Genomic DNA, 55,497 nt, shown 5'->3' on the forward strand with positions numbered 1-55,497 from the left:
GTGGAGGGGGCGGCGGCGGGCGCCGCGGACGTGGTCGCTTGCGCTGGCGCCGGCGCCGCGGGCATGGTGGCGTCGCGCAGCAGCTCCGCGAAGCCGATCTCGGCGGCGCCACGGACCAGGACGTCGCGGCCGAGTGCCGCCGGGACGATGCGGAGCCGGTCGGTCATGGCGGCCATCGTCTGCGCCCGGACGTCGGTTTCGATCCGGTCGCCGACGTGTCCGAGCAGCGCACCGAGGAACCCGCCGAGCACGACGACCTCGGGGTCGACGGTGTGGATGGCGTTCCGCAGTGCGGTCGCGAGAGCGGTGACCTGTCGGTCGACGACCCGCTCCAGCTCGGGCCGGCCCTCGGCGAGCGCCGCGGCGAGCGCGTCGAGGTCGTCCGGCGGTGTCCTGCTGACCGCGGTGAGCGCGGAGCGCGAGGCCTCGGTCTCCAGACAGCCGACCGCACCGCAGTGGCAGCGGATGCCGTTCGCCGCGACGAAGGTGTGCCCCAGCTCGCCCGCGTACCCGTCGGCGCCGCTGAAGGGCCGGCCGGCGCTGACGATCCCGCCGCCGATGCCGCTCGCGCCGCCGTTCAGGTACACGAGGTCGTCGACGCCGCGGGCGCTGCCGTACAGCCGTTCCGCCCAGGCGCCGAGGTTGGCGTCGTTCGCGGCCCGGACCGGCAGCCCCAGGCGTTCCGCGAGCGGTGCGGCGAGGGGTTCGTCACGCCATCCGAGGTGCGGGGCGTCGCGGACGGTGCCGTCCTCGACCCGGACGATGCCGGGCACGGCGACACCGACCCCGACGATCCGGGCCGCCGGTCCGGTGCGGGCGAGGAGTGCTGCGAGGACCCGGGCGACGGCGTCGATCGCGTGCGCCGCGGTGGGCACGGTGGTCTGCGGCTCGACCAGCCGGTCGCGGACGGTGCCGTCGAGGCCGACGAGGGCGACCCCGACGGCGTCGATCTCGACCGTGACCGCGGCGGCGAGGACGTCGCCGGACGCCCGGACGACCCCGCTCGGTCGTCCGACACCGGTACCGGGGGTCCCCGCGGCGGGAGTCTCCTCGTGCACGAGACCGGCGTCGACGAGTTCCCCGACGAGCGCGAGGATGGTCGAGCGGTTCAGGCCGGTGCGCCGGGTGAGTTCGGCGCGGGTGACGGGGCCGTCCTCGTGGACGAGCCGGAGGACGCGCGCGGCGTTGCCCGGCGTCGCCGTGGGCTGCCGTGCCATGGGTCCTCCTCGTTGGTGGGTGCGGTCGTGGGTGGGGTTTCGGGCTGAGCGACGAGTTTCGCACCGGCGGGCCCGTGGACTGTCGCGCCGCGCGAAACCCCGGCGACCGCGCGGCCCCGCAGCGTGGTGGCGGTCAGCGCGACCGCGAGAACGCGGCGTCGAACGCGGCGTCCGGCGGCGCGATGGTACCGAGCTGCCGGACGAACGCCAGCGCCTCGGGCCCGCCGACGAGCCGGTCCATGCCGGCGTCCTCCCACTCGACGCTGGTCGGGCCGGCGTACCCGATGTGGTTCAGGACGCGGAACACCCGCTCCCACGGCACGTCCCCGTGACCGGCGGTGACGAAGTCCCACCCGCGCCGGGGGTCGCCCCAGGGCAGGTGCGAGGACAACCGCCCGTTGCGCCCGTCGAGCTGCTTCACCGACTCCTTGCAGTGCACGTGGTACACCCGGTCGGCGAAGTCGAGCAGGAACGCGGCGGGGTCGAGGTCCTGCCAGACGAAGTGCGACGGGTCGAAGTTGAACCCGAACGCCGGCCGGTCCTGGAACACCTCGAGCGTGCGCTTGGCGGTCCAGTAGTCGTAGGCGATCTCGGACGGGTGCACCTCGAGTGCGAACCGGACCCCGACCTCCTCGAAGACGTCGAGGATCGGTGACCAGCGGTCGTGGAAGTCCTGGTACCCGGCGTCGATCATCCCCGGGGGCACGGGCGGGAACCCGGCGACGGTCTTCCAGATCGACGAGCCGGAGAAGCCGGTGACGGTGTCGACACCGAGCGCCGCGGCGGCACGGGCAGTCCACTGCAGTTCCTCGGCCGCACGCTGCCGCACGCCCTCGGGGTCGCCGTCGCCCCACACGCGCGGCGGGACGATGTCCTCGTGCCGCTGGTCGATGGGGTCGTCGCACACGGCCTGGCCGACCAGGTGGTTCGCGATCGTCCAGACCCGCAGGCCGTGGCGTTCCAGGATCGCCAGCCGGTCCGCCACGTACTCCGGGTCCGTCGCGGCGCGCCGGACGTCCAGGTGGTCACCCCAGCAGGCGATCTCCAGCCCGTCGTAGCCCCACTCGCCGGCGAGCCGGGCCACCTCTTCGAAGGGCAGGTCGGCCCACTGTCCGGTGAACAGGGTGACCGGCCGGGAGGCCCGGGTCGTCTCCGTCGTGTCGCTCGCGTCCGTCGTCGTCATCGTCGTCGTCCTTCTTCGCGGTGGTCGGGTTCCGTCACCAGGATCCGGGTGCGGACCCGGCGGGGACGGTGGCGGGTCGCTCGACGCGCGAGTGCACGTCGACGACCGAGTGGTCTCGGGCGGCGGCCGAGACCGCCTCCATGACCTCGAGCACGTGGAACGCGAGGTCGCCGGAGGCACGGTGCGGCCGGTCCGTCGCGATCGCGTGCGCCATGTCGGCGAGGCCGTAACCGCGGCCGGCGTCGGCGTACCCGGCGGCGACCGGCAGGTCGCGCCACGAGCGGTCGTCGGCGGTGGCGATCGACACGGTGTCCGAGAACCGGTTCGGGTCCGGTACCCCCAGGGTGCCGGCGGTGCCGTACACCTCGAACAGCGGGGCGCGGGTGGCCCACACCTCGAACGAGACGGTCACGGTGGAGACCACGCCGCCCTCGTGCTCGAGGATCGCGACGACGTGCGTGTCGATGTCGACCGGGATCGACGTGCCGGCGTTCGGTCCGGTCGCGATCGTCCGTTCACGGGTGGAGCGGGTGGCGCTGCCGCTGACCCGGACGACCGGCCCGAAGAACGTGACGAGGCTGGTCAGGTAGTACGGCCCCATGTCGAGGAGCGGTCCGCCGCCCGGCTGGTAGTAGAACGCCGGCGCGGGGTGCCAGAGCTCGTGCCCGGGTGCGCTCCAGGCGACGGCAGCGCCGACCGGGGTGCCGATCGCGCCGTCGTCGAGGGCGGCCCGTGCGGTCTGGATGCCCGTGCCGAGGACGGTGTCCGGGGCACTGCCGACGCGCAGGCCGGCGGCGCGGGCGGCTTCGAGCACCGGTGCGGCCTCGGCGGTGGACATCGCGAGCGGCTTCTCGCCGTAGACGTGCTTGCCTGCTGCGAGTGCCCGGGTGGCGATGTCGGCGTGCGCGGCCGGGATCGTCAGGTTGAGCACCGCGTCGACGTCGTCGGCGGCGAGCAGGTCGTCCACGGTGGTCCCGCGCACGCCCTGAGCCGCACCGACCTGCTCGGCACGGGCGACGTCGAGGTCGGCGACCGCGGCGAGCTCGAGGCCGGGCAGGGCCGGGAAGTGCTCGAAGTACTGCTGGCTGATGACCCCGACGCCGACGACTCCGACGCGGAGCACCCCTTCGTTCACCGTGCTGCCCACAGGAGTCCCCGTTCGATGATGGTGCGGACCGGCTGCGACTCGACGATCTCGATCCGGTGTCCGGGGGCCGAGACGAAGATCCGTCCCTTCCCCCACTGCCGGGTCCAGATCGCCGGTGCGGTGACCGGGCGGTTCCAGGGGTCCCACGAGCGGGCCTCCTGCGTGGTGGTGGCGAGGACGTCGTCGTACTCGTCGCTCAGCACCCAGTACTGCTCGGTGACGAGGTCGAAGTCCTCGATGCCCTGCGTGATCGGGTGCTCGTGCCCGAGGTCGGTGATGTGCACCGTGTAGGGGATGTAGTTGTCCGACTGCTCCCCGACCCGTTCGTCGGGGTGCTTGCCCGCGTGGTGCGCGAACTGCCCGCCGATCATGTGCAGGTAGTCGGCGTTGTCGCGGTACGAGTCCGCGATGCCGCCGTGCCAGCCGGCCAGGCCGGTGCCGTTCAGGACGGCCCGCTGCAGACCGGCGAACTCGTCGGCGGCGATGGTCGTCATGGTGTTCACCTGGACGATCAGGTCGACCGTGTCCATGTACTCCCGGTCGGCGTAGACGGCGGGCGAGCCCTCGACCCGGACCGCGAAGCCGTGGTCCTGCAGGAACGGGATGAACAGGTCGGTGGTCTCGACGGGCTGGTGGCCGTCCCACCCGCCGCGCACGACGAGCGCCTGGCGGGTCTGCTCGGCGGCGCTCACGAGGTCGCCGTCCAGGTGCTGCCGGCGGCGGCGCTGCGTTCGACCGCGTCGAGGACCCGCTGCACGTGCAGGCCGTCGGCGAACGACGGCGACGGGTCGGTGCCGGCGACGATCGCGTCGACGAAGTCCTTCACCTGGTGGCTGAAGGTGTGCTCGTACCCGATGAGGTGCCCGGTCGGCCACCACGCGGCCATGTAGGGGTGCTCGGGCTCGGTGACGAGGATGCGGCGGAACCCCTGCTCCCCCGCCGGTGCGTTCGACTCGTACAGCCGGAGCTCGTTCATCGACTCGAGGTCGAACTGGATCGCGCCCTCGGAACCGCTGATCTCGAGCGTCAGACCGTTCTTCCGCCCGGTCGCGTAGCGCGTGGCCTCGAACGTGCCGATCGCACCGTCGGCCGCGCCGCCGTCGAGCCGTGCGGTGAAGAACGCGGCGTCGTCGACGGTGACCTGCCCGCGCTCGCTCGACGCGGTGCCGGAGAGCCCCACCCCCTCGGCCATCAGCGGACGCTCGGTCACGAAGGTCTCGAGGGTGCCGGACACGGTGGCGAGCGACGCGCCCGTGACGTGCTCGACCAGGTCGATCGCGTGCGCGCCGATGTCCCCGAGCGCCCCCGAACCCGCGAGCGACTTGTCGAGGCGCCAGGTCATCGGGCCGTCCGCGTCGGCGAGCCAGTCCTGCAGGTAGAGCGCACGGACCTGGCGCACGGTGCCGATCCGGCCGTCCTGCACCAGCTGCCGCGCGAACGCGATGGCCGGCACCCGGCGGTAGCTGAACCCGACCATCGCCCGGACGCCCTGTGCACGGGCGGCGTCGGCGGCGGCGGTCATCGCCTCGGCCTCGGCGACGGTGTTCGCGAGCGGCTTCTCGCACAGGACGTGCTTGCCGGCCTGGAGCGCGGCGATCGCGATCTCGACGTGCGAGGACCCCGGCGAAACGACGTCGACCACGTCGATGTCCGGATCGGCGACGACGGCACGCCAGTCGGTGGACGCCGCCTGCCAGCCGTACTGCTGCCGAGCGGCCTCGGTGCGTTCGGGATCACGCCCGACGATCACCGCCATCTCCGGCTCGGTGCCGAGGTCGAAGAACCTGGGGGCGGTCCGCCACGCCTGTGAGTGCGCGGCTCCCATGAAGCCGTGCCCCACCATCGCGACCCGCAGTCGTTGCTGCACCGTCGACTCACTTGCCATCCGCTCGCTCCTTTGCGATCACGTGCTTGCCACAGCCAACACTACCGCTTATGTTGGGCGCGGCAACATTTTGTTTCGACGACGAACGGTGACCACCATGGCAACGACGCCCACCCGTGCAGACAAGTTCTCCTTCGGTCTCTGGACCATCGGCTACAACGGCTCCGACCCCTTCGGCGGGCCGACCCGACCCGCCCTCGACGTGGTCGAGGCGGTCGAGAAGCTCGACGAGCTCGGCGCCTACGGCCTGACCTTCCACGACGACGACCTGTTCGCGTTCGGCTCGACCGACGCCGAACGCCAGACCCAGATCGACCGCCTCAAGGGTGCGCTCGAGTCGACCGGGATCGTCGTGCCGATGGTCACGACGAACCTGTTCTCCGCCCCGGTCTTCAAGGACGGCGGCTTCACCTCGAACGACCGGCAGGTCCGCCGCTTCGCGCTCCGCAAGGTGCTCCGCAACATCGACCTCGCCGCCGAGCTCGGCGCGTCGACGTTCGTGATGTGGGGTGGCCGCGAAGGCTCCGAGTACGACAGCGCCAAGGACGTGCAGGCCGCGCTCGAGCGGTACCGCGAGGCCGTCAACCTGCTCGCCCAGTACGTCACCGACAAGGGCTACGGCATCCGGTTCGCCATCGAGCCGAAGCCGAACGAGCCCCGCGGCGACATCCTCCTGCCGACCCTCGGTCACGCGATCGCCTTCACCGAGACGCTCGAGCGCCCGGAGCTGTTCGGCATCAACCCCGAGGTCGGCCACGAGCAGATGGCAGGCCTGAACTTCACGGCCGGCATCGCCCAGGCGCTCTACCAGGGCAAGCTCTTCCACATCGACCTCAACGGTCAGCGCGGCATCAAGTACGACCAGGACCTGGTGTTCGGTCACGGCGACCTGCAGAACGCGTTCTCGCTCGTCGACCTGCTCGAGCACGGCGCCCCGCAGGGCGGCCCGGCGTACGACGGCCCGCGCCACTTCGACTACAAGCCGAGCCGCACCGAGGACATCACCGGCGTCTGGGACTCCGCGTCGGCCAACATGCGCATGTACCTGCTCCTCAAGGAGCGTGCGCAGGCGTTCCGCGCGGACCCCGAGGTGCAGGCGGCGCTCGAGGCCTCCAAGGTCGGCGAGCTGTCGACGCCGACGCTGGACGACGGCGAGTCGTACGACGCGTTCCTCGCCGACCGCTCCGCCTACGAGGACTTCGACGCCGACGCCTACTTCGGCGGCAAGGGCTTCGGCTTCGTCCGCCTGCAGCAGCTCGCGATGGAGCACTTGATGGGTGCTCGTGGCTGAGAACACGGACGAGCGCCAGCTCGTCGCCGGGGTCGACTCGTCGACCCAGTCCTGCAAGGTCACCATCCGTGACGCCGCGACCGGTGCGGTCGTCCGCGAGGGACGCGCGTCCCACCCGGACGGCACCTCCGTCGACCCCCGCCACTGGTGGGACGCCCTCGGCGCAGCCGTCGCGGACGCCGGTGGCCTCGACGACGTCGGTGCCGTCGCCATCGCCGGGCAGCAGCACGGCATGGTCGCGCTCGACGCCGACGGCCGCGTGGTCCGCGACGCCCTGCTCTGGAACGACGTGCGGAGTGCGGACGCGGCCGCGCAGATGGTCGACGAACTCGGCCGGGAGGCCTGGGTCGCCCGGACGGGGCTGGTGCCGGTCGCGTCGTTCACGGGCACCAAGCTGCGGTGGCTCCGCGACGCGGAGCCCGAGAACGCGGCCCGCGTCGCGGCCGTGGCGCTCCCCCACGACTGGCTGTCGTGGCGGCTCCGCGGCTACGGCCCGGCGGACGAGAGCCCGCTCGGCCCCGACCTCGACGCCCTGGCGACGGACGCGTCCGACGCCAGCGGCACGGCGTACTGGGACCCGGTGCGCCGCGAGTACGACCCGGAGTTGTTCGAGCTCGCGCTCGGGCGACCGATGCGTCCGGCGTCGATGGGTGACGACGCCGCCGTGGTCGTTCCCCGCGTGGTCGCTCCCGACGAGGCGATGGGCACCCTGTCCACCGACGTCGAGCTGCCCGGCGGCGCGGTCGCCCGGTCCGGACTCGTCGTCGGCGCCGGACTCGGCGACAACGCCGGGGCAGCGCTCGGCCTGGGTCTCGGCCCGGGTGACGTCGCGGTGTCCCTCGGCACCAGCGGCACGGTCTTCGGGGTCAGCGACGCCGAGGTGCGTGACCCGAGCGGGACCGTGGCGGGCTTCGCCGACGGGACCGGGTCGCGCCTCCCGATCGTCACGACGCTCAACGCGGCCCGCGTGCTCGAGGTGATCGGCGGCCTGCTCGGCGTCGACCACGACGCACTCGGCGAACTGGCGCTGCAGGCGCCGGCCGGGGCCGACGGCCTCGTCCTGGTGCCGTACTTCGTCGGCGAGCGCACGCCCAACCGGCCGGACGCGACCGCATCGCTGCTCGGCATGACGCCGGCGACCACCGACCGGGCGCACCTGGCCCGGGCGGCCGTCGAGGGGATGCTCTGCGCCCTCGCCGACGGACTGGCCGCGGTGCAGGGCACCGGGGTGACCGTCGAGCGGCTGCTGCTCATCGGTGGCGCTGCGCGGAACCCGGCGGTCCGCACCGTCGCCGCACAGGTGTTCGGCCGTGACGTCCTGGTGCCGGAGCCCGGCGAGTACGTCGCCGCGGGTGCTGCGAAGCAGGCCGCGTGGGCGCTCACCGGCGCACTGCCGACGTGGGACACCGCGACGACCACCGTGCCGTCCGACCCGCACCCCGCGGTGCTCGAGCAGTACCGCGCCGCGGCGCGCTGACCGACGCACCGGATCCGACACTCCCCGCCCCCGGAGGACCCCATGCCACTGACCGACCTGCCCCTCGACGCGCTCCGCGCCCACCGCTCGGACGTCCGTCGTCCCGCTGACTTCGACGCCTTCTGGGCGGACACGATCGCCGCCGCCCGGACCGCGGGCGAGGGGGTCGAGTCGACCCTCGTGCCGGCCGAGACCCCGGTGACCGGTCTCGTCGTCGAGGACCTGACGTTCCCCGGGTTCGCCGGCGACCCCGTGCGCGCGTGGGTCAACCGCCCGGTGTCCGACGACCCCGGCGCACTGCCGGTCGTCGTCGAGTTCCTCGGCTACGGCGGTGGCCGTGGTCGCCCCGGGGAGCGCGTGCACTGGGCCCTTGCCGGCTACGTGCACGTCGTGATGGACACGCGCGGCCAGGGCTCCGGGTGGGCCGGCGGCGACACCCCGGACCCGCACGGCTCCGCACCGCACGCCAGCGGCTGGATGACGAGCGGCATCGGCTCACCGGCCGAGCACTACTACCGCCGCGTCTACACCGACGCCGTGCGGCTCGTCGAGGCGGTGCGGACGCTTCCCGGGATCGACCCCGAGCGCATCGCCCTGACCGGGGGCAGCCAGGGCGGCGGCATCACGATCGCCGCGGCGGCCCTGGTCGAGGCACACGTCGGACCGGTCGCCGCGGTGCTGCCCGACGTGGCGTTCCTCGCCGACTGGCGGAACGGCACCGACGTCGCGGTCGGCGGTCCGTACCTGGAGCTCGCGCAGTACCTCTCCGTCCACCGCGACGCGGCCGACAGCGTGTGGGAGACCGCCGCGTACCTGGACGGGGTGAACCACGCCGCCGGCATCACCGCCCCGGCGCTGTTCTCGGTCGCGCTGATGGACGACGTCGTTCCGCCGCGCACGACCTTCGCCGCGTTCAACGCCCTCGGCTCCACCGACCGCGAGATCGTCGTGTACCCGTACAACGGGCACGAGGGTGGCGGCTTCCGGCACTGGGAGCGTCAGGCTGCGTTCCTGGCGGACCGGCTGCAGAGCCCGGTCAGATGAAGTAGTGGTGCCGGTGGTGGGGGCCGGGGCTCCCTCCACCGACGTCGTAGTGCACGGTGAGGGTCTGCTCCCAGTCGCGTCCGCGGTGGTCGCCCCACTCGAACAGGATGCTGTCCGGCACCACGTCCGGCTGGTGGAGCAGGACCCGCTCCGCCAGCCCGATCAGCCGCTGTTGTCGCGTGCGCACGGGCGGGTCAGGTGCTCGTCTGGAGCGTCTTCTTCGGGTACTCGTCGAAGCGCTGGTGGTACGTGCTCGAGAACCGCCCCATGTGGCGGAAGCCCCACCGGTGCGCGACCTCGGCCACCGTCGTCTGCGCGCAGTCGGCGAGCTGGAGCGCGATCCGCACCCGGTCGAGGCGGACCTGCAGCAGGTACGTCATGGGGCTCACCCCGACGTGCTGCACGAAGTTCTCCTGGAGTGTGCGGGAGCTGACCCCGACGGCCCCGCAGACGTCCGCGAGCTGGAGCGGCCGGTCGCAGTGCTCCGCGAGCCAGGCCTGCGCGAGCTGCACGGTGTTCACCGTCCGGCGCACCGGCGGTGCGTCGCCTTCGGCGCCCGTCCCGCCGAAGGCCCGCAGGACGGACTCGGCCAGCAGCACCTGTGCGGACAGGTGGCCGCCCGGGTTGCGGTCGGGGTGCAGCGCGTTGACCGCCACCGCGTCGATGCGGGCGAGCAGGTGGGAGACCTCGGCCTCGGCCGGGCGGGATCGCAGTCGCCCGGCGAAGCGGTGGTCGAACACGACCCCGTTCACGGCGTCGAGGAAGCCGCGGTCGACCCGCAGCACCTGGACGGTCCCCGCCGGCACGATCAGGGTGAACGGTCGGTCCGTCGGCAGGAGCACCGGCACACCGGGACGGGTGGGCGCGTCGTCGTCGACCCGGAGGCACCCCACGGTCGACCACGCCAGCACCGGCGTGCCGTCCGGCGTGAACGAGGCGGCGGCGGCCGTCGACACCGCCGACGACAGCAGCGCGACGTTGTGGTGGCGCACCGTCCGGTGGCGGAACGCGAACCGGTCGGTGGGTGCGAACCGAACGTCGCGACCGTCGTACACGGCACGGACCGTCCGGACGGCGTCGGAGGGGGTCCGGCCGCACCGCTCGGCGGCCCGGGGTGCGTGGCCGACCACGGCCCGCGGGACGGTGTCGCTGCTCACGGGTTCCGCCCCCGCTGTGCGCGGAGGTCCGCGAAGGTGAAGCGCTCGCGATCGACGTCGTCCTCGGACTGCACGATCCACCCGCGTCGGGCAGCCCGTGCCCGCGCCCGGTAGGAGGTGATGTGGACCGGGGCGACCCCCGGTGCACGTTCGTAAACACTCATGAGATCCTCCGATCTGCCCCCGCACCTCCGACCCTGTTCGGAGGGGGACAGTTTGAGTACCTTCTGGACGATAAGCGCCTCCGTCGAGGTCCACAATGGCCCCCGAACGGGTGCGATCCACATCCGCGCACCCCGGATAACGGCGGCGTCGTGGCGTCGGGGGCCGATCCGCCCGACCGACTCGTACCCTCCACGTATGGACCAGGCACCGACCACGGCGAGTGGTCCCGAGCACGGCGGAGCACGGCTGTCCCGCAGCGTGCACGAGGCGCTGCGGTTCGTGCACGCCCACGCCCGTGAAGCGATCTCCGTACCGGACATCGCCGCCGCCGCACACCTGTCGACCCGCGGCCTGCAGAGCGCGTTCCGGCGGGAGCTGCAGACCTCACCCGCGTCGTACCTGCGCGGGGTGCGGCTCGAGGGCGTCCGCCGCGACCTGCTGTCGATGACACCGGCCGACCGACGCACCATCGCAGACGTCGCGAAGCACTGGCACTTCAGCAACGCCGGGCGGATGGCTGCCGAGTACCGTGCCGCGTTCGGCACCGCACCGTCGGCGGCGCTCCGGTCGTTCGACCCGGAGGACCCGGAGCCCCTCGCCACGCCGGACCTCGCTCGGCCCCCGGGCGAGGGATCACGCTTCCGGATCGTGCTCGATTGCGAGGTGGAGGTCGACGACGCCGACGCGACGTTCGCCAGTGCCCTGCGACGCGCCCAGGGCGACGACCGCCCCTGGCACGGCTACGACCCCGACGGCAGCACGGCCGACGTCGTCGCGTTCCTGCTGGCGAGCGCCGTCCGCGGGGTCACCGGGGACAGCTCCGGCATCCGGCTGCGCGCGGTCAACCCGATGCTGCGGGCGCCGGATGAGCACGGCGGGTACCCGTCGGCCGAGCTCCCACCGTGGTCGGCACCGACCGTCCCGCCGTCGGCCGCCGGCACGGAACGGGACTGATCACGCCGTGGATGGACGAAAAGCGCCAGGGGTCGAGGAATCGGGGGAGGATGGACCCCGCGGGCCCGGCACGTGCGGCGGGTCCCACCCGACGGAAGGCAGCGCCATGGGCCAGCTCATCTACGACTCGCAACCCCTCGAGCTCCGCCTCGACGACCGTGCGCTCACGCACCTGCAGATCGTCATCGTGAACCTCATCCGCCGCGGAGAGAGCTTCGTGTTCTCGTGGAAGGACGACCCCGCCGTCGGTGGCGGCCGCAGCAGCATCTGGATCCACCCCTACTGCGGACTGCACTTCAAGTTCGCCGGCGGCAAGTCACCGAGCGTGAACCGCTCGTGGCTCGACGAGCTCTACGCCAGCGCGGCGAGCGGTTCCGGCCTCGTCCTGAGCCCGGAACCGACGGACGCCGAGGGCCCGGTCTCCGCCGACGAAGTCGCCGGGGCCCCGCCGGCACGCCCCACCACGACCATCAGCGCCTCCTGACCGGAGCGCCGACGACACGCCCCGACCGGGTACCAACGACAGGACGCCCCTCCCCGTGACCACCACCCCGCGTCGACGCCGCTCCGCGCTGCTCGCAGCCGTCCTCTCCACGGGACTCGCACTCGCCGGCTGCACGACCCCGACCGCTGCCCGGGCCGACGGGTTCGACGTGACCGGCTTCCAGCCCGAGAACGCCGACACCGCCCTGGTGGACGCGAACGCCGCCGCGATGGACGTGGTCGGCGTCGACGGCCTGCTGCTGAACCGGACGGGCACGAAGGTCACGGTCCCCTCGCGTGCCGCGAAGGCCCAGCGCGACCGGGCGCACGCGAACGGGCTCACCGCACAGCTGCTCGTGAGCAACTACTCCGAGGCCGACGGGGACTTCAGCGAGCCGATCGCGCGGAAGCTGCTCACCTCGCCCGCGAACCGCGCCCGGGTCGTCCGGTCGCTCGCCGCCGACGTCACCACGGGCGGCTGGGACTCGATCATGATCGACCTCGAGGCGTTGACCCCGGCCGAGAAGCCCGGCCTCACCGCCTTCGCCTGGGAGCTCCGAGCCGCCGTCGGCGACGACGTCCGGCTCGACATCGCCCTGTCCGCGTCGACCACAGCCGCCGGGTACGCCCGCCTGGGCTACGACGTGCGCGCCCTCCGCGCCCCGCTCGACCACCTGACGCTCATGGCCTACGACCAGCACGGCCCCTGGGAACCGGACGCGCCCGGCCCGGTCGGGTCGCTCGCGTGGTCGTCGAAGGCCGCCCGTGCACTCGCGACCCTCGCCCCCGCCGACCAGATCGTGCTCGGTGTCGCCGGGTACGGCTACCACTGGAAGGGGACGCGTCCGGCCGGTCAGCTCTCCGACGCCCAGGCCCGGCTCCGGGTCCGGAAAGCGGGCGCGACCGCCCGGTGGGACGCGACGGTCGGCGAGTGGACCGCGACCCTGCCGAGCGGTGAGGTGCTCTGGTGGTCCGACGCACGCTCGCTGCGCGAGCGGATCGCGCTGGCGGACCGGCTCGGCCTGACAGGCGTCGCCGTCTGGTCCCTGGACCTGTCCGACCGGATCGAACCGGTCGGGTGACCGCGACCCACTGACGGACAGGAGGCCCGGTGCACGCTGGCACCGGGCCTCCTGTCCGTCTCCCGGTCAGACGAGCGACCACTCCACCAGGCGGGGGTCGTCGAGTGTGACCTCGTGGACGGCGCCGGTGACCGCGACGGTGGCGCGCTCCGTGGCGGTGCCGGGGACGGGGTGTCGGACCGGCCCGTCGCCCGAGGCGACGATCCCACCGGCTGCCACCGGGCCTCCCGGCCGTGACACCGCCGCGTGCGACGCGACCCAGACCTGCACGTCGCCGGGCTCGACCACCCTGCGCATGCGGCGGTCGGTGAACGCGAAGCGCTGCACCGGGACGCGGAAGCGGACCCGCGCGGACTCCCCCGCGGCGAGCGCGACCCGCGCGTACCCGAGGAGCTGCACCTCGGGCCTGGTGACGCTGCCGTGCACGTCGTGCCCGTAGAGCTGCACGACGTCTTCGCCGTCACGGGACCCGGTGTTCCGGACCGTCACCGACGCGGTGAAGACGCCGTCGGAGCGGACGTCCTGGTCGACGACGAGCTCGTCGTAGGCGAAGTCGGTGTAGCCGAGGCCGAAGCCGAACGGTCGCACCGGCGTCGAGTCGGCGGCGGTGACGTCCGACGGACCGCCGAGCCGGGGGTGCAGGTAGGTGAACGGCTGCGCGCCGGCGGACCGGGGCAGGGACAGCGGCAGGCGGCCCGAGGGCGAGGCCGCGCCGGTGAGCAGGTCGGCGATCGCCAGCCCGCCGCCCTCGCCCGGGAAGAACGCCTGCACGACCGCGGCCGGACGCGGCTGGTCGCCGTCGAGCGCCCAGCCGATCGCGTACGGCCGGCCGGTGAGCAGCACCATCACGGTGGGGGTACCGGTCGCGACGACGGCCTCGACCAACTCGCGCTGCACGCCGGGCAGGTCGAGCGACTCGGTGTCGTTGCCCTCGCCGACCGTGCCGCGGCCGAAGAGTCCGGCCTGGTCACCGACGACGACCACCGCGACGTCCGAGGCGGACGCCACGGCGACCGCGTCGGCGAAGCCGGCCCGGTCGTCGCCCGTGACGGCGCAGCCCGCTGCGAAGCGCACCGCTGCCGGGCCGAGGGCCTGGGCGACGGCTTCGCGGACGGTCGGGATCGCGAAGCCGAGCGGCAGGTCGGGGTGCGAGGCGAGCACGTGGTTGGCGAACGAGTAGCAGCCCTGCAGGGCCTCGGCGCGGTCGGCGTTCGGGCCGATGACCGCGACCGAGGCGCCTGCCGCGAGCGGGAGGACGGGGGTGGCGTCGGTGGCGCCGTCGGCGCTGCCGCTGTCGGTGGCGCCGCTGTCGTTCGACAGCAGCACGAGCGACTTCGCCGCCAGCCGGCGTGCGAGTGCCTGGTGCAGCGGGGTGTCGAGGTCGATCCCGGTGGGGGCGTCCTCGGCGAAGGCGTCCGGTTCGAGCAGGCCGAGCCGTTCCTTCTGCCGGAGCACCCGGAGCACGGCGCGGTCGACGAGTGCCTCGTCCACCTGCCCGCTGCGGACCCGCTCGACGAGCGGCGCGAGGTACGCGTCGCCGGTCGGGAGCTCGACGTCGACGCCGGCCTCGAGCGCCAGCGCCGCGGCCTCGCCACGGTCGGCGGCGATGCCGTGCATGACCTCGAGGAACGCCACCGAGAAGTAGTCCGCGACGACCGTGCCGTCGAAGCCGAGCCGGTCGCGGAGCAGGTCGGTGAGCAGCTCGCCGTTCGCCGCGACGGGCACGCCGTCGATCTCGGCGTACGAGTTCATGACGCTCCGGGCGCCGCCGTCCCGCAGCGCCATCTCGAACGGCGGCAGGTACACGTCGGCGAGTTCGCGCGCTCCGGCGTGCACGGGGGCGTGGTTCCGTCCCGCCTGCGACGCCGAGTACCCGAGGAAGTGCTTCAGGGTCGCGTCGACCCCGGCGGACTGCAACCCGCGCACGTACGCGGTTCCGACCGTGCCGACCAGGTACGGGTCCTCGGCGATGCACTCGTCGACCCGGCCCCAGCGGGGGTCACGGATCACGTCGAGCACCGGTGCGAGCCCCTGGTGGACGCCGAGCTGCCGCATCGACGCACCGATCGCGGCGCCGACCTGCTCAACGAGCTCCGGGTCGAACGACGCGCCCCACGCCAGCGGGGTCGGGAACGTCGCGGCCTTCCACGCGGCGAGGCCGGTCAGGCATTCCTCGTGGACGAGCGCCGGGATCCCGAGCCGGGTCTCGCGCTGCAGGCGGCGCTGTTCGGCCCAGAGCCAGGCGGCACGCTCGTCGGGTTCGACGGGACGGGTGCCGTAGACGCGGGTGAACTGCCCGATGCCGTCGCGGGTGATGTCCGCCAGCGTGCTGCCCAGCTGCACGGCCGCCATCTCGCCCTGCATGGGGGCGACGACGCCGTTCTGGTCGAGCCAGTAGCCGACGAGCTGGGCGACCTTCTCGTCGAGGGTCATCACGGCGAGCAGGGCGTCGGCGCGGGGTCCGGCGGTGGTCGCGGTCGCGGCCGTCGCGTCCGTCGCGTCCGCCGCGCTGTCGGCCTGGAGGCGCGGGTCGCGTCCGGCGGTCTGCGTCGCGTCGGTCGCGGTCACCCCTTCACCGCCCCGGTCAGGCCACCGACGATGCGGCGCTGGAAGATCGTGAAGAACACGAGGGCCGGGATCATCGACATCGAGGTGAACGCGAGCACCTTGGCGGTGTCGACCGAGTACTGCGACGAGAACGACTGGACCCCGAGCGGCAGCGTGTACGCGGCCTCGTTGTTCAGGATGAACAGCGGCAGGATGTAGCTGTTCCAGCTGGCGATGAACGCCAGGATGCCGACCGTGACGACGCCGGGCAGCGACAGCGGCACGACCATCCGGAAGAAGAACCCGAGACGGCTCGCTCCGTCGATCGACGCGGCCTCCTCGAGCTCGTCGGGGATCGCCCGCAGGAACGGCACCAGGATGATGACGGTGGTCGGCAGCGCGAACGCGATCTGCGGCAGGATCACGCCGGCCAGGCTGTTCGTCAGACCGAGGTCCTTGACGAGCAGGTACAGCGGGGTGATCGCGACCGTGATCGGGAACATCAGGCCCGCGGCGAACAGGGCGTAGAGCGCCCCGCGGCCGGCGAACCGGTAGCGGGCGAGCACGAAGCTCACCATCAGCCCGAGCACGACGACCCCGAGGGTGGTCGTGACGGCGCTGATCGTGGAGTTGCCGAGCTGCTGCCAGAAGATGCCGCTCGACAGCACGGACCCGTAGTTGCCGAACTCGAACGGCGCCGGCAACCCGGCGGGGCTCGTGGTGATCTGCGAGTTGGTCCGGAAGCCGCCCAGCACGATGTAGAGCACGGGTGCCAGGTTGGCGGCGACGAACAGGATCGCGACGACGTAGGTCAGCGGGTTCGCGCGTCCGATCGCGGCACTGGACCGGCGCTCCCGCACGGCCCGGCGCCCGGGGGCGACGATGCTCGTGGTGGCCATCAGTTCTTCCTCTCGGTGAGTGCACCCGCGGTGTCGCGGCGGAGCACGAAGCGCTGGTAGATCAGGGCGACCACGAGCGAGATCACGAACATCACGACCGCGACGGCGCTGCCGAAGCCGAAGTTGCCCGAGGTCCGGCCGTTGGCGACCATGTACGTCGCCATCGTCGAGGTGCCCGCGGTCGACGCGATGTACTGCCCCCAGATGATGTAGACGAGGTCGAACAGCTGCAGCGAGCCGATGATCGACAGGAACGCCCAGATGCGGATGGTCGGACCGAGCAGCGGCAGCGTGATGCGCCGCTGGATTTGCCAGTAGCCGGCACCGTCGATGGCGGCGGCCTCGAACAGTTCCTCAGGGATGCTCTGCAGGCCGGCGAGGAACAGGATCACCGCGAAGCCGATGTACTTCCACGAGATGATCACGAGCAGCGTCCAGATGGCGATGTCGGGGTTCGACAGCCAGTCCGCACGGAGGCCGCCCAGGCCGATGCTCTGGAACAGGTCGTTCACGGCGCCGTTCGACTGGAGCATCAGGCTCCACCCGGTGCCGACGATCACCTCGGAGATGACGTACGGCACGAAGACGAGCACGCGGACGAGTCCTCGGCCGTGCATCTTCTGGTTGAGCAGCAGTGCGAGCACGATCGCGATCGGCCCCTGCAGCACCAGGGAGAGCACGACGATGAAGCCGTTGTGCATCAGGACCGCGTGGAACGCCTTGTCCTGGAAGATGATCAGGTAGTTCTGCAGCCCGACGAAGTCGGTGGGCGGGCCGTAGCCCTGCCACTTGAAGAACCCGTAGTACGCGGCGAGCGCCACGGGCAGGATCACGAACGTGACGAAGACGATGACCGCTGGTCCGGCGAGGACCGCGATCTCGACGCGCTTCCGCCAGTCCGCGATGCGGCGCTTGGTCCGCCGACCGGCGGGGAGCGGCGAACCGCTCCCCGCCGGGGACGTCCCCGCGGCCGTGTCCGACCCGGTGGTCGGAGTCGTACCGAGCGAGGTGTCGAGGGTCATGCTCAGCCCTTGGCCGCAGCCTGGTTGGTGGTCTCGACGATGTCCTTCGCGTCGCCCTTGCCGGCGAGCAGGTCGACCACGCTGGTGTTCAGCGCGTTGCCGACGTTCTGGCCGTACAGGGTGTCGAGGTACTGCGAGACGAACGGGGCCTCCTGGTAGGCGGCCAGGGCCGACTTGAGGTAGTCCGAGTCGACGACCGACTGGGCTTCCTTGTTCACCGGGATGGCGTTGAAGGCCTTGTAGTAGCCCTCCTGGTTGTCCTTCTGCACGATGAAGTTCAGGAAGTCGGTGCACGCCTTCTTCGGTGCCTGCGCCGAGCAGGAGTTGCCGTCGACACCACCCATCATCGACTTCGGGTCACCCTTGCCGCCGTCGATCGCGGGGAACGGGAACCAGCCGAGGTCGGGCAGCGGCTTGGCGTCCGGCGTCAGCGACGCGATCACGCCCGGGTCCCACGCACCCATGAGCTCCATCGCGGCCTTGTGGTTGGCGAGGAGACCGGCGGAGCTGCCGGCGCCCTGCTGTGCGGCGGTGGTCAGGAAGCCGTTGTTGAACGGCTTGGTGGCGTTGAAGTCCTCGAGCTGCTCGCCCGCCTTCGTCCAGCAGGCGTTGTCGAACTTCAGCGACTCCGCGGCGTCCTCGAGCGTCTTCTGGCTGCACTCGCGGAGCGCGAAGTTGTAGTACCAGTGGGCGGCCGGCCAGGCGTCCTTCGCGCCGACGGCGACCGGGTCGATGTCCTTGGCCTTGAGCTTCGTGATCGCGTCGTTCAGCTCGTCCATGGTCGTGGGCGTGCCCTCGATACCGGCTTCCTTGAACAGGTCCTTCGAGTACCAGATGCCCTCGGGGAGCACCGCGCCCGGCATGGCGTACGTCTTGCCGTCCTTCTCGTACCCGGCGAACGTGCCCGCACTGATGGACTTCTTCGCGTCGGCGCTGATGGAGTCGGAGATGTCCATGAGCTGCCCGGCAGCGATCATCGCGTCCATCTTGCCGCCGCCGCGCTGCAGGAACACGTCGGGGGCATCGCCGGAGTTGAGGGCGGTCTGGAGCTTGCCGTCCAGGTCCTCGTTCTGGATCGCCTGGGTCTTGATGGTGACGTTCGGGTACTTCTCCTCGAACGCCTTGACCGTCGAGGCCCAGTAGGCCTTGCCCGGTCCGGTGGTCGAGTTGTGCCAGAAGGTCATCGTGACCTTCCCGCCGTCCTCGGAGGCATCGCTGCCCGCCGAGCACCCACTGGCCACCAGTGCTGTCGCCCCGATCAGCGCGATGGCTGCCGCGGCACGGATCTTCCTCGTCATCGTGGAACTCCTGAAGTGTCGTCGTTGACATGCGCGACATCGACTGCCGCTGCGGAGAGCATGCCTGCTGCTCCGGGCCGATGTCAATCGATATCGATAACGTTTTCTTCATCGATTGCATGGTGCCGCAGCGGTACGGTGTGCACATGGACTCGGCACTCGGCGCGCGTCCCGGTGCCGGCCGGGTGACGATCGGCGACGTGGCGCGGGTGGCCGGGGTGTCGATCCCGACGGTGTCCAAGGTGATCAACCAGCGGGACGGGGTCGCACCCGCCACGATGCTCCGCGTGCAGCAGGTGGTCGAGGACCTGGGGTACGAGACCTCGCTGGTCGCCCGGAGCCTGCGGAGTTCGCGGACCGGGGTCGTCGGCATCCTGGTGCCCGAGTTCGAGCCGTTCTCGACCGAGCTGCTCCGCGGCATCTCGCGGGCGGCCACCGGCACCGGCTACGAGCTGCTCGCCTACGCCGGCCTGATGACCGGCGCCGACCGACCCGGGTGGGAGCGCCGGTCGCTGTCCCGCCTCTCCGGCACCCTGATCGACGGCGCGATCGTCGTCACCCCGACCACGGCACTGTCGAGCTCGTCGATCCCCGTCGTGGCGATCGACCCGCACACCGGGCCGGAAGGGCACGCCACCGTCGACGCCGACAACGAGGCCGGCGCGGTGCAGGCCGTCGAACACCTGCTCGCACTCGGACACACTCGCATCGCGCACCTGCAGGGACGCGCCGACCTGGCCTCCGCCCAGCTGCGCGCGGCCGGGTACCGCTCGGCCCTGACGGCCGCGGGCATCACGGTCGACGAGTGCCTGCTGCGTGACGGCGGCTACCAGGAGGACCAGTCCGCGGCCGTCGCCCGTGAGCTCCTGGCCCTCGCCGACCGCCCCACCGCGGTGTTCGCCGCGAACGACTCGTCGGCGATCGGCGTGCTCCGCGCCGCGGCCGAGATCGGGCTCCGCGTGCCCCAGGACCTGTCCGTCGTGGGCTTCGACGACGTGCCGCAGGCGTCCACCACGACCCCGCCGCTCACCACGGTGTCGCAGCCGCTCGCCGAGCTCGGGTCACACGCCGTGCAGATGCTCCTGACGATGCTCCGTGGCGAACCGACCACGGACCACGTCCGGCTCCCCACGACCCTGCGCGTGCGGGCGAGCACGGGCCCCGCACCGAGGCCGGCACCCGGCCGCTGAGCACCCGCCGTCGTCAGCGGCGCAGGGTCTGCTTCGGGTACTCGCCGAACCGGGCAGCGTACGCCGCCGAGAACCGGCCGAGGTGGGCGAACCCCCACCGTCGGGCGACGTCGCCGACGACCCCGGCCTGCGGGTCGAGCTCGAGCAGTTCCCCGCGCACCCGGTCGAGCCGGACCTCGCGCAGGTAGGTCAGCGGCGACACGTCGAACACCCGGCGGAACGACTCCTGGACCGACCGCACGCTCAGGCCGGCGACCTCGGACAGCTCCTGGACGGTGACCGGCTCGGCGGCGTGCGCGTGGATGTACTCCACTGCTGCCCGCAGCCGGGCGTTCCGGGGCAGGCCGAGCACCGCGGGCAGGTCGTCGGCCTGCGGCGGGAAGGTGTCCAGGAACGCGGTGGCCGCCGACCGCTTGGCCTCGTGCCACGCGTCCGAGTCGGGCCCCTCGGCGCGCAGCGCCCGGGACAGCGCCAGGAGCGCCCCCTGCCAGCGCTCCGCCGTGTCGGGCTCCGGCGCGCGGGTGGGGTCGAACCGCAGTGGTGCGGCGTCGACCTCCAGGTGCTCGAACGCGACGCGGTGCACGTACTCCCGCCCGAAGTGCACCAACCGCTGGTCGTGGTCCTCGGCCGTGAACACGAAGTCGTCCTCGGGCGGCAGGAGCACGGGGACGTCGCGGCGCAACTCCATCCGGACGCGCCCGGAGTCCAGGTGCGCGGTCCCGCTGGTGATCCACGTCACCACGTAGTCGGTGCCGACGGGCACCGAGCCGCGCACGGCACCGCGGAGCTGCGAACGCCGGATGCTCACGTCGGAGTCCCCGACGGCCGTGTACCGGTAGGAGAAGTCGTCGTCGATGCGCCGGACGGACCACCGATCGGCGCCGTGGACGGCGGCGAGGTCGCGCTCGGCCGAGTCGGGGTCCCCGCCGGAGACCTCGAAACGGACCGGTTCACCGGCGCGGGAAGCGGACTGCGGAGTCGGGACGGGGTCAGCCACGGTGCCCCGAATCCGTCATCGCCACCTGAACCGTTCCACGCTTCGCGTTATGTGGATACGCTGGGGCGGTGACTGCGGCGTATCGTGATCCGGACGAGACCCGTGCAGAGGGGGCGTTGTCGTGAGCGATGTCGACCTGGACGCGGCTCTGACCCGGCTCGAGGCCGCGGTCTCCGAACTGCGCGGGCGCCTGCGCGACGAGCTCGGCGTCTCCGGCGGCGACCTGACGCTGCTGCAGTTCGTCTCGCGCGCCGAGGAAGCGGGCCGGACGGTGCGCGTGAAGGACCTGTCGAAGCACCTGGGGCTCACCGGCCCGGCGGTCACCGGCATGGTGGACCGACTCGAGCACAGCGGACACCTCAGTCGCATCCCGAACCCGGATGACGGCCGCAGCCGGCACATCGAGCTGACCGATGCTGCCCGCCGCGACTACGCGCGCGCGATGGACGGCACGAACAAGCACCTGCACGACCTGATGGCCTCCTTCTCGGAACGGGAGCGGGCCAGGTTCGTGCGGATCATCGACCGCATCGTCGCGGCCGTCGATCTCGGCGCACCGAGCCCCTGACGGCAGGTTACGGGCGGTCAGGACGACGCCCTGACGAATGTCCAGCATGCGCAGCTAGGTAAGTTCCCTACCTATCTCCGCATGCCGGACACCCGTCACCCCTTCACCGCGCCGGAGGTCAGACCGGACACGATCGAGCGACGGAACACGAGCACCAGGATGACGATCGGCACCGTTGCAGCGACACTCGCGGCGAAGATCTGCGCGAACGGCACCGTGAACTGCGTCCCGAAGAGCGCGATGCCGACCGGGATCGTCCGGAACGAGTTCTCACTGTTGAAGGTCAGCGCCATCAGGAACTCGCTCCACGACGCCGTGAAGGTGAAGACGCCGACCGTGAACAGGCCCGGCTTCGCCATCGGCAGGATCACCGACAGCACGGTCCGCCATGCCCCGGCGCCGTCGATCTCGGACGCCTCCTCGATCGTCGACGGGATCCCCTGCAGGTAGTTCCGCATGATCCAGATGGCGAACGGCAGGTTGAACGCCACGTACGGCACGATCAGGCCCGGGTACGAGTTGAGCAGCCCCAGGTTGCGCTCGAGCAGGTACAGCGGCGTCAGCACCGCGATCGCCGGGAACACCGACAGCATGAGCAGCGAGGTCATGATCACCGTGCGCCCCCGGATGAACCGGCCTGCCAGGGCGTACCCGGCGAGGAACGCCAGCGCGAGCACGATCACCGTGGTCGACACCGACACGATGACGCTGTTCACCATGTACTGGCCGAGCGCGTTGTCGCGGAAGGCCACCACGAAGTTGTCGAAGGTGAACGACTGCGGCCAGACGGTGGGCGGCGACTGCCCGATCTCGGACGCCGGCTTGAGCGACGTCGTGACGAGCCAGTAGAGCGGCAGTGCGGTGAGCACCGCGATGACGACGCCGCTGACGTTGACGGTGTTGACCCACTTCCGCCAGCCCTTGCGCACACGTTGACGGGGCATCAGTCGTCCCCTCCCTTCGCCTGGTTCCGGAACGCCCGGAGGAACAGCAGACACCCGGCCGCGACGATGACCGCGGTGGAGGTCGCGATCGCCGCGCCCGGTCCGATGTTGATGTCCTGGAAGAGCACCTTGTAGCCCATGATCGCGAGCGACTGGGTGGCGGTGCCCGGTCCGCCGTTCGTCAGCACGAACGGCAGGTCGAAGACGCCGAAGGCCTGCAGGATGCGGAACAGCACCGCGATCGTCAGGGTCGGCGTGAGCTGTGGCAGCACCACGCGCCAGAACGTCTGCCAGGTGCTCGCGCCGTCGAGCTCGGCGGCCTCGTAGTGGTCCTCGGAGATCTGCACGAGCCCGGCGAGCAGGATGATCGCGACGAACGGCGTCGTCTTCCAGATGTCCGCGACCATCAGCCCGGTGATCGCGGGCACCGGTTCGCCGAGGATCACCGGGGCGTCCCCGAACAACCCGAAGAACCAGGTCGCGACGCCGTAGGTGCTGTCGTAGATGTACTTCCACAGCTGCGCGTTCACGATGGTGACGAGCGACCACGGGATGAGCATGAGCGCGAGCATCCAGCCGCGGGTGGCCCCGAGGCGCTCGAGCACCAGCGCGACGAGCATGCCGAGCACGAGCTCGACCGACACCGTCACCACCGTGTAGAGCACCGTGAAGCCGAGCGCCCGGTACCAGTCGGCGCTCTGCAGCAGTGCCGCGTAGTTGTCGAGCCCGAACGACTGGATCGTGAAGCCCTCGTAGCCGACCTCGACGTCCGCGAAGCTCAGGACCACCGAGTACACGACCGGGAAGATCGTCACCGCCGCGACCACCAGGAGCGCCGGGGCCGCGAAGCCCCACGCGCCCCGCGAGCGGATGCGGTCGAGACGCGACCGCCCCGTCGGCCGGGGTGGCGGATCGACGCGACCCGTGCCTCCAGGCCGTGCCGGTCGTGTCGCCGTGCCGGCGCTCACAGCGCCGCTCCCTGCAGGGCGAGCGAGATGGCGGAGGCCATCGCGCTGGTACCGCCGTCGACGGTCGCCTGCCCGCCGAGGATGCTGTTGCCGTTCTGGTAGACGCCCTGCGACACCTTCGGGTAGTAGGCGGTCGAGGTCGGACGGGGCACGAGCGTGATGCCCGCCGCCGTGTCGTAGGTCGGGCGCTCCTGGCGCTTGGCGTCCGCACTGACGAGGCTCGCCGACCGGGCCGGCAGGACACCGCCCTCACGGGTCAGGAACTGCTGTGCGGTCTCGCTCGACATCCAGCGTGCGAAGGTCAGTGCCGCCGCGGGTTCCTGCGTGTGCGGGTTGATGTAGTTCCCCCACCCGCCGATCGTCGAGTGGTGCTCGTCCATGCCGTCGAACGTCGGCCGGGCGGCGAGACCCACCTTGCCGGCGACCCGGCTGTCCGGGCCGTTCGCGATCCCCCACGCGTACGACCAGTTGCGGAGGAACGCCGCGCGGCCGCCGGAGAAGGCGTCGTTGGTGTCCTGCTCCTGGTACGTCAGGGTGGCCCGTGGCGACGCTCCCGATGTCACCAGCGACCGCATGAACTCGAATGCGCGCTTGGTCTCGGAGCTCGTCGTCGCAGGTGCCGTGAGGTCGTCGTTGAGCAGTGAACCGCCGGCGTCGGCGACGAACTCGGTGACGTTGCAGGTCAGTCCCTCGTACACGTCGCCCTGGAACGCGAACCCGTACGACACGTCGCCGGTGTCGACGAGCTTCGCGGCGGTCTCGCGCACCTCCTCCCACGACCCCGGCACCTGCAGGGAGTGCTTCGCGAGCAGGTCCTTCCGGTACAGGAAGAACGACTCGTCGATGTACAGCGGGAACATGTAGTAGGTCCCGTCGACGCTCGCCGCCAGCCGCAGGCCCTCGGGGAACTGGTCGAAGAAGTCCTCGCCGACGAGCTGGTTCACGGGGGTCGCGAGCTTGTTCTTCGCGAACTGCCCGGGCCAGGCGACGTCACCGAGGTAGACGTCCGGTGTGCTGCTGCCCGCCGCGATCTGGGTCGTCAGGCTGGTGCGGTTCGTGTCGGTGTCGCTCGGGGCGCTGACGATCCGGACGCGGATGTTCGGGTGCTCCTCCTGGAACTCCGCGATGAGCCGGCGCCGCAGGTCACCGCCGTCCTTCGAGGCGACCTGCCCGGCCCACCAGCTGATCGTCGCCTCGCCCTCGGGCGGTTCGGTCGGCCAGTCCTCGACCCGCGTGCGCTCGGGTCGGGTGGAGCAGCCGGCGAGCAGCAGCACCCCCGCTCCCCCGAGCATGAACGTCCTCCGGTCGATTGCCATCCGTCCTCCTCGACGTGTGGTGCTGCGAACCTGTACGTCCACACAACCAGGCGGAGCCTGGTCTGTCCGGCAGGGGCGCCGGCGGCGGTGCCGTGCCGGGCACCTTTCGGTCTGGACGACACCTCACGCGCTCGGGGATCCGTGGACTGTCGCGCAGCCCGGAACGTGGCTGGCGGCTGCCTGGAGGCGCGTGGCGGCGCCGACCCGTGCCTCCAGACCGGCAGGGGTCAAGCGGGGGCGGGGGCCGTCGATCCGGCGAGGTGCAGGGCGCACGGGATGAGCGTGTGCGTGCGCTCGGTGCTGCCGCCCTCGAGGCGGTCGACCAGCGACTCGACCGCCAGGCGGCCGAGCTCCGGCCCGGGGGCGTTCAGCGTCGTGAGCACCGGTTCGGTCGCCGCGCCGGCGCCGTCGGAGGACACGATCGCGATGACCGAGACGTCCTCGGGCACCCGGCGCCCGCCGGCCCGCAAGCCGCTGACGAGCCCGAAGTTCGAGTCGTCCTTCATGATGATCGCGGCCGTGACGTCGGGGTCGCGCGCCAGCAGGTCCCCCGCCGCACGGCGCCCTCCCTCGGCGGAGGCACCGGCGGCGACCACGGTACCGGTGAGGCCGCGGCTCGCGATGCCGGCGCGGAACGCCGCCTCGGACCGGACCTTCGGGCCGTAGTCGGCCATCGACGTGCCGTCGAGGTCCTCGACCACGAGGCCGATCCGACGGTGCCCGAGCCCGGTGAGGTGGTCGAGGGCGTCCTCGACGGTGCGCTCGAAGTCGATGTCTACGTACGAGATGCCCGAGGGGTCGGCGGTGCGGCCGATCGCGACGAACGGGACCTCGAGTTCAGCCAGTCGGCCGATCCGGGGGTCGTGCATCGTGACCTCCATCACCACGACCCCGTCGGCGAGACCGCCCGAGATGAGGTCCTGCACGTCGTCCGCCGTCGTCACCGCCGGCCAGAGCACCAGGTGGTACCCGAGCTCCGAGGCGCGGCTCGCGGCACTCGTGAAGAACTGCAGCGCGGTCTGGCCGAGCCGGTGCTCGAGCACCGGGAACACGAGCGCGAGGATCCGGGTGCGGCGCGACGCCAGTGCCCGGGCGACCACGTTGTTCCGGTAGCCGAGCTCACGCATCGCCGCCGTGACCCTGGCACGGGTGTCGGCGGACACGCGCTTGTTGCCGTTCACGACGAAGGACACCGTCGCGATCGAGACGCCCGCCCGGTCGGCGACCTGCTGCATCGTCGCCATGCCGCTCCCTCACCCTGTCCCGCTCACTGTAGCGGGGGCGGTGCCCGAAAAAGTTCGTCTAAGCGCTTTACCATCTAACCGCTTCGATGCTAGTTTCGACCCCACTCGGGACGCGACGGAGCGGTTCTGGTCCGGTCGTCCCCGATCCACGAGCGACACGTTCGACTCGTGTCCGGCAACCATCCAGAGAAGAGCGAAGCAATGAAGCCTCGACACCGCAGGATCGCCCCGGTCCTCAGCGCGGTCGCCATGCTGGCGACCGTCCCCCTCGTCCTCGCCGGCTGTTCCGGCGGCTCGTCCGCGAGCTCCGGCGGCAAGGTGGACTCCATCACCGTGCTCGACTACTACAACCAGGGCAACGACAAGAAGGTCATCGGCGAGTACCTCGACAAGTGCGGGGCCGAGAACGACGTCACCATCAAGCGCAGCCTGGTGCCCGGCTCGTCGCTCATCCAGAAGGTCCTGCAGCAGGCGTCGTCGAAGACCCTGCCGGACGTCCTGATGCTCGACAACCCGGATCTGCAGCAGATCGCCGAGACCGGTGCGCTGTCGCCGCTGTCCGACTACGACATCTCGACGGACGGCTACGCCAAGGGCGTGCTGCAGGCCGGGACCTACGAGGACCAGGTCTACGGCCTCGCCCCCACCGTGAACACCATCGCGCTCTTCTACAACAAGAAGGCGCTGTCCGACGCCGGTGTCACCCCGCCGAAGACGTGGGACGAGCTGCAGTCCGCCGCGGCGAAGCTGACCGAGGGCGACCAGTACGGGTTCGCCGTCGACGCCAACGCCACGTACGAGGGCACCTGGCAGTTCCTGCCGTTCATGTGGTCGAACGGCGGCGACGAGAAGGACATCGCGACCCCGGAGACCGAGGAAGCGCTGTCGCTCTGGAAGGGCCTGGTCGACGACGGCTCGATGTCGAAGAGCGTCGTGAACTGGACCCAGGCCGACGTGAACGACCAGTTCATGGCTGGCAAGGCCGCGATGATGATCAACGGCCCGTGGCAGATCCCCGGCCTGAAGGAGTCGAAGGTCGACTACGGGATCGCCCAGATCCCCGTGCAGTCCGCCAGCGACAAGGCCGTGGCCCCGCTCGGTGGCGAGGTCTGGACCGTCCCGAACACCGGTGACAAGGCGAAGCAGGCCGTCGCCGCCAAGATCGTCGACTGCATGAACAGCGACGCGAACCAGCTCGCGATGGCGAAGCTGCGGTACACGATCCCCTCGAAGACCGACGTCGCCCAGCAGTTCGGCAAGGACGTCCCCGAGGAGCAGGTGTTCGTCGACCTCGTCGCCGACGCCCGTGCCCGCACCGGCGAGCTCGGTGCCGACTGGCCCAAGGCCGCGACGAAGATCTACACGGCCGTGCAGTCGGCGCTGACCGGGCAGGACTCCCCGGCCGACGCCCTGCGGAACGCGCAGTCGAGCAACTGAGCATGACGAGCACCGCGACCCCCGTCGCCCCACGGCGGGCCGCCGGGGACGGAGCACCCGCTCCGTCCCGGCGGCCCCGCCCGGGCCGCTCGCTGCGCTTCGAACGGATCGCGCAGCTGCTGTTCCTGCTGCCGGCCGTCCTCTTCCTGCTGCTGTTCTTCGGCTACCCCGTGGTCAAGAACATCGTCATGAGCTTCCAGGCGTACACGACGTCGACGTTCTACACGGGCGAGGCACCGTGGGTCGGCCTGGCGAACTACGCCTCGGTCGTGTCGTCCCAGCTGTTCGGCACGGCGATGCTCAACACGGCGCTGTTCACGATCGGGTCGATCGTCGGCCAGTTCGTCCTCGGCCTGCTGCTCGCCCTGTTCTTCCGCCGGAACTTCCCGCTGTCCGGCCTCCTGCGCTCCCTGCTCCTGCTCCCCTGGCTGCTGCCGCTCATCGTCTCGAGCGCGGTCTGGAAGTGGATGCTCGACCAGGACTCGGGCGTCGTCAACCAGTTCCTCGGCACCTTCGGCATCCCGTCGGTCCCGTGGCTGACGAGTCCCGCCGTGGCGCTCATCACCGTCATCGCGGTGAACATCTGGATCGGGATCCCCTTCAACACCACGATCCTGTACGGCGGTCTGCAGGACATCCCCACCGAGCTGTACGAGGCAGCTGCACTCGACGGCGCGACCGGGTGGAAGGCCTTCTGGGCGATCACCTGGCCGATGCTCCGCCCCGTCGTGAGCGTCACGCTCGTGCTCGGCGTCGTCTACACGATCAAGGTGCTCGACATCATCCTGGGGTTGACGAACGGCGGGCCGGCGAACGCCACCCAGACCATCGCGACCCAGTCCTACGACCTGTCGTTCAAGCAGTTCGACTTCGGGCAGGGCGCCGCGCTGAGCAACATCCTCATCGTGATCTCCGCGCTGTTCGCGATCGTCTACCTCCGCCTCAACAGGAAGGCCGTCGATGACTGACGCAGCGTCCACCAACGACGTCCTCCGGACCCGCGCGGTGGTCACCCGCGGCACCCGGCGACCCGTCCGTCCCACGAGCGCGAAGCAGTGGGTGCTGTCCGGCGTCGGGATCCTGATCCTCGCCGTGATGCTGTTCCCCGTCTACTGGATGATCAACATCTCCCTGCAGCCGGCCGGTTCCGCCATCGAGGCCGCCTGGTTCCCGATCAACGCGCAGCTCGGCGGTTACGCGCAGGCGATCGCCGACCAGGGCGGCGCCCTGGTCACGAGCCTGGTGATCGCCCTGGGCAGCGTCGTCGTCAGTCTGCTCATCGCGACGCCGGCGTCGTACGCGCTCGCCCAGTTCAAGGTCAAGGGCATCAACGCGGTGCTGTTCGGCATCCTCATCTCGCAGATGATCCCGGGCATCGTCGTCGCGAACGCCCTGTACGCGGCGTACAACGACCTCGGTCTGCTCAACACCGTGCCGGGGCTGATCCTGGCCGACAGCACCGCCGGCGTGCCCTTCGCGATCCTGATCATGCGCGCGTTCATGCAGAACATCCCGCCGTCGATCATCGAGGCCGCGAAGGTCGACGGTGCCGGCAACTTCCGGGCCTTCCGCTCGGTCGTCGTGCCGATCAGCGCCAACGCCCTGATCACCGCCGGACTGTTCACGTTCCTGTTCACCTGGAGCGACTTCCTGTTCGCCCTGACCCTCACCACCACCGAGGACGTCCGGCCGATCACGCTCGGCATCTACAACTACATCGGCACCTTCACCGCCGACTGGTCGACCGTCATGGCCGCCGCGGTGATGGCCTCGATCCCCGCCATCGTGCTGCTGCTCGTGGCGCAGAAGTTCATCGCCGCCGGGGCCACCGGCGGCGCAGTCAAGTGACCGGGTCCCACCACCCCCGAAAGGCACACACCATGACCACCACCCCGCTCCGCATCACCGTCTGGGGCGAGAACGTCCACGAACAGGTCGAGCAGCACGTCGCCGAGCGCTACCCCGACGGCATGCACGGCGCGATCGCGGACGGCATCCGCGAGCACCTGCCCGAGGCCGTCGTCCGGACCGCCACCATGCAGGAGCCCGAGCACGGCCTCACCGACGAGGTCCTCGCGAACACCGACGTCCTCACCTGGTGGGGGCACGCCGCACACCAGGACGTCGACGACGCCGTGGTCGACCGGGTGCACCGGCACGTGCTCTCCGGCATGGGGCTGCTCGTCCTGCACTCCGGCCACTGGTCGAAGATCTTCGGCAAGCTGATGGGCACCACCTGCACCCTCCGCTGGCGCAGCGAGCACGACCAGGAGCTCGTCTGGACCGTCAACCCGCAGCACCCGATCACCCGGGGGGTGCCGAACCCGATCGTCATCCCCGAGCAGGAGATGTACGGCGAGTACTTCGACGTCCCGACGCCCGACGAGCTCGTGTTCATCTCGGGTTTCACCGGCGGCGAGGTGTTCCGAAGCGGCATGACGTACCGCCGCGGACTCGGGAAGATCTTCTACTTCTCCCCCGGTGACCAGGACTTCCCCGTCTACCACCACCCGGACGTCCGTCGCGTGATCGCGAACGGCGCCGAGTGGGCCCGGCCCGAGCGCGAGCGGGAGATCCCGACGCTCCGCCGCTACGACCTGGGCGAGTACTTCGACGGGCAGCACTACCGCGGCCCGTTCGACGACGCCGAGCCGGAAGCGGTCGACGCGTGAGCCCGCTGCGCGTCCTGCAGGTCGGCGCCGGCGGGATGGGGCGGGCCTGGCTCGCCACCGTCGCAGCCGACCCCGAGGTCGAGCTGGTCGGCATCGTCGACCTCGACCTCGACGCCGCCCGCGCCGGGGCCGAGCACACCGGTGACCCGTCGATCCCGGTCGGCACGGACCTGACCGTGCTGGCCGCCGAGACCGGTGCCGAGGCCGTCCTCGACATCACCGTGCCGGTCGCGCACCACCCGGTCACGCTGCAGGCGCTCCGTGCAGGGCTCCCCGTGCTCGGCGAGAAGCCGGCCGCGCAGACCGTCGCCGAGGCGCTGTCGCTCGCCGCCGCCGCCGAGGCCACCGGCAAGCTGTTCATGGTGTCGCAGTCCCGCCGCTACAACGACCAGCTCGTCGCGTTCCGGCAGCACGTCCGCGACCTCGGTGCCGTGGGCGGGCTGAGCACCCGGTTCGCGAAGGCTCCGCACTTCGGTGGTTTCCGCGAGGAGATGGACGACGTCCTGCTGCTCGACATGGCCATCCACGCCTTCGACTCCGCCCGGTACGTGCTCGAACGCGACCCGGTGTCGGTGTACTGCGAGTCGTGGAACCCGTCGTGGTCCTGGTACCGGGGCGACGCGGCCGCGGCAGCCGTCTTCACGTTCGAGGACGACGTCCGCTACGTCTACGACGGCTCGTGGTGCGCGCCGGGTGCCGAGACCTCGTGGAACGGCGACTGGCGTGCCTCCGGCGCGGCCGGCACGGCACTCTGGGACGGCGACCACGACCCGTCGAGCGACCTCGACGGCACCCCCGGTTCCCCTGCCGCTGCGCCGTCGGTCGGGCACGAGATCGCCGGGTCGTTGGCGTCCTTCGTCCGGGCGGTCCGCTCCGGCGAGGTGCCGGACGGCGAGGTGCACGGCAACGTGATGAGTCTGACCATGGTCGACGCGGCCATCACCTCGGCCCGCAGCGGTCGCCGGGTCGTCGTCGACGAGGTGCTCGAACAGGCGCACCGGGACGCCCTGGCCGCCGAGCAGGACGACGCGATCCGCGACCGCTTGGCGGGGTGGGAGTCGGTCCGCGGCGCCCTGCGCGAGCGGCTGCCCGCTTCGTGAGCAGGAACGGTCGGGTCGCGCGCGGCGACCCGACCGTTCCTGCTCACCACGTGCGGTACGACGCACCCGAGCAGGCCTGGAGGCCCGTGGCGACGCCGCCACGGGCCTCCAGGCCTGCGTTCTGCGGCGATCCGGGCCCCGCGCGCGCTCGGCGGGGACGCCGCCGGTTACGGTGTCCGGGTGCACGGACAACGGTCGTCGGACAGTGACACGGCGGCGGAGCCGGTCGTGCTCGTCGCGGCCGACCCGCGCCGGCGGACCGGCCGGACTCCTTGGCGGCTCGTCCTGGTCGGCGTCGTGCTCGCCGCGGTCGTCGGCGGCGCCGCGGTCGCGACCGCCGGCACGCTGGTGGCGCAGCGCATCGCCGAGTCGTTCGCCGTCCGTGACGCGACCAGCGACACCGCGGCGCTCGCACGCGTCGTGGTCGAACCCGCACTGCTCGACGCGGTCGCCGACCCGTCCCGGTCCGCCGTCGACCGGGCTGCCGCACGGACGCGCCTGGACGACGCGGTGGCCGGTGAGCTGCGCACCGGATCAGCGGTCCGGATGAAGCTCTGGGCGGCCGACGGCACGGTGCTCTGGTCGGACGAACGTCGACTGGTCGGCGAGCGCTTCCCGCTGTCCGACGAGGACCTGGAGGCGCTGGAGTCGGACCGGTCCGACGCCGAGGTGTCCGACCTGACCGAGCCGGAGAACCGTTACGAGCGCGGGCGCGGGCCGCTGCTCGAGGCCTACCAGGCGGTGCACACGCCGTCCGGCGAGGCGCTGCTGTTCGAGGCGTACCAGCCGTACGACCAGGTGCTCGCGCGCGCCGCGGACCTGCGGCGGTCGTTCGCCGTCCTGGCCTTCGGCACGGTGGCGGTGGTGCTCGCGCTCCTGGTGCCGCTGCTGCTCGGGTTGCTGCTGCGGATCCGTTCCGGGCAGCGCCTGCGGGAGCGGCTGCTCGGTCGCGCGCTCGACGCCGAGGCCGCGGAACGCCGTCGGATGGCCGCCGAACTGCACGACGGACCGGTGCAGGACGTCGCCGGACTCGCACTGTCCCTCGGTGCCGATCCCGCCACGCGCGACGCCGCCACCGTGCTCCGGGGTGCAGTGTCGTCGCTGCGGACCTCGATGGCGACGATCCGGCCGGCGGCGCCGACGCCCGAGGGACTCGGCGCCGCCCTCGACGACGCCTGTGCCCGCGCGCGCGCAGCGGGGCTCGCGACCACCGTGCGGGTGCCGGACGCGGTCGACGCGTCCCCCGGCGCGCTGCTCGCGGTCGTGCGCTTCGTCCGTGAGGCCGTCTGGAACGTCGTCAAGCACGCCGGTGCTGGCCGGGTCGACGTCACGGTGACGCAGGCCGGCGGCTCGGTCCGGGTGGTCGTGCACGACGACGGGGCGGGCTTCGACCCCGCCGTGGTCGTCGAGGGCGGCCGCACCGGACACCTCGGCACGACGCTGCTGCGCGAGGTCGCCGAGGACACGGGCGGGTCCCTGCTGCTCCGGACCGCTCCGGGTGCCGGCACCACCTGGGACCTCGAGGTCCCCGTCGACGCGGAGGCCCTGCGGTGAGGATCCTGCTGGTCGACGACCACGCGCTGGTCCGGAGCGGGCTGCGCGCGGTGCTCGCGACCACGGACGACTGCGAGGTCGTCGGCGAGGCAGCCACCGGCGAAGCGGCGGTGTCGCTCGTGCCGACGCTCCGTCCCGACGTCGTCGTGATGGACCTCTCGATGCCCGGTGCCGGCGGCGCGGAGGCGACCCGGCAGGTGCGGGCGCTCCTGCCGTCGGTCCGGGTCCTCGTCATCACGACGTTCTCGGACGACCACCGGGTGCGGGCCGCGTTGGCGGCCGGCGCCACGGGCTACCTGCTCAAGGACGCCGCGCCCGACGACGTGGTCGCGGCGGTCCGTGCCGCAGCGCGCGACGAGACGCCGATCGACCCCCGGGTGGCCCGGGCGCTCCTGCCCGGTGCAGCCGCCGGAGCCGTCGCGGACCGGGGCCCGGAGCTCCCGCCCCGGGAACGGGACGTGCTCGTCCGCATCGCCCGGGGCATGTCGAACCGGCAGATCGGCACGGAGCTCGGCATCGCGGAGCGCACCGTGAAGGTGCACGTCGGGTCGCTGTTCCGGCGGATCGGCGTCGCGGACCGCACGAGCGCCGCGCTGTGGGCGCGCGACCACGGGTGGTGACCGTGCCCTGCCGAACGCTGCTGACCGGGTACTAGTACCAAGGTCCGATGGTGCGGAGTCGGGCTGGCGACGACGATCGTCGTACCGGCCAGACAGGCCCACCAGGAGGCACCCATGCACACCCAGCGCTCACGCAGGATCGGCAGCGGTATCGTCGCCGCGATCGCCCTCGGCACCGTCGCCGCCGCTGCCCTCGTCGGGGTCTCCCCCGCGAACGCGTCCGGCAAGACCTCGACCGGTGGCGACTACGCCGTCACCGTGAACGGGGTCACGACGAACCCCGCCCAGGGCAAGGAACTCAGGGTGCGCGACACCCCGGTCTCCGACACGATCGCGGTACGGGGCAAGCACAACGGCTTCGACATCCGGATCGCCGACCTCGGCGTGTACGACTACACGCTGACCGGCGCTCCGGACACCCAGCGGATGGTGACGAAGCCGACCGTGGTGTTCGCGTCGAAGGTCCCGTCGCTCACCGCCGCGCAGCTCGCCAGCACGAAGCTCTCGTCACTCGAGGTCAAGGACGACACCCTCGTGGTGATCTTCTCGACGGGGGCCGGGAAGCTCAAGGTCCAGGCGAAGGACGGCGCCCAGGGCGGCGTCTTCCAGATGGAGACGGAGTTCGCGGGGCCGGTGACGTTCACCCACACCCTCGGCGCGGGCCTGTTCTACTTCACGAACCCGTACACGGGCAAGATCAACTTCGGCGACGGCACGGCCGCGGTGTCCGCGGGCAGCGGTGCCCACCAGATGCTCCTCGGCAAGGACAGCCCGCAGGTCGCCACGAAGACCTCGCAGACCACGACCACCACCACGTGGACGGTCCAGCCCGGCGGGCGGCTGGGCGGGGTGCTCGGCGAGGACGCCGTCGAACTGTCGCAGGGTGCGACGAACTGCACCAGCGACTGCCAGGCGCAGAACCAGATCCGCGGGTCGCTCCCGGTCCCGCCGGACCCCGTGGACCCGACGCCGCTGGGCGTCACGCGGATCCCGTGAGCGCATGACGGACAGGAGGCCCGTGGCGACGCCGCCACGGGCCTCCTGTCCGTTCGTGCTCGCGATCAGCGCGGGATGACGGAGAACAGGAACTTCTTGCGGACCATGTACCAGGCCAGCAGGATCAGCGCCGTGTGCACCACGAACCCGATCCAGAAGTTGCCCCACGGCACTCCGGGGATCGACGCGATCGCCAGGGCGAAGAACACCTGCCAGACGAACACGTACAGGCTCGCCTGCCCGAGCGGGATCCAGAGCCAGCCGATGGCGGCGGCGATGGGCTTCCAGAACACCGTGAGGATCGCGTAGGACACGATCGCGAAGAACGCGATGTCCACCAGGCGGCCCCACTGCAGGTCCACCCGCTGGTACGCCGTGTTGTACAGCGACTCGTACATCGTCGCCGGGAACGGCACCGGGGTGAACCCGAAGTGGTCGCCGGCCCACACGTAGACCAGGAACGCCGCGTACCCGACGACGGCGACGCCGACCAGGACCTTGCCGAGACGCCCGGTGAGCGCACCGACGATCTGCCGCCGGTAGTACCCGAGCACGAGCCCGTGGGTGAACACCACCTGCCAGGTGAACAGGGGGAACACCGCCTCGAACTGGGAGTTCAGCGGACGGAATTCCGGGTTGAGGGCCTGGAACACGTACAGCGCCCAGCTGGCGGCGAGGAGCGCCCACCAGAACCCGCGCCGGATCACCCAGATCAACACCGGGATGAACAGGCTCAGCACCACGAACAGGCCCATGATGTTGAACGGCCAGGGCCCCATCTCGAGCAGCAGGAACTGCCGGATCGCGTACCAGGGCGGCGGGTAGGCGAGCAGCTGCATCGCGTTCGGGTACAGGTCGTAGACCCGGCCCTCCGCATCGACACCGCCGGTCCCCGTGCCGCGGTCGGTGAACGTGGTGATGGCGTCGGTGTTCAGGAACGGGACGAAGCTCAGCGCGAAGACCACCAGGATCACCACGAGCGTGACGACGTACTGCTTGCGCGCGCGCTTCCACGCCCCGACGGCCGCCGCCCACTCGCCGAACTTCTTCACGGCGAACGGGTACGTCATGCCGAGGACCATGCCGGACAGGAACACGAACATCTCGGCGCCGGTGATCGCCCCGACGGCGTGCAGCGTGAGGTACGAGTACGGCCCGCCGATCTCGATGTGGGTGATCACCACGGCGAGGATGATGAACCCGCGGAACAGGTCGAGCCGCAGGTCACGGCCGGGCTTGCCGTCGTCGGGGTAGCGCCAGCTCGGCAGGAGCCGGCCGAACACCCCGCTCAGCAGGAACACGACCGCCAGGCCAGCGGCCAGCCAGACGATCCACGCCATCTGCTCGCCGCCGGTCTCGTACTCCTGGGAGATCGCGGCGTTGCCCTGCTGCACGGTCACGCGGTCGGTGACCGGACCGAAGGCGAAGTCACCGGATCGCTCGAGGTCGGCGCGGAAGGACTCCGCGACGCCCGGGTCCGCGGTGAGTCGCCAGTCGGCCACGCGGTTGCCGGCCTCGGGCTCGCGTCGCTCGGCCTCGAGCACGGTCATGCCCCGGATCAGCGGACGCTCCTGCACGGCGGCGAGCACCTGCCGCCACCAGCTCCGCTTGACCTGGAGCTCGGCGTCGCCCTGCAGCTCGCGGTTGTACAGGGCGCCGGTGTCGAGGAGCATCGGGCGGTCGTCGGCCGCCGCGAACCGGTCGTAGAACGTGCCCGACTGGGGTTGGTCGTACCCCCAGTCCTCGTCGAACCGGGCCTCGACCTCACCGCTGCGGGTGAGCGGCACGGCGCGACCGGCGGCCTCGGTCGGGTCGCCCTTGCCGTACGAGAACATCGAGAGCCCGACCCAGTCGACGGCCTCGGCTCCCGGCCAGTACGGCCCGTACGGGTCGTCGGCGCCGGTGAGCTGTCCGTCACCGCTCGTGTCCGCCTTCGCGACGTCGACCGGGGACAGGTTCCGCAGCCGCCCGGCGGACTCGCCGAACGGGTAGCCGGCACCGTACGACGGCGACCACACCATGAGCGCGTCCGACGTGCCCGCGTGCACGGTCGTGCCGAGCGCCCGGAACGCCCGGACGAACTCCGTCGGCTGCTGGCCCCAGCGGACCCACGTGCCGTTCATCTGCGGTGCGAACCGCACGAGCACCTGGGTGTCGTACTGGTCGTGCAGGTCCTCGAACACGGTGTTGACGGCACGGGTGTCCGCGGTGTCGAGCGACCGCAGTTCGCGGTCGGGTTCGAGGCTCACGACGAGCACCGCACCCTGGGTCGCCGCCGCACGCGCCGAGCGGAGGAGCTCCTGCTTCGCCGTGCGGTCGAGCGGGTAGTCGACGGAGACCCCGTACATCGACGGCGTCGCGCCGAGCCGCCCCTCGTACCCTTCGGGCGAATCGCTGGCCCAGTCGAGGTCGGGGCCGAACCACGTCGACCCCTCGGCCGGCTGCACGGCGGCCGTCGGGTGCACGGACGCAGCGGACGCCGGCAGCGCACCACCGAGCAGGAGCGTGGCGATCGTGACGATGAGGGCGACCGCGCGGGTCACCGGCTTCTTCACCGGTCGCACGCAAGCGTCCAGACGTTGTGGCCGGGCTCGTGCCGGTGCTCGAGCCGGTCGAGCGCCGCGATGGCGAGCGCCAGACCGCGCCCGCTCTCCTGCTCGACGTCGGCCATGGTGACGGCACTCAGGTCGATGTCGGCGGGCATCCCGTTGTCGGTCAGCACCGCCGTCAGGGCCTGCTCGGTGGCCTCGAGGTGCACGGCGTACCGGCGCCCGGTGCCCCGGTCGGCGCGGACGGTGTGCTCGACGATGTTCGCGGCGACCTCGGCCAGGGCGGTCTCGAGTGCGAAGCGGAGCCGGACGTCGTCGATGCCCAGGCCGTCCCACCACGCGGCGAAGCGGTCCTGCACCTCGTCGAGGGAGTCGGGCGTCGCGGCGACCTCGAACGTGGTCTCGGTGCTCACAGGGGTCCTCCGGCGGTGCTCGACTCGTGTTCGGACTGGGCTGGGGTGGCCGGGCCGCGGTACCGGACGGCCCGGATCACGATGCTGAAGATGAACAGGTCGAAGACGACCCACGCGGTGTTCACGAGCGGTGCGATCCCCTCGGCCTGGCCTGTCAGGTAGCGGATGCCGATCATGACCAGGGCCGCGACCAGGGCGCCCATCGCGTACAGCTGCGGCTTGACCAGGTCCCACCGCGGCTTCTGCTCGGTCTCGTCGCGCACCTTCGGGGTGACGCGGAACCCGAGCGGCTTGCCCCGGAAGACGTTCTCGAACGCGCTGGTCACCGACTCGATCCAGACCGGGAAGAGTGCGAGCGAGTACTGCTGCCCGCGCCAGGTCGGTCTGCCGGCGGCCACCACCCAGAACAGCAGCTGGTTCAACACCAGGAACGGGATGAGCCGGGCGAAGAAGTCGACGCTGTAGGCCTGCACGGGGATCACCCCGAACGACAGGCAGAGCACCGGGGCGGCGATGTAGACGATCGCGGCGAACCCGGACAGGTAGCTCCACATCGTCGAGAAGTACATGAGCCGCTGCCCCCACGACAGCCCCTTCTGCACCAGGGGGTTCTCGCGGAAGAACACCTGCATGGTGCCCTGCGCCCAGCGGAGTCGCTGCACGAGCATCGTCGGCAGGTCCTCGGGAGCCAGGCCCTTCGCCAGGATCTCGTCGTGGTACGCCGACTTCCAGCCGAGGCCGTGCAGGCGCATCGCCGTGGCCATGTCCTCGGTCACCGAGATCGTCGCCAGCGGCATGATCGGCTGCGCCTCGTCGTCGCGGTTGACGTCGAGGGCACGGGCGAGCACGGCGATCGACTCGATGGCGGCGACCGGTGAGGCCTCGCGCCGGCCGAGCACGTCGAGCGCGGCGTCGTCGAGACCCGCGAAGGTGTTGGCGTCGGTGGACATCGCCGCGAGCTCCTGCAGGTCGTTCCGCACGGACTCGAGGTCGGCGGCGGCGAACCGGAACGCGATGGCGTCGATCCCCCGCTGGAACGCGTACGTCACGTCACCGAGGGGTTCACCGGCGCGCACCTGGTCGCGAGCCTGGTCCACCACGATCTCGGCGTCGTCGAGGGCGGCGAGCACGCGCGGGTCGGTCTCGGTCTCGCGGGAGCGGGCGAGGAGCTTGCGCGAGGTGGCGAGGGTGCGCTGGACGGACGCCTCGACCTCGGCCACGTAGCGCGAGATGCCGAGCTGCATGAGCGCCTCGCGCCGCAGGATGGCGTTCGACCCGCAGAAGAACGCCGCGTTCCAGCCGTCCTTCGACTGCTGGATCGGACCGTAGAACAGCGGTGCCTGGCTGCCGAGGGGGTCGTCGTCCGGCACGTTCTCGAACCACTGCGGCGTCTGCACGAGCGCCATCCGCGGGTCCTTGAAGTAGCCGAGGGTGCGGTCGAGGATCGCGGGGTCCGGCACCTGGTCGGCGTCGAGGATGAGCAGGAACTCGCCCTGCGTCGCGAGCAGGGCGTTGTTGAGGTTGCCGGCCTTGGCGTGCCGGGGCCGGTCCACCCAGTCGGCGCCGCGCGTGATGACGCCGATGCCGAGCGCCTCGGCCGCCGCACGCATCTCGGGACGGTTGCCGTCGTCGAGGATCCAGGTGGTGTGCGGGTGCGTGATCGCCTTCGCCGCCCGGGCGGTGCGCTCGACCAGGTCGATCGGCTCGTTGTAGGTCGTGATGAAGACGTCGACGGTGACGTCGGTGGACGGCTTCGCCGGTGGTTCGCCGCGCTCCCGGAGCCGCCAGGCCCCGAGGGCGAAGAGCAGCGAGTCGATGACGCTGTAGGTCTCGGCGAGGATCAGCGGCACCGCGATCCACCACGAGTGCCAGTTCACCGAGGCCGCCCATCGCCAGACGATGTAGTTCACACCGGCGAGGGACGCCAGGAGCGCCACCGTCCGCACGGTCACCAGGCGTCGGCGGGCGGTCCCGGTGGCCAGGCGGCGGCGGTCCTGTCGGCTGACGTCGAGCGCGGTCACCGGGTCTCCCCGTCCGCGGCGTCGCCGGACGTGCTGCGTCGCAAGCGTTCCTCCTGATCCACCCTGCCGGTCCCGCTCCGGTCGTCGGTGTCGACCTCGGCGTAGGGACCTGTCTACCCCAGCCACGGGCCTCCTGTCAGTCCCCTGCCCCGATCTGGGGACGGACGGACACCACACGGCACGCAGCGCTCGCCTTCCGGTCACCGGCAGGGCATGCTGCTGACGGGGCACCGCGGTCGCCGGGCCCGACCGACGGAAGCGGGACACCATGTCACACCACCTCGTGATCGGCGCAGGCCCGGTGGGCCGTCACGTCGCTGCCCTGCTCACGGAGCGCGGCGACCGGGTCACGGTCGCCACCCGCTCGGGTCGCGACGCCGGGCTGGAGGCAGTGGGTCACGTCGCCCTCGACGCATCGGACCCCGACGCACTCACCCGGGCCGCCGACGGCGCCGCCGTCCTCTACAACTGCGCGAACCCCGGCGCCTACCCGGAGTGGGAGCGGGCGTGGCCACCACTCGCCGCGTCGCTGCTCACCGCAGCCGAACGGACCGGTGCCGTGTACGCGATCACCGGCAACCTGTACCCGTACGGTCCGGTCACCGGGCCGATGCACCCGGGTCTGCCCGATGCCGCGACCGACCACAAGGGCGCCCTCCGTGCCCGGATCTGGGCGGACGCCCTGGCGGCTCACCGTGCTGGTCGGATCCGCACGGTCGAGGTCCGCGGTTCGGACTACGTCGGCCCGGGCATCGGCGGGAACGGCCACGTCACCCGGGTGCTCCCGGCGGCCCTGCGTGGGAAGCCCGTGACGATGATCGGCCGGACCCACCTGCCGCACACGTTCACCGACGTGCTCGACGTCGCTCGCACCCTCGTCACGACGGCGGCCGACGACTCCGCGCACGGCCGGACCTGGATGGTGCCGAGCAACCCACCACGGACGCAGCAGCAGGCGCTGACCGAGGTGCTGGCGGCGGCCGGGAAGCCCCCGGTGCCGGTCCGACGCCTGCCGGCCGGCGCGGTCCGTGCCCTCGGGCTGGTGTCACCGATGCTGCGCGAACTCGCCCAACTGGGCTACCAGTGGACGGCCCCGTACGTGGTCGACGACACCGAGACCAGGACCCGCTTCGGCCTCGAGCCCACCCCGTGGGACGAGGTGTGCCGGCGGACGATCGCCGGGATGACCGCATGAGGGCGGGGCGAGACGCGCCGTTGCGTCCCGCCCCGCCCCGCTCGTGCCGCGGCTCAGGACACCTGGAGCCGCGAGTACTGCGCCGACGAGAGCTGCTCGGCGGCACCGCCGTCGGCGCCCACCCGCCAGAGCCCGGGCGTCGGACCGCCGCCGATCACGACGAACACGTCGCCGTCCTCGTCGGCGGCTCCCACGAAGGCACCACGACCGTTCGCGGTCGGACCGCTCATCGTGTGCTCGCTGAGCGTCCCCGCGGCGTCGCGGGCGACCAGGTGTGTCAGGGTCTGGTCGACGTGGCAGCCCTTCGGACTCCCCTCGCTGGCCGACGGGCACCACTCCGCCGACTGCAGCTGCGTGAGGTGGGTCGAGTTCACCGCGGCGTACTGGAACGCGGTGCGGGGTTCGAACAGCGTGATCGTCGTCGATGCCGCGGCGATCGCGTACCAGCCGGAGTACCCGGACCCGCCGAACGCCTGGAAGCTGACGTAGAGCGTGCCCTGGCCGTCGGCGAGCAGGCCGTTCAGGTACCCGAGGCCGCTGCCGTTCGGCGCGACGACCGTCCGCTTGGTGACGGTGCCCGACGGGCTGGCGGTGTTCACCACGCCACCGCGGCTCGTGCTCGAGAACGTCGACACCGTGCCGTCACGGCCGACCGCCCACAGCGTGCGCGTCGCCGAGCTCTCGGGCGGCGCGAAGGCGACCACGCTGGCAGCAGCACCGCCGCGCACGGACAGCTTCTGCACCGCACGGGTCACGGAGTCCACCCAGTACAGGTTGCCCTCGGCGTCGGAGCGCAGGTCCGGGGTCAGGTGCAGACCGGACGCGATGGTCTCGGTCTCGCCGCCGTCGGCCGGGTGCAGCAGGATCGCGGTGCCGTCCACCGACGGTGTGAAGACGTCGCCGTCGGCGTTCGCGGTGAAGCCGGCGCCGTCGGTCGCGACCGTGGTGGGCTCGTCCGTGCCCGAGGTCGGGAACCGCACGACGTCGCCGTTGCCGTCGAGGGCGAACAGCGACTGCGTCGTCTCCGGCTCGGGCGCCGGCGGTGACGTCCAGCGCAGCGTGACCGTGCGACCGGTCCCCCGGTGGCCGAGGGCACGCACCGAGAAGCGGTACGTGGTCGCGGGCGAGAGCTCGTCGAAGCGGTCGGAGCGGGCGCGCGGGTGGAGTCGGTGGACCTGGTGGTCGTGCCGGTTCGCGACGGCGTCGACGGCGACCTTCCAACCGGTCACCTTGGCGCCGCGGTCCGGGCCGCGCCACGTCAGCGTGGCACTGTCCGCGTCGCCGGTGACGCGGACGGCGGTCGGTGCTCCCGGCACCGACGGAGAGGTGTGCGCCGTCGCCGGCACCGCACCTCCGAAGACGAGCGCCGCGGCGGCCACCGCGGTGATGAGTGCTCGGTACACGATGGTTCCCCTGCCTTCCCCGCGGCTCCCTGCGTCACGGCTCCGGGTATCACAGCACCCTGCGGACTCCAGGGGAACGCCTGCGGGCGGGATCTGCGGTTCCCCGCACCGCAAGATGCCGCAGGCCCGGACCGGCAGACGCCGTCGTGTTCCCGAGACACCGCCGAATCCGACGGCGTCTCGCCGACTCGGCGGCGTGGAACCGACACGACGGCGTCTCGGGGCCCGGGACCCGCACCGACGACGGACGGGAGGCCCGGTGCCAGCCGGCACCGGGCCTCCCGTCAGAAGGGGGTCGCGTCTCGGACGCGGCGCGTCTCAGTAGCGCGGCTTGCGCTCCGGACGGTCGTCACGGTCACCGCGCGGCGCGCGGTCCTCGTACCGGCGCCCGCCACCACGGCGGTCCGGGCGGATCTCGATGAGCTTGCCGCTGATCCGGGTGTCGGTCAGGCGGTCGAGCACACCGGCGTCCATGTCCGCCGGCAGTTCCACGATCGAGAAGTCCGGACGGATCTGGATCGCACCGAAGTCGTCACGGCGCAGACCGCCCTCGTTCGCGAGGGCACCGACGATCTGGCGCGGCTCGACGCGGTGGCGGCGGCCGACCTCGATGCGGTACGGGGTCATCGGCTGCGAACGACGCGGTCCGCGGTCACCACGGTCGCGGTCGCCTCCACGGTCGCCGCGGTCGCTGCGCCCACCACGGTCGTCGCGGGCACCACGCTCGTCGCGCTCGCTGCGACGGGCGTCGCGCTCCATCTGGGTGCGGAGGGCGTCGTCGGCTGCGGTGAGGAGCAGCGGCGAGTCACCCTGCGCCACGACGGCCAGGGCTGCGGCGACGTCGTCCGAGGGGACGTCGTGGTGCTCGACGTAGTGCGCGATGACGTCGCGGAAGGCCGCGATCCGGCCCTGGTCCTCGAGCGCCGCGGTGATGGCGTCGTCGAAGCGGGTCAGGCGCGTCTCGTTGACGTCGTCGATGGTCGGCAGCTGCATCTGCGTGAGCGGCTGCTTGGTGTGGCGCTCGATCGCGGACAGCAGGCGACGCTCACGCGGGGTGACGAAGCTGATCGAGTCACCCGAGCGGCCGGCGCGACCGGTCCGGCCGATGCGGTGCACGTAGGACTCGATGTCGACCGGGATGTCGAAGTTCACGACGTGCGTGATGCGGTCGACGTCGAGACCACGGGCGGCGACGTCGGTGGCGACCAGGATGTCGAGCTTGCCCGACTTCAGCTGGTTGACGGTGCGCTCGCGCTGGGCCTGGGCGACGTCACCGCTGATCGCGGCGGCGGCGTACCCGCGGGCACGGAGCTTCTCGGCCAGGGTCTCGGTCTCGCTCTTGGTGCGGACGAAGATGATCATGCCCTCGAAGTCCTCGACCTCGAGGATGCGGGTGAGTGCGTCGACCTTCTGCGGGTACGAGACCATCAGGTAACGCTGCGTGATGTTCGCGGCGGTCTTCGTCTTGGTCTTGACGGTGATCTCGGCCGGGTCGGTCAGGTACTGCTGCGAGATGCGGCGGATCTGCGCGGGCATGGTCGCCGAGAAGAGCGCGACCTGCTTGTCGTCCGGGGTGTCGGCGAGGATCGTCTCGACGTCCTCGGCGAAGCCCATCTTGAGCATCTCATCGGCCTCGTCGAGCACCAGGTACTTGAGCTCGGACAGGTCGAGCGTGCCCTTCGCCAGGTGGTCCATGATGCGACCCGGGGTGCCGACGATGACGTCGACGCCGCGGCGCAGGGCGGAGAGCTGCACGCCGTACGCCTGGCCGCCGTAGACCGGCAGGACGTGGACGTTCTTCATGTGCGACGCGAACTGCTCGAACGCCTCGCAGACCTGCAGGGCGAGCTCACGCGTCGGGGAGAGCACGAGCGCCTGGGGCTTCTTGCTGCCGGACTCCATGCGGGACAGGATCGGCAGCGCGAAGGCCGCGGTCTTGCCGGTGCCGGTCTGCGCCAGGCCGACGACGTCGCGCCCGGCGAGGAGCGTGGGGATGGTGGCTTCCTGGATGGCGGAAGGGGTCTCGTAGCCGATGTCCTTGACGGCCTTGAGCACAGCGTCGCTCAGGCCGAGATCGGCGAACGTCACCACGGGCCCGTCGTCGAGGGTCTCAGTGGTGGGGGTGGTGTCCGTGCTCATACCACCAACGGTATCTCGAATGCGCGCTCCGCAGGGACGGGAGGCCCGTGGCGACGCCGCCACGGGCCTCCCGCCCGTCCCCCTGGTCACGTCACGAGCGCGTGGTGCCGATCCCCAGGACCGCGTCGGCCCGGTCGTTCAGTCGCGTCAGCATCTCGGCGAGCGAGCGCAGCTCGTCCGAGGCGAACTCCCCCGTCAGGTCGTCGAACACCTCGGCGCCGGCGGCGTCCAGCTCGTCGAGCAGTCGGCGGCCGGCGGGGGCGAGGGCGACGAGCGTGGCGCGGCCGTCGGCGGGGTCGGGCGCCCCGACCAGGTGCTCGGCCTCGATCAGCGAGGCGACCCGGCGGCTGATCACCGGGCGCGACAGCCCGGTCGCGTCGGCGATCGCGGTCGCCCGGACCGGGCCGTGCCCGGCGACGGCTCGCAGGATCACGCGGGCCGTCGGGTCGAGCCCGCCCCGGGACTCGATGAGCGAGGAGCGCAGGGTCTGCCGGACCCACAGCCGGTCGAGCTGGGATCGCAGGAGTCGCTCGGCGGCACGCCGGTCGTCGGTCACGCGCTCAGCGTAGCGGGCACATTTAGTTGCTTGCCGGAAGCAACAGATGTATCGTTGCGCGGTCTGCAAAGTTTCACAGCCAGAAAAAGGAGTTCGATGACCGCCACCGCACCCGTCCCGGTGCAGCACGGTCGGCACACCGCCGAGGCCCCCGCGGCCTCCGGGGGCGCCGGCCAGCAGCCGCTGATGACCCACCGTCAGATCCTCCTGGTGATCTACGGCCTGATGGCGGGCATGTTCCTGTCCTCGCTCGGCCAGACGGTGTTCGGCACGGCGATCCGCACGATCGGCGACGACCTGCACGGGCTCGACCAGCAGGCCTGGGTGACGACCGCGTACCTCATCACCTCGACGATCGCGACGCCGATCTACGGCAAGCTCTCCGACATCTTCGGCCGCCGCCCGCTGTACATCTTCGGCATCGTCGTCTTCATCCTCGGCGCCGTCCTGTCGTCGATGTCGACCTCGATGCTCATGCTCGCCGCCTTCCGCGCGGTGCAGGGCATCGGTGCCGGCGCGCTGATGTCACTGCCGCTCGCGATCATGGGCGACATCCTCGCCCCGCGCGAGCGCGCCAAGTACCAGGGGTACTTCCTCGCCGTGTTCGGCATCTCGTCCGTCATCGGCCCGCTCATCGGCGGTCTGCTCGCCGGTTCCTCCGAGATCCTGTGGATCACCGGCTGGCGCTGGGTGCTCCTGATCAACGTGCCGATCGGTGTCGCGGCGCTCCTCATGGTCATCGTGTTCCTGCACCTGCCGAAGGTGCACGGCGCCGGCGACGCGAAGCCGAAGGTCGACTGGTGGGGCGCGACCGCCGTCATCGTCACCCTCGTGCCGCTCCTGCTCGTCGCCGAACAGGGCCGCATCTGGGGCTGGGGCTCCCCCGCCGCCCTCGCCTGCTACGTCGTCGGTGTCGTCGGCCTGATCGGTCTGCTGCTCATCGAGTCGAAGATGGGCGACGCGGCGATCATCCCGCTCAAGCTGTTCCGCTCGGGCACGTTCTCGATGGCGACCGTCATCGGGTTCCTGGTCGGCTTCGCGATGTTCGGCGCGATGCTCACCATCCCGCTCTACCTGCAGATCGTCGTCGGACTGACCCCGACCGAGTCCGGCTTCGCGACGCTGCCGCTCGTCGGTGGTCTGATGATCGCCTCGATCACCTCGGGTCAGATCGTCGCCCGCGTCGGCCGGTACCGGATCTTCCCGGTCATCGGCACCGCGCTCGTCTCCGCCGGCTACGTCGTCCTGACCTTCATGACGATCGACAAGCCGCTCTGGTTCCTGATGATCGGCATGTTCCTCATCGGGCTCGGCCTCGGCTCGGTCATGCAGTCGCTGACCCTGGCGTCGCAGGGCTCCGTCGAGGCTCGTGACATGGGCGTCGCCACGTCGTCCGCCACGTTCTTCCGCCAGATCGGTGGCACGCTCGGCACCGCCGTGCTGCTGTCCATCCTGTTCTCGGTGATGCCGGCGAACATCCTGACCGCGACCGCGAACCAGAAGGACCTCGGTCCGGCGCTCGACGCCGCGCTCAACCCGACCGTCGCCAGCGCGAAGGCGAACCAGGGCGCCATGGACAAGATCTGGACGCCCGTCGTCACCCCGCTGACGAAGACCGTGCAGTCGCAGCTCGACGCCGCCTCGGCGAAGGCGAAGCAGGCCGCCGACGCCGCGGTCACCGAGCAGGTCACCGCGGCCGTGCAGCAGCAGGTCACCGCCGGTGCCGTGCCCGCCGCAGCAGCGCAGACCGTCATCGACCAGCAGGTCACCGCGGCCACGCCGGCCGCCGAACGGTCGGCACTCGAGCAGGTCGCCGACCAGGCGCACGCCAGCGTGCAGGACGGCACCGTGTCCGTCGACTGGGCGGACGCCGGACAGCGCTCCTACTGGGTCGACGAGCTCACCCCGGAGCTGGCGAAGAAGATCGACGACGGCAACACCACGAGCGACAGCGCCACCAGCACGAACGACACCTCGTTCCTGACCGGTGCGGACAGCCGCCTGACCCGGCCGTTCATGGCGGGCTTCAACGCCTCGTCCGTGACGATCTACTGGGTCGGTCTCGGCGTCATCCTGCTCGCGTTCGTGCTGACCTGGTTCTTCCGGGTACCGCCGCTGCGCCAGCGGTCCGCGCTGCAGGAGCAGGCCGACATGTCCGCCGAGGCGCAGCTCGAGGCCGAGGCGGGAGCCGCCGCAGCCGAGGCCGGCTCGTTCACAGGCCCGATGACCGGGTCCGTGCCGACCGGTTCGGGTTCGACCGGATCGGGTTCGACCGGATCGGGTTCGACCGGATCGGGTTCGACCGGATCGGGTTCGACCGGTTCGGGTTCGACCGGATCCACGCCGACGCACCGTCGGTGACCGACCGGGGCGTCCGTCCGTGCCCCCTTTCCGGGCGGGCGCCCCGCCCACACACACCAACCCACCAGGAGTCCACGTGATCACCACCCCGGCAGCGGCTGCGGCAACGGAGCCGTGCACGCTGCGTGAACGGAAGAAGCAGCAGACCCGGCAGGCACTGCACGACGCAGCGCTCACCCTGGTGTCCGCGCACGGGCTCGACGGCGTCACGGTCGAGCAGATCTGCGCCGACGCCGACGTCTCCCCCCGCACCTTCTTCAACTACTTCTCGTCGAAGGCGCACGCCGCGCTCGGGCTCGACTCCGTCGAGGTCCCGGAGCACTCCGCGGCCTGGTTCGCCGAGACCGACGGTGCCCTGGTCGACGACCTGTGCACCCTGGTCGCGGCCACCGTCCCGCTCTCGCAGGACCGCCTCCGAATGAAGGAGCTGCTCGTGCTCCGGCCGGAGATGTCCTCGATGGTGATGCAGTGGATGGCCGAGTCGCGCCAGTCCCTGCTCAGCGTCGTCGGCACCCGCACGGACGCGCAGACCGCCCGCACCGCGGTGACCCTGGTGATGTCGGCGCTCAGCGAGGCGGCGCACCGCGAGACCGTGCGGAGCAACGACGAGCTCGCGGACCGGCTCCGTGCCGTCGTGCGCGAGATGGCGGCGCTCGTCTCCTGAGCCGCCGCCGGCCGGCTCACCTTGTCGAATCGGGCGTACCTGGCAGGAAGTTCCTGCCCGGTACGCCCGATTCCGCTTTCCAGTGCACCTGTTCTGGGAAGGAACGTCGCGCCGTGCGCGTGCCCGGAGCCGGACGGGAGGCCCGTGGCGGTGTCGCCACGGGCCTCCCGTCCGTCAGGTGTCCGGGTGGCGAACACGCCGTCGTGTCCGCCCGACGCCGCGAAGTCGTCGAGGCGCCCCCGTTCCCGGAGGCGTCTCGACGTGACGACGGCGTCTCGTGCCGCAGCAACGGGTCAGACGACGGACCAGCCGCCGTCGCTCGGCAGCACCGCACCGTTGACGTTCGCCGAGTCATCGCTCAGCAACCAGGTGATGGCGGCGGCGAGCTGCTCGGGCTGGGCGACCGGCGGGATGGTGGTCTGCATGATCGGACCGACCCGGCGGGCCGCGTACTCGCTGCGCATCGGTGCCTCGATGTTCGTGGCGACCGCACCCGGTGCCACGGCGTTCGCCCGGATGCCCTGCGGCCCGTGGAAGAACGCGACGCTCTTGGTGTACCCGGCGATGGCGTGCTTCGACGAGGTGTAGGCAGCACCGGCGGCCGAGGCCTTCAACGCGGCCTCGGACGCGACGTTCACGACCGAGCCCTTGCCGGCGGCGATCATCAGCGGCAGCACCGCGCGCGTCAGGCGCATCGGGCCGGTGACGTTGACGCTGAAGACACGCTCCCAGGTGGCGTCGTCGACCTCGTCCGGCGGCAGGAACGCGTCCATGATGCCGGCGACGTTGGCGAGCCCGTCCACCCGGTCGCCGGCGGCGGCGATGAGTGCGTCGATGGTCTCGCTCGCGGCGACGTCGCCGACGACGGTCTCCACGGCGAAGCCCTCGAGCTCCGAGCGGAGTGCGTCGAGTCGCTCGCCCACGACGTCGGTCGCGATGACGCGCCCGCCCTCGTTCGCGATGCGCGTCGCCGTGGCGCGTCCGATGCCGGAACCCGCTCCGGTGACGATGATGGTCCTGCCGGTGAACCGTCCGGCGGTGGTGTCGGTCATGTCGTCTCCTCGATGAGAGGCGCTCACTGCGCCACACCGGTTATAGCACTCAGTGCCGAAAGGTCTCCATGAGCTCGACGAACGACCGTCCGACGGGGCGCCCGCGCACCATCGACCCCGACGCCGTGTCCCTCGTCGCGCTCCGGCTGTTCGACGAGCAGGGCTTCGACGCGGTGTCGATGGAGGACGTCGCCGCGGCGGCCGGGGTGAGCCGTCGGTCGCTCTTCCGGCTGTTCCCGAACAAGGCGGCGCTGGTGTGGGGCGGTCTCGACGAGTTCGCCGCACGGTTCCGCGAAGCCCTGCGGTCACGGCCGGCAAACGAGCCCTCGGCGGTGGCGCTCCGGGCGGCCTACCGGATCGGAGCGACGTTCCCGGACGACGCGGTCGAGGTCACCCGACACCGACTCCGGGTCATCCGCGCGAACCCGTCGCTCGAGCACGTCGGCGCCGCCACGGTCACGGCCCTGACCGACGAGATCCTGCGGTACGTGGCCGAGCGGGACGGGGTCACCGCCGACGACCTCGCCGTCGCCGTGCGCGCCCACACGCTGGCCGCCGCCGCGAGCGCCGCACTCACCTGGTGGGCGCTGCACGGCGACGGACGGCCGGAGGACGTCGTGGAGCGCGCACTGGCGCTGCTCGGCTGACGAGCCCGAGGTTCCCCCACTCCGCACACGGGAGTACCTTGCCGGGCATGCACACGACCGGACCCGCGCCGTACTTCCAGTTCGCCGGCGCCGCCAGGCAGGCCCTCGAGCACTGGCAGCGGGTGTTCGGTGGCGAGGTGCAGATCGCGACCTATGCGGACTTCTCCCGCACGGACGGTCCGGCCGACGCCGTCGCGCACGGCCAGCTCACCGGCGAGCTGCAGCTGTTCGCCGCGGACGCGAGCGAGCGCGACACCCCGTTCTCGGCGACGGGGCTGCTCTTCTCACTGCTCGGCGCTGCGGAACCGGGCGTCCTGCGTCGGTGGTTCGACCAGCTCGCCGAGGGCGGCACGGTCGTCGACCCGCTGCAGCAGCGCCCGTGGGGCGACTGGGACGGCACCGTCCGTGACGCGTACGGGGTCACCTGGCTGATCGGGTTCGAGGACTCGGCGCGCTGAGTCCCGCCCGCTGCAGCGCCTACTGCTGGTCGGACGGCAGCAGCGGCGCCCAGAAGGCGTCGGGACCGTCGGCCTGCACCGAGTCGCGCTCGAACCGGAACCCGTAGTCGCGCACGAAGTCGAGGGCCGCGGCCTGCTCGTCCTCGGCGTCGTCGTGGTCCGCGTCGAACAGGTACACCCCGTGCCCCATCGCGACACCGGCGTCGCTGATGACGGAGAGGTCCCAGCGCCCCTGTTCGGAACGCTCGATCCGGACGACGGCGGCCTGGGATGCGGTGAAGTCAGCCATGCCGCGAGCCTACGGACGCCCCGTGGCTGGCGTTCAGGATGCTCCGCGGCCACTACGCTGTGCACGGTCACAGGTCAGACGAGTGGAGAACGAATTGTCAGTCGGATTGCTCGCCGTGGTGGACGACATCCTCTCCGCAGCCCTCAAGGCCAGCGCGAAGACCGCCGGGGTCGTGATCGACGACGCCGCCGTCACGCCCCAGTACGTGCAGGGCCTCGAGCCCGCTCGTGAACTCCCGGTCGTCGGGCGCATCGCCCTCGGCAGCCTGTTCAACAAGTTCATCATCATCATCCCGCTGGCCTTGCTGCTCACGGCCTTCGCACCCGGGGTGCTGCCGTGGCTGCTGCTGCTCGGCGGCACCTACCTGTGCTTCGAGGGTGCCGAGAAGGTCACCGAGTGGTTCGGTGTCCACCACGAGGGCGGGTCCGACGAGGCCGTCACCGAACCGAAGCTCGTCTTCGGCGCCATCCGCACCGACCTCATCCTGAGCACCGAGATCATGCTCATCGCACTGGCGGGCCTCGACCCCGACCTGGGGCTCTGGCCGACGCTCGGCGCCCTGATCGTGATCGGTCTGGTCATGACCGCGGTCGTCTACGGCGCCGTGGCACTGCTCGTGAAGGTCGACGACATCGGCCTGCAGATGATGAAGAACTCCGTCCGCCGCACCCGCCGGATCGGTGCCCGCATCGTGCGTGCTATGCCGATGGTCTTCCGCGTCATCAGCGTCATCGGCACGGTCGCGATGCTGTGGGTCGGTGGCCACCTGGTGATCGCGAACCTCGCCGAGACCTTCTGGCACGGTCCGTACGACCTGCTGCACGTGATCGAGCACGCGCTCGAGGCCGCAGGCCCCGTCGTCGTCTGGATCGCCGACACGGCCGTGTCGGCCGTGGTCGGCCTCGCGCTGGGCATGGTCGTCGTCGGCATCGTGCTGGGCATCGGCCGCCTGCGCGGCAAGCGGCACTGACGCGGCTGCACGGCGGACGGGAGGCCCGTGGCGGTCCGACGCCGCGCCTCCCGTCCGGCGCACCGCGCGCCCACCGCTGACGGTGCGAGCCGCACTCAGCGCTGCACGTTCTCCAGGTCCTCGAGCAGGCTCGGGTGCGTCGGGACCCAGCCGAGCGCTCCGCGCGTGTGGGCACTCGACGCCGGCTGGTCCATCGCGAAGATCGGCGCGAACGCGCCGAACGTCTCGTCGGCCACCCGCTCGACGGGCAGGCCGAGCCGACGCCCGATGACCTCGGCCAGGTCACGCACCCGGTCGCCCTCGTCGGCGACCGCGTGCCAGACGGTCCCCGCCGGAGCACCTTCGAGCGCGAGCCGGAACAGCACCGCGGCGTCCGCGGCGTGCACGGCGGGCCACCGCTGCTCGCCGTCGCCGGGGTAGCCCGCGACCCCCGCCTGTCGGGCCGCCTCCGTCAGGATCCCGGCGAACCCGCCCGTGCCGTCCGCGTGCACGGTGCGCGGCAGCCGGATCGCCGAGACCCGGACACCCCGTGCCGCCAGGTCGAGGGCGGCGAGGACGGATCGGGCTCGCCCCGCGACCGGCCCCTCGAGCGGGAGCGGGTCGGTCTCGACCGATGCCCGACCAGGCTCCCACGGTGTGCCGGAGACGACGACGAACGGGCGGTCGCTGCCGACGAGCGCCTCGCCGAGTGCGGCCATGGCGGCACCTTCCTCGGCGATGCCCCGCTCGAGCGCCTCCGCCGAACTGAAGTCGTTCGAGAACGCGAGGCTGATGACCCCGTCGGCGGCGCGTGCGCCCTCGCGCAGCACGTCGAGGTCGGTGAGTGCACCGCGGGTGGGGGTCGCCCCCGCGGCGACGAGGGCAGCGGTCGACCGGTCCGACCGGGCCAGGGCCGTGACGGTGTGCCCGGCTGCGATGAGTTCGGTGACGACCGCGGTGCCGATGGTGCCGGTGCCGCCGGTGACGAAGACGTGCATGGTGCTCCTCAGAAGTGATGGGACTTTTGTACCGTCACCGTACACCCGCGATGGGACAATTGTCCCGTCGCGTATGATCGTCCCATGGTGCGATGGCAACCCGGAGCCCGGGAACGACTGGTCCTGGCCGCGGTCGACCTGTTCTCCGAGCAGGGCTACGACGAGACGACCGTCGCGCAGATCACCGACCGCGCCGGTGTCACGAAGAGCACGTTCTTCCGGCACTTCCCGGACAAGCGCGAACTGCTCGTCGCCGGGCAGGAGACCCTGAGCCGCCTCCTCGCCGAGGGGATCACCGGCGCACCGGCCGGCGCCACCCCGCTCGATGCCGTCGCCGCGGGACTGGAACGGGCCTCGGACGAGATGGGACCGCTCAACCGCGAGCTCGGACCACGACTGCGAGCGGCCGTCGCCGCCAGCGCCGAGCTGCAGGAGCGCGACGCCCTGAAGAGCGTCGGGATGGCCGCGGCCATGACCGACGCCCTGGTCGGCCGCGGTGTCGCCGACGCGCCCGCGCGGCTGGCCGCCGAGATGGGTGTCCTGGCATTCAAGCAGGGCTTCGAGCGGTGGTCCGGTGTGGGGCGTGCGGACGACGACCGGCTGGCCGACCACGCCGCGGCCGCGCTCGCGGAGCTCCGAGCCGCGGCCGCCCAGCTCGGCTGAGCGGACGCCGGTCGCGCATCGACGTATCCTCGGCGCCATGGCAACGGTGCGACAGGTCCAGGTGACGTTCGACTGCGCCGAGCCGGAGCGTGTCGCCCGGTTCTGGTGCGAGGTCCTCGGGTACGTGGTGCCACCGCCCCCACCGGGGTTCGCCGACTGGGACGCGTTCGACCGGTCGCTGCCGCCGGAGCACCGGGGATCGGCCTTCGCGTGCGTCGACCCGACCGGTGCCGGGCCCCGCCTGTTCTTCCAGCGCGTCCCCGAGGGCAAGACGGCGAAGAATCGCGTGCACCTGGACGTCCGGGTCGGCACCGGGATGCTCGGTGCCGAACGGCTCGCGGCCCTCGACGCCGAGAGCGCCCGACTGGTCGGGCTCGGCGCCACCCAGGTCCGTCGGATGACGGCGGACCAGGTGAACGAGTCGTGCATCGTCATGCAGGACGTCGAGGGCAACGAGTTCTGCCTGGACTGACCGGCGTATCGTCGACGGACCCGAAGCCGCACCGCCGCGCCACGGAAGGACCCCCACCCCGAATGACCGTCACCACCGCATCCGACGCCACCGCCCTCGAACACCTGCTGGGGTCGGACCAGGTGCTCCGCGACCCGGAGTCGCTCGAGCGCTACCGTCACGACGACGCCGAGTGGGCCGACTCCACCGCGCCGCTCGCCGTGGTCCTGGCGCGCAGCACCGACGACGTCGTCACCGCCGTCCGCTGGGCAGCAGCCGCGGGTGTCCGGGTCGTCCCCCGTGGTGCCGGCACCGGCCTGTCCGGCGGCGCGAACGCGATGGCCGACTCGATCGTCGTGTCGCTCGAGCGGATGAACCGGGTGCTCGAGGTGAACACCGACGAGCGCTACGCCGTCACCGAGCCCGGCGTCATCAACGACGCACTCCGCGCGGCGGTCGCCGAGCACGGCCTCTGGTACCCGCCGGACCCGGCGAGCTCGGCCATCTCGACGATCGGCGGCAACGTCGCGACGAACGCCGGCGGCATCTGCTGCGTCAAGTACGGGGTCACCCGCGACTACGTGCTCGGCATGACCGTCGTGCTGGCCGACGGATCGGTGGTCGAGCTCGGTCGCCGGACGGCGAAGGGCGTCGCCGGGTACGACCTCACCGGGCCGATGGTCGGTTCCGAGGGCACGCTCGGCATCGTCGTGTCGGTCACCGTGAAGCTGCTCCCCCTGGCCGGCCGTGACGAGCGGGCGGTGATCGGGTACTTCCCCTCGCTGACCGCAGCGGGCGACGCCGTGGCCGCGATCTCGCGCGCGGGCATCATCCCCGCGGCACTCGAGATCGTCGACCGCACCTGCCTGCGAGCCGTCGACGCCTGGATGCACCTCGGGCTGCCGGCGGACGTCGACACCCTGCTGCTCGCACGGGTCGACGAGCGCGGTGCGGCCGGCGACGGGATCGCCGACCACGTCGCCGACGTCTTCGCGCGGGCCGGCGGCACGGACGTCGAGCGGGCCACCGATCCCCAGGACATCGACCGACTGTTCCAGGCCCGCCGACTCGCCTACCCGGCACTCGAACGGCTCGGTCCGGTGTTGACCGAGGACATCTGCGTGCCGAGGAGCGCGGTGCCCGAGATGCTCCGGCGGATCCAGGTGACCGCGGACGCACAGGACGTCACGATCGCCAACATCGCGCACGCCGGCGACGGCAACCTGCACCCGCTGATCATCGCGCCCGAGGGCGACGACGCCGCGAAGGCCCGTGCGAAGACCGCGTTCGACCAGATCGTGGCGGACTGCCTGGCGCTCGGTGGGACCGTGACCGGTGAGCACGGCGTCGGGCTGCTGAAGCTGCCGGGCCTGCGGGTCGAGCTCGGCGACCGCGTGCTCGCGATGCACCGCTCCGTCAAGGACGCGCTCGACCCGGAGGGGACCCTGAACCCGGGCAAGGCGTTCTGACCGGGCAGACGACGGACGGGAGGCCCGGTGCCAGCTGGCACCGGGCCTCCCGTCCGTCAGGTGGTCGCGTTCAGCGACCGGTGTGCGTCACGCAGGAGCGCATCCGCACGCCCGCCGCTCAGTGGCGACGGAAGTACCCGTTCGCGCCACCGACGTACATCAGGATGGTCGCGATGAGCACCGCGATGCCACCGATCCAACCGAAGGCGTTGCCACCCGAGGCCGCGCCGACGCCGACACCGATGAGCTGCAGGATCGCGAGGACCGTCAGCACGATGCGGGCCCAGTTGCGGCCGTCGCGCATCTTGAAGACGATGATGAGCTCGATCACGGCGAGGATGAACGCGAAGATCGCGCCGCCGACGAGCGGGGCGGTGCCGACGTCCTGTGCGGCGGACGAGCTGCCACCCGAGACCAGACCGATGATGCCCTGCAGGATGTTCGCCAGGACCACGACGAGCCAGATGACGAACGAGACGGTGACGGAGGTGGGACGACTGGACGTCGATGCCATGGGGAATGCCTTTCTCTATGGACCACGTTCAGCGGCCTCTCAGAGAACGTACTTGCAGGCGCGCCCGCTGTCCGGATGAGCCCGAAGGTCACAGAGCGGTAACGACGGCGAATCCGTCCAAACCCTTCGCCGCAGGGTGCCGAATCACCTGCAACGACCGGGAAACACCCGGAGCGCTCACCAGCCGCACATCGCTGGTTCTCCACCCCACCGAGGGTGTGTTCGGCGCGCACACAGCAGCCGCGCCGA

52 protein-coding genes are annotated in these 55,497 nt (G+C 71.5%); 25 read left to right on the plus strand and 27 right to left on the minus strand.

What is annotated here, in order from left to right; genetic code table 11:
• From DEJ27_RS15885 to DEJ27_RS15905, 5 genes are all read right to left on the minus strand, one after another.
• Window positions 1–1,217 (minus strand): ROK family transcriptional regulator (locus DEJ27_RS15885; RefSeq protein WP_111091410.1); only part of this gene is annotated, 1,217 nt, incomplete at its 3' end.
• A gap of 133 nt (window positions 1,218–1,350) precedes the next feature.
• Entirely contained in the window at window positions 1,351–2,400 is a 1,050-nt protein-coding gene (locus tag DEJ27_RS15890; RefSeq protein ID WP_110862655.1) for a sugar phosphate isomerase/epimerase, read from the minus strand.
• A gap of 34 nt (window positions 2,401–2,434) precedes the next feature.
• On the minus strand, window positions 2,435–3,547 hold the full coding sequence (locus tag DEJ27_RS15895; RefSeq protein ID WP_111091411.1) for a Gfo/Idh/MocA family protein: 1,113 nt from the start codon (window positions 3,545–3,547) through the stop codon (window positions 2,435–2,437).
• Window positions 3,532–4,239, minus strand: a complete 708-nt coding sequence (locus tag DEJ27_RS15900) for a ThuA domain-containing protein (protein ID WP_111091412.1) — start codon at window positions 4,237–4,239, stop codon at window positions 3,532–3,534. Before DEJ27_RS15900 ends, DEJ27_RS15895 begins: the two co-directional genes overlap by 16 nt.
• Window positions 4,236–5,432 carry a Gfo/Idh/MocA family protein gene (locus DEJ27_RS15905; RefSeq protein ID WP_231495606.1) on the minus strand — a complete coding sequence of 399 codons (1,197 nt, stop codon included), beginning with the start codon at window positions 5,430–5,432 and terminating at the stop codon, window positions 4,236–4,238. Before DEJ27_RS15905 ends, DEJ27_RS15900 begins: the two co-directional genes overlap by 4 nt.
• Before the next feature lie 97 nt (window positions 5,433–5,529).
• On the opposite strand from DEJ27_RS15905, the gene xylA reads away from it, so the two are divergent.
• From xylA to DEJ27_RS15920, 3 genes are read left to right on the plus strand one after another with little or no spacing between them, the layout of a single operon-like run.
• On the plus strand, window positions 5,530–6,723 hold the full coding sequence (gene xylA, locus DEJ27_RS15910) for a xylose isomerase (RefSeq protein ID WP_111091413.1): 1,194 nt from the start codon (window positions 5,530–5,532) through the stop codon (window positions 6,721–6,723).
• Window positions 6,716–8,200: a xylulokinase gene (gene xylB, locus DEJ27_RS15915; RefSeq protein WP_111091433.1), complete on the plus strand. Its 1,485-nt coding sequence runs from the start codon at window positions 6,716–6,718 to the stop codon at window positions 8,198–8,200. Before xylA ends, xylB begins: the two co-directional genes overlap by 8 nt.
• Before the next feature lie 42 nt (window positions 8,201–8,242).
• Window positions 8,243–9,244, plus strand: coding sequence for an acetylxylan esterase (locus DEJ27_RS15920; RefSeq protein WP_111091414.1), 1,002 nt, complete (start codon window positions 8,243–8,245; stop codon window positions 9,242–9,244).
• Here the strand turns inward: DEJ27_RS15920 and DEJ27_RS15925 are convergent.
• The 3 genes from DEJ27_RS15925 to DEJ27_RS17855 are packed head-to-tail and all read right to left on the minus strand — an operon-like array spanning window position 9,237 to window position 10,565.
• On the minus strand, window positions 9,237–9,431 hold the full coding sequence (locus tag DEJ27_RS15925) for a hypothetical protein (protein WP_110862651.1): 195 nt from the start codon (window positions 9,429–9,431) through the stop codon (window positions 9,237–9,239). The two genes, DEJ27_RS15920 and DEJ27_RS15925, sit on opposite strands and share 8 nt — an antisense overlap.
• 7 nt (window positions 9,432–9,438) lie before the next feature.
• The gene (locus DEJ27_RS17950; RefSeq protein ID WP_220032972.1) at window positions 9,439–10,401 is read right to left on the minus strand and encodes a helix-turn-helix transcriptional regulator; all 963 of its coding nucleotides are present in this window, start codon (window positions 10,399–10,401) and stop codon (window positions 9,439–9,441) included.
• Entirely contained in the window at window positions 10,398–10,565 is a 168-nt protein-coding gene (locus tag DEJ27_RS17855) for a hypothetical protein (RefSeq protein WP_181420178.1), read from the minus strand. Before DEJ27_RS17855 ends, DEJ27_RS17950 begins: the two co-directional genes overlap by 4 nt.
• Before the next feature lie 196 nt (window positions 10,566–10,761).
• Between DEJ27_RS17855 and DEJ27_RS15940 the strand changes: the two genes are divergently transcribed.
• The 3 genes from DEJ27_RS15940 (at window position 10,762) to DEJ27_RS15950 (ending at window position 13,085) form a co-directional block, all read left to right on the plus strand.
• The gene (locus DEJ27_RS15940; RefSeq protein WP_181420177.1) at window positions 10,762–11,520 is read left to right on the plus strand and encodes an AraC family transcriptional regulator; all 759 of its coding nucleotides are present in this window, start codon (window positions 10,762–10,764) and stop codon (window positions 11,518–11,520) included.
• 106 nt (window positions 11,521–11,626) lie between these two features.
• Window positions 11,627–12,004 (plus strand): ATP-dependent DNA ligase, encoded by a 378-nt coding sequence (locus DEJ27_RS15945; RefSeq protein WP_110862649.1) that lies wholly within the window; start codon window positions 11,627–11,629, stop codon window positions 12,002–12,004.
• 55 nt (window positions 12,005–12,059) lie between these two features.
• Window positions 12,060–13,085, plus strand: coding sequence for a glycosyl hydrolase family 18 protein (locus DEJ27_RS15950; protein WP_110862648.1), 1,026 nt, complete (start codon window positions 12,060–12,062; stop codon window positions 13,083–13,085).
• A 66-nt stretch (window positions 13,086–13,151) separates the two neighbouring features.
• On the opposite strand, the gene DEJ27_RS15955 is transcribed toward DEJ27_RS15950, so the two are convergent.
• The 4 genes from DEJ27_RS15955 to DEJ27_RS15970 are packed head-to-tail and all read right to left on the minus strand — an operon-like array spanning window position 13,152 to window position 18,851.
• A complete protein-coding gene (locus tag DEJ27_RS15955; protein ID WP_181430178.1) occupies window positions 13,152–15,653 on the minus strand; it encodes a glycoside hydrolase family 3 N-terminal domain-containing protein in 2,502 nt (833 codons plus the stop codon).
• The gene (locus DEJ27_RS15960) at window positions 15,650–16,531 is read right to left on the minus strand and encodes a carbohydrate ABC transporter permease (RefSeq protein ID WP_017886791.1); all 882 of its coding nucleotides are present in this window, start codon (window positions 16,529–16,531) and stop codon (window positions 15,650–15,652) included. The genes DEJ27_RS15955 and DEJ27_RS15960 overlap by 4 nt, the downstream gene beginning before the upstream one ends.
• A complete protein-coding gene (locus tag DEJ27_RS15965) occupies window positions 16,531–17,553 on the minus strand; it encodes a carbohydrate ABC transporter permease (protein WP_027464452.1) in 1,023 nt (340 codons plus the stop codon). The genes DEJ27_RS15960 and DEJ27_RS15965 overlap by 1 nt, the downstream gene beginning before the upstream one ends.
• A gap of 2 nt (window positions 17,554–17,555) precedes the next feature.
• Entirely contained in the window at window positions 17,556–18,851 is a 1,296-nt protein-coding gene (locus DEJ27_RS15970) for an ABC transporter substrate-binding protein (protein ID WP_110862647.1), read from the minus strand.
• A gap of 146 nt (window positions 18,852–18,997) precedes the next feature.
• Between DEJ27_RS15970 and DEJ27_RS15975 the strand changes: the two genes are divergently transcribed.
• Entirely contained in the window at window positions 18,998–20,041 is a 1,044-nt protein-coding gene (locus tag DEJ27_RS15975; protein ID WP_181430179.1) for a LacI family DNA-binding transcriptional regulator, read from the plus strand.
• A gap of 13 nt (window positions 20,042–20,054) precedes the next feature.
• Here DEJ27_RS15975 and DEJ27_RS15980 read toward each other — a convergent pair whose 3' ends face one another.
• Window positions 20,055–21,038 carry a helix-turn-helix domain-containing protein gene (locus DEJ27_RS15980; RefSeq protein WP_111091415.1) on the minus strand — a complete coding sequence of 328 codons (984 nt, stop codon included), beginning with the start codon at window positions 21,036–21,038 and terminating at the stop codon, window positions 20,055–20,057.
• Window positions 21,039–21,159: 121 nt separating this feature from the next.
• On the opposite strand from DEJ27_RS15980, the gene DEJ27_RS15985 reads away from it, so the two are divergent.
• Complete coding sequence (locus DEJ27_RS15985) at window positions 21,160–21,606, plus strand: MarR family winged helix-turn-helix transcriptional regulator (RefSeq protein ID WP_110862645.1); 447 nt, start codon at window positions 21,160–21,162, stop codon at window positions 21,604–21,606.
• Between the two features lie 95 nt (window positions 21,607–21,701).
• Here DEJ27_RS15985 and DEJ27_RS15990 read toward each other — a convergent pair whose 3' ends face one another.
• The 4 genes from DEJ27_RS15990 to DEJ27_RS16005 form a co-directional block, all read right to left on the minus strand.
• Window positions 21,702–22,550: a carbohydrate ABC transporter permease gene (locus DEJ27_RS15990; RefSeq protein ID WP_258370004.1), complete on the minus strand. Its 849-nt coding sequence runs from the start codon at window positions 22,548–22,550 to the stop codon at window positions 21,702–21,704.
• On the minus strand, window positions 22,550–23,518 hold the full coding sequence (locus tag DEJ27_RS15995; protein ID WP_176708257.1) for a carbohydrate ABC transporter permease: 969 nt from the start codon (window positions 23,516–23,518) through the stop codon (window positions 22,550–22,552). Before DEJ27_RS15995 ends, DEJ27_RS15990 begins: the two co-directional genes overlap by 1 nt.
• Window positions 23,515–24,834: an ABC transporter substrate-binding protein gene (locus tag DEJ27_RS16000; protein ID WP_111091416.1), complete on the minus strand. Its 1,320-nt coding sequence runs from the start codon at window positions 24,832–24,834 to the stop codon at window positions 23,515–23,517. The genes DEJ27_RS15995 and DEJ27_RS16000 overlap by 4 nt, the downstream gene beginning before the upstream one ends.
• A gap of 227 nt (window positions 24,835–25,061) precedes the next feature.
• Window positions 25,062–26,078, minus strand: coding sequence for a LacI family DNA-binding transcriptional regulator (locus DEJ27_RS16005; RefSeq protein WP_258370384.1), 1,017 nt, complete (start codon window positions 26,076–26,078; stop codon window positions 25,062–25,064).
• A gap of 201 nt (window positions 26,079–26,279) precedes the next feature.
• Here DEJ27_RS16005 and DEJ27_RS16010 point away from each other — a divergent pair, with 201 nt between their 5' ends.
• From DEJ27_RS16010 to DEJ27_RS16045, 8 genes are all read left to right on the plus strand, one after another.
• Entirely contained in the window at window positions 26,280–27,515 is a 1,236-nt protein-coding gene (locus tag DEJ27_RS16010; RefSeq protein ID WP_111091417.1) for an ABC transporter substrate-binding protein, read from the plus strand.
• 2 nt (window positions 27,516–27,517) lie between these two features.
• Entirely contained in the window at window positions 27,518–28,483 is a 966-nt protein-coding gene (locus DEJ27_RS16015; protein WP_111033625.1) for a carbohydrate ABC transporter permease, read from the plus strand.
• Window positions 28,476–29,363: a carbohydrate ABC transporter permease gene (locus tag DEJ27_RS16020; RefSeq protein WP_027464442.1), complete on the plus strand. Its 888-nt coding sequence runs from the start codon at window positions 28,476–28,478 to the stop codon at window positions 29,361–29,363. Before DEJ27_RS16015 ends, DEJ27_RS16020 begins: the two co-directional genes overlap by 8 nt.
• A 32-nt stretch (window positions 29,364–29,395) precedes the next feature.
• Entirely contained in the window at window positions 29,396–30,187 is a 792-nt protein-coding gene (locus DEJ27_RS16025) for a ThuA domain-containing protein (RefSeq protein WP_110862640.1), read from the plus strand.
• Between the two features lie 5 nt (window positions 30,188–30,192).
• Complete coding sequence (locus DEJ27_RS16030) at window positions 30,193–31,287, plus strand: Gfo/Idh/MocA family protein (RefSeq protein ID WP_111091437.1); 1,095 nt, start codon at window positions 30,193–30,195, stop codon at window positions 31,285–31,287.
• Between the two features lie 180 nt (window positions 31,288–31,467).
• Window positions 31,468–32,841, plus strand: coding sequence for an ATP-binding protein (locus DEJ27_RS16035; protein ID WP_111091418.1), 1,374 nt, complete (start codon window positions 31,468–31,470; stop codon window positions 32,839–32,841).
• Window positions 32,838–33,461 carry a response regulator transcription factor gene (locus tag DEJ27_RS16040; RefSeq protein WP_111091419.1) on the plus strand — a complete coding sequence of 208 codons (624 nt, stop codon included), beginning with the start codon at window positions 32,838–32,840 and terminating at the stop codon, window positions 33,459–33,461. Before DEJ27_RS16035 ends, DEJ27_RS16040 begins: the two co-directional genes overlap by 4 nt.
• A 114-nt stretch (window positions 33,462–33,575) precedes the next feature.
• On the plus strand, window positions 33,576–34,457 hold the full coding sequence (locus DEJ27_RS16045) for a hypothetical protein (RefSeq protein ID WP_111091420.1): 882 nt from the start codon (window positions 33,576–33,578) through the stop codon (window positions 34,455–34,457).
• Between the two features lie 65 nt (window positions 34,458–34,522).
• On the opposite strand, the gene opgC is transcribed toward DEJ27_RS16045, so the two are convergent.
• From opgC to DEJ27_RS16060, 3 genes are read right to left on the minus strand one after another with little or no spacing between them, the layout of a single operon-like run.
• A complete protein-coding gene (opgC, locus tag DEJ27_RS16050) occupies window positions 34,523–37,012 on the minus strand; it encodes an OpgC domain-containing protein (protein WP_146238620.1) in 2,490 nt (829 codons plus the stop codon).
• Complete coding sequence (locus DEJ27_RS16055) at window positions 37,009–37,419, minus strand: ATP-binding protein (RefSeq protein WP_111091421.1); 411 nt, start codon at window positions 37,417–37,419, stop codon at window positions 37,009–37,011. Before DEJ27_RS16055 ends, opgC begins: the two co-directional genes overlap by 4 nt.
• Window positions 37,416–39,371, minus strand: coding sequence for a glycosyltransferase (locus tag DEJ27_RS16060; protein WP_258370387.1), 1,956 nt, complete (start codon window positions 39,369–39,371; stop codon window positions 37,416–37,418). Before DEJ27_RS16060 ends, DEJ27_RS16055 begins: the two co-directional genes overlap by 4 nt.
• Window positions 39,372–39,708: 337 nt before the next feature.
• On the opposite strand from DEJ27_RS16060, the gene DEJ27_RS16065 reads away from it, so the two are divergent.
• Window positions 39,709–40,635, plus strand: a complete 927-nt coding sequence (locus tag DEJ27_RS16065) for an NAD-dependent epimerase/dehydratase family protein (RefSeq protein WP_111091422.1) — start codon at window positions 39,709–39,711, stop codon at window positions 40,633–40,635.
• 53 nt (window positions 40,636–40,688) lie between these two features.
• Here the strand turns inward: DEJ27_RS16065 and DEJ27_RS16070 are convergent, their stop codons facing one another.
• The 3 genes from DEJ27_RS16070 to DEJ27_RS17860 form a co-directional block, all read right to left on the minus strand.
• Window positions 40,689–42,038, minus strand: coding sequence for a fibronectin type III domain-containing protein (locus DEJ27_RS16070; protein WP_146244711.1), 1,350 nt, complete (start codon window positions 42,036–42,038; stop codon window positions 40,689–40,691).
• 318 nt (window positions 42,039–42,356) lie between these two features.
• Window positions 42,357–44,177, minus strand: a complete 1,821-nt coding sequence (locus tag DEJ27_RS16075) for a DEAD/DEAH box helicase (protein ID WP_110862632.1) — start codon at window positions 44,175–44,177, stop codon at window positions 42,357–42,359.
• A 91-nt stretch (window positions 44,178–44,268) separates the two neighbouring features.
• Complete coding sequence (locus DEJ27_RS17860; protein ID WP_181420175.1) at window positions 44,269–44,733, minus strand: MarR family winged helix-turn-helix transcriptional regulator; 465 nt, start codon at window positions 44,731–44,733, stop codon at window positions 44,269–44,271.
• Window positions 44,734–44,829: 96 nt separating this feature from the next.
• Between DEJ27_RS17860 and DEJ27_RS16085 the strand changes: the two genes are divergently transcribed.
• A complete protein-coding gene (locus DEJ27_RS16085; protein WP_258370386.1) occupies window positions 44,830–47,094 on the plus strand; it encodes an MDR family MFS transporter in 2,265 nt (754 codons plus the stop codon).
• 76 nt (window positions 47,095–47,170) lie between these two features.
• Window positions 47,171–47,758, plus strand: coding sequence for a TetR/AcrR family transcriptional regulator (locus DEJ27_RS16090; RefSeq protein ID WP_111091425.1), 588 nt, complete (start codon window positions 47,171–47,173; stop codon window positions 47,756–47,758).
• A gap of 293 nt (window positions 47,759–48,051) precedes the next feature.
• Here the strand turns inward: DEJ27_RS16090 and DEJ27_RS16095 are convergent, their stop codons facing one another.
• Window positions 48,052–48,810, minus strand: a complete 759-nt coding sequence (locus DEJ27_RS16095) for an SDR family NAD(P)-dependent oxidoreductase (RefSeq protein ID WP_111091426.1) — start codon at window positions 48,808–48,810, stop codon at window positions 48,052–48,054.
• 68 nt (window positions 48,811–48,878) lie between these two features.
• On the opposite strand from DEJ27_RS16095, the gene DEJ27_RS16100 reads away from it, so the two are divergent.
• Window positions 48,879–49,457: a TetR family transcriptional regulator gene (locus DEJ27_RS16100; RefSeq protein WP_111091427.1), complete on the plus strand. Its 579-nt coding sequence runs from the start codon at window positions 48,879–48,881 to the stop codon at window positions 49,455–49,457.
• A 47-nt stretch (window positions 49,458–49,504) separates the two neighbouring features.
• The gene (locus DEJ27_RS16105; RefSeq protein WP_111091428.1) at window positions 49,505–49,915 is read left to right on the plus strand and encodes a VOC family protein; all 411 of its coding nucleotides are present in this window, start codon (window positions 49,505–49,507) and stop codon (window positions 49,913–49,915) included.
• A 19-nt stretch (window positions 49,916–49,934) separates the two neighbouring features.
• Here the strand turns inward: DEJ27_RS16105 and DEJ27_RS16110 are convergent, their stop codons facing one another.
• Window positions 49,935–50,204, minus strand: a complete 270-nt coding sequence (locus DEJ27_RS16110) for a hypothetical protein (protein ID WP_111091429.1) — start codon at window positions 50,202–50,204, stop codon at window positions 49,935–49,937.
• A 94-nt stretch (window positions 50,205–50,298) separates the two neighbouring features.
• Here DEJ27_RS16110 and DEJ27_RS16115 point away from each other — a divergent pair, with 94 nt between their 5' ends.
• Complete coding sequence (locus tag DEJ27_RS16115; protein ID WP_110862657.1) at window positions 50,299–51,174, plus strand: DUF808 domain-containing protein; 876 nt, start codon at window positions 50,299–50,301, stop codon at window positions 51,172–51,174.
• Window positions 51,175–51,269: 95 nt separating this feature from the next.
• On the opposite strand, the gene DEJ27_RS16120 is transcribed toward DEJ27_RS16115, so the two are convergent.
• Window positions 51,270–52,151 carry an SDR family oxidoreductase gene (locus DEJ27_RS16120; RefSeq protein ID WP_110862627.1) on the minus strand — a complete coding sequence of 294 codons (882 nt, stop codon included), beginning with the start codon at window positions 52,149–52,151 and terminating at the stop codon, window positions 51,270–51,272.
• 84 nt (window positions 52,152–52,235) lie between these two features.
• Between DEJ27_RS16120 and DEJ27_RS16125 the strand changes: the two genes are divergently transcribed.
• From DEJ27_RS16125 to DEJ27_RS16135, 3 genes are all read left to right on the plus strand, one after another.
• Window positions 52,236–52,814, plus strand: coding sequence for a TetR/AcrR family transcriptional regulator (locus tag DEJ27_RS16125; RefSeq protein WP_111091430.1), 579 nt, complete (start codon window positions 52,236–52,238; stop codon window positions 52,812–52,814).
• 37 nt (window positions 52,815–52,851) lie between these two features.
• Window positions 52,852–53,286: a VOC family protein gene (locus DEJ27_RS16130; RefSeq protein WP_111091431.1), complete on the plus strand. Its 435-nt coding sequence runs from the start codon at window positions 52,852–52,854 to the stop codon at window positions 53,284–53,286.
• 62 nt (window positions 53,287–53,348) lie between these two features.
• The gene (locus DEJ27_RS16135; protein ID WP_111091432.1) at window positions 53,349–54,734 is read left to right on the plus strand and encodes an FAD-binding oxidoreductase; all 1,386 of its coding nucleotides are present in this window, start codon (window positions 53,349–53,351) and stop codon (window positions 54,732–54,734) included.
• A gap of 118 nt (window positions 54,735–54,852) precedes the next feature.
• Here DEJ27_RS16135 and DEJ27_RS16140 read toward each other — a convergent pair whose 3' ends face one another.
• Window positions 54,853–55,248, minus strand: a complete 396-nt coding sequence (locus tag DEJ27_RS16140; RefSeq protein ID WP_110862623.1) for a hypothetical protein — start codon at window positions 55,246–55,248, stop codon at window positions 54,853–54,855.
• Window positions 55,249–55,497: the final 249 nt, after the last annotated feature.

Source organism: Curtobacterium sp. MCPF17_018 (genome assembly GCF_003234135.1).
GTDB classification, from domain to species: domain Bacteria; phylum Actinomycetota; class Actinomycetes; order Actinomycetales; family Microbacteriaceae; genus Curtobacterium; species Curtobacterium flaccumfaciens.

What these genes read in the sequence shown, in the direction of transcription:
- DEJ27_RS15890 (WP_110862655.1), bottom strand. Translation starts at nt 2,400, where the DNA reads ATGACGACGACGGACGCGAGCGACACGACGGAGACGACCCGGGCCTCC.
- DEJ27_RS15905 (WP_231495606.1), bottom strand. Translation starts at nt 5,432, where the DNA reads ATGGCAAGTGAGTCGACGGTGCAGCAACGACTGCGGGTCGCGATGGTG.
- xylA (WP_111091413.1), top strand. Translation starts at nt 5,530, where the DNA reads ATGGCAACGACGCCCACCCGTGCAGACAAGTTCTCCTTCGGTCTCTGG.
- DEJ27_RS15920 (WP_111091414.1), top strand. Translation starts at nt 8,243, where the DNA reads ATGCCACTGACCGACCTGCCCCTCGACGCGCTCCGCGCCCACCGCTCG.
- DEJ27_RS17855 (WP_181420178.1), bottom strand. Translation starts at nt 10,565, where the DNA reads ATGAGTGTTTACGAACGTGCACCGGGGGTCGCCCCGGTCCACATCACC.
- DEJ27_RS15940 (WP_181420177.1), top strand. Translation starts at nt 10,762, where the DNA reads ATGGACCAGGCACCGACCACGGCGAGTGGTCCCGAGCACGGCGGAGCA.
- DEJ27_RS15945 (WP_110862649.1), top strand. Translation starts at nt 11,627, where the DNA reads ATGGGCCAGCTCATCTACGACTCGCAACCCCTCGAGCTCCGCCTCGAC.
- DEJ27_RS15960 (WP_017886791.1), bottom strand. Translation starts at nt 16,531, where the DNA reads ATGGCCACCACGAGCATCGTCGCCCCCGGGCGCCGGGCCGTGCGGGAG.
- DEJ27_RS15965 (WP_027464452.1), bottom strand. Translation starts at nt 17,553, where the DNA reads ATGACCCTCGACACCTCGCTCGGTACGACTCCGACCACCGGGTCGGAC.
- DEJ27_RS15970 (WP_110862647.1), bottom strand. Translation starts at nt 18,851, where the DNA reads ATGACGAGGAAGATCCGTGCCGCGGCAGCCATCGCGCTGATCGGGGCG.
- DEJ27_RS15975 (WP_181430179.1), top strand. Translation starts at nt 18,998, where the DNA reads ATGGACTCGGCACTCGGCGCGCGTCCCGGTGCCGGCCGGGTGACGATC.
- DEJ27_RS15990 (WP_258370004.1), bottom strand. Translation starts at nt 22,550, where the DNA reads ATGCCCCGTCAACGTGTGCGCAAGGGCTGGCGGAAGTGGGTCAACACC.
- DEJ27_RS16000 (WP_111091416.1), bottom strand. Translation starts at nt 24,834, where the DNA reads ATGGCAATCGACCGGAGGACGTTCATGCTCGGGGGAGCGGGGGTGCTG.
- DEJ27_RS16005 (WP_258370384.1), bottom strand. Translation starts at nt 26,078, where the DNA reads ATGGCGACGATGCAGCAGGTCGCCGACCGGGCGGGCGTCTCGATCGCG.
- DEJ27_RS16010 (WP_111091417.1), top strand. Translation starts at nt 26,280, where the DNA reads ATGAAGCCTCGACACCGCAGGATCGCCCCGGTCCTCAGCGCGGTCGCC.
- DEJ27_RS16015 (WP_111033625.1), top strand. Translation starts at nt 27,518, where the DNA reads ATGACGAGCACCGCGACCCCCGTCGCCCCACGGCGGGCCGCCGGGGAC.
- DEJ27_RS16020 (WP_027464442.1), top strand. Translation starts at nt 28,476, where the DNA reads ATGACTGACGCAGCGTCCACCAACGACGTCCTCCGGACCCGCGCGGTG.
- DEJ27_RS16025 (WP_110862640.1), top strand. Translation starts at nt 29,396, where the DNA reads ATGACCACCACCCCGCTCCGCATCACCGTCTGGGGCGAGAACGTCCAC.
- DEJ27_RS16045 (WP_111091420.1), top strand. Translation starts at nt 33,576, where the DNA reads ATGCACACCCAGCGCTCACGCAGGATCGGCAGCGGTATCGTCGCCGCG.
- DEJ27_RS16065 (WP_111091422.1), top strand. Translation starts at nt 39,709, where the DNA reads ATGTCACACCACCTCGTGATCGGCGCAGGCCCGGTGGGCCGTCACGTC.
- DEJ27_RS16075 (WP_110862632.1), bottom strand. Translation starts at nt 44,177, where the DNA reads ATGAGCACGGACACCACCCCCACCACTGAGACCCTCGACGACGGGCCC.
- DEJ27_RS16085 (WP_258370386.1), top strand. Translation starts at nt 44,830, where the DNA reads ATGACCGCCACCGCACCCGTCCCGGTGCAGCACGGTCGGCACACCGCC.
- DEJ27_RS16095 (WP_111091426.1), bottom strand. Translation starts at nt 48,810, where the DNA reads ATGACCGACACCACCGCCGGACGGTTCACCGGCAGGACCATCATCGTC.
- DEJ27_RS16100 (WP_111091427.1), top strand. Translation starts at nt 48,879, where the DNA reads ATGAGCTCGACGAACGACCGTCCGACGGGGCGCCCGCGCACCATCGAC.
- DEJ27_RS16105 (WP_111091428.1), top strand. Translation starts at nt 49,505, where the DNA reads ATGCACACGACCGGACCCGCGCCGTACTTCCAGTTCGCCGGCGCCGCC.
- DEJ27_RS16110 (WP_111091429.1), bottom strand. Translation starts at nt 50,204, where the DNA reads ATGGCTGACTTCACCGCATCCCAGGCCGCCGTCGTCCGGATCGAGCGT.
- DEJ27_RS16120 (WP_110862627.1), bottom strand. Translation starts at nt 52,151, where the DNA reads ATGCACGTCTTCGTCACCGGCGGCACCGGCACCATCGGCACCGCGGTC.
- DEJ27_RS16125 (WP_111091430.1), top strand. Translation starts at nt 52,236, where the DNA reads ATGGTGCGATGGCAACCCGGAGCCCGGGAACGACTGGTCCTGGCCGCG.
- DEJ27_RS16130 (WP_111091431.1), top strand. Translation starts at nt 52,852, where the DNA reads ATGGCAACGGTGCGACAGGTCCAGGTGACGTTCGACTGCGCCGAGCCG.
- DEJ27_RS16135 (WP_111091432.1), top strand. Translation starts at nt 53,349, where the DNA reads ATGACCGTCACCACCGCATCCGACGCCACCGCCCTCGAACACCTGCTG.
- DEJ27_RS16140 (WP_110862623.1), bottom strand. Translation starts at nt 55,248, where the DNA reads ATGGCATCGACGTCCAGTCGTCCCACCTCCGTCACCGTCTCGTTCGTC.